This window comes from Bradyrhizobium sp. WSM1743 (assembly GCF_000473065.1).
GTDB lineage: Bacteria > Pseudomonadota > Alphaproteobacteria > Rhizobiales > Xanthobacteraceae > Bradyrhizobium.
Map to the genome: position 1 here is coordinate 1 of NZ_AXAZ01000064.1, position 49,497 is coordinate 49,497.

The 49,497-nt window shown below is 57.1% G+C and carries 31 protein-coding genes and 2 pseudogenes; 17 read left to right on the forward strand and 16 right to left on the reverse strand.

Translation table 11 applies throughout. The annotated features are described in order from the left end of the window. The coding region (locus tag YU9_RS50265; protein ID WP_371259216.1) for a sigma factor-like helix-turn-helix DNA-binding protein at positions 1 to 310 on the reverse strand (310 nt) is incomplete at its 3' end. A gap of 218 nt (positions 311 to 528) precedes the next feature. Between YU9_RS50265 and YU9_RS42855 the strand changes: the two are divergent. After that, positions 529 to 1,341: pseudogene (locus YU9_RS42855) on the forward strand (IS21 family transposase); the annotation flags it as partial. A gap of 244 nt (positions 1,342 to 1,585) precedes the next feature. On the opposite strand, the gene YU9_RS50270 reads toward YU9_RS42855, so the two are convergent. The 5 genes and pseudogenes from YU9_RS50270 to YU9_RS50280 all read right to left on the reverse strand — a co-directional run. Further along, on the reverse strand, positions 1,586 to 2,200 hold the full coding sequence (locus YU9_RS50270) for a hypothetical protein (RefSeq protein ID WP_245266571.1): 615 nt from the start codon (positions 2,198 to 2,200) through the stop codon (positions 1,586 to 1,588). After that, positions 2,197 to 3,276 carry an outer membrane protein gene (locus tag YU9_RS50275; protein ID WP_245266573.1) on the reverse strand — a complete coding sequence of 360 codons (1,080 nt, stop codon included), beginning with the start codon at positions 3,274 to 3,276 and terminating at the stop codon, positions 2,197 to 2,199. The genes YU9_RS50270 and YU9_RS50275 overlap by 4 nt, the downstream gene beginning before the upstream one ends. A 611-nt stretch (positions 3,277 to 3,887) precedes the next feature. Next, positions 3,888 to 5,312 (reverse strand): MATE family efflux transporter, encoded by a 1,425-nt coding sequence (locus tag YU9_RS0129650; RefSeq protein WP_027576048.1) that lies wholly within the window; start codon positions 5,310 to 5,312, stop codon positions 3,888 to 3,890. A gap of 3 nt (positions 5,313 to 5,315) precedes the next feature. Continuing rightward, positions 5,316 to 11,774 (reverse strand): non-ribosomal peptide synthetase, encoded by a 6,459-nt coding sequence (locus YU9_RS0129655; protein ID WP_027576049.1) that lies wholly within the window; start codon positions 11,772 to 11,774, stop codon positions 5,316 to 5,318. A gap of 214 nt (positions 11,775 to 11,988) precedes the next feature. Continuing rightward, positions 11,989 to 12,289 (reverse strand): annotated as a pseudogene (locus tag YU9_RS50280) (EAL domain-containing protein); the annotation flags it as partial. Positions 12,290 to 12,510: 221 nt separating this feature from the next. Here YU9_RS50280 and YU9_RS42865 point away from each other — a divergent pair. Next, on the forward strand, positions 12,511 to 12,726 hold the full coding sequence (locus tag YU9_RS42865) for a hypothetical protein (RefSeq protein ID WP_051380567.1): 216 nt from the start codon (positions 12,511 to 12,513) through the stop codon (positions 12,724 to 12,726). Between the two features lie 414 nt (positions 12,727 to 13,140). On the opposite strand, the gene YU9_RS46350 is transcribed toward YU9_RS42865, so the two are convergent. From YU9_RS46350 to YU9_RS0129690, 3 genes are all read right to left on the reverse strand, one after another. Further along, positions 13,141 to 13,950, reverse strand: coding sequence for a prolyl oligopeptidase family serine peptidase (locus tag YU9_RS46350; protein WP_245266575.1), 810 nt, complete (start codon positions 13,948 to 13,950; stop codon positions 13,141 to 13,143). Beyond that, positions 13,919 to 14,095 (reverse strand): hypothetical protein, encoded by a 177-nt coding sequence (locus YU9_RS0129685; RefSeq protein WP_245266577.1) that lies wholly within the window; start codon positions 14,093 to 14,095, stop codon positions 13,919 to 13,921. The genes YU9_RS46350 and YU9_RS0129685 overlap by 32 nt, the downstream gene beginning before the upstream one ends. Positions 14,096 to 15,089: 994 nt before the next feature. Continuing rightward, positions 15,090 to 15,665, reverse strand: coding sequence for a hypothetical protein (locus tag YU9_RS0129690; protein ID WP_027576054.1), 576 nt, complete (start codon positions 15,663 to 15,665; stop codon positions 15,090 to 15,092). A 1,003-nt stretch (positions 15,666 to 16,668) separates the two neighbouring features. On the opposite strand from YU9_RS0129690, the gene YU9_RS0129695 reads away from it, so the two are divergent. From YU9_RS0129695 to YU9_RS0129720, 4 genes are all read left to right on the forward strand, one after another. Next, a complete protein-coding gene (locus tag YU9_RS0129695) occupies positions 16,669 to 17,043 on the forward strand; it encodes a Nif11-like leader peptide family natural product precursor (protein ID WP_027576055.1) in 375 nt (124 codons plus the stop codon). A gap of 138 nt (positions 17,044 to 17,181) precedes the next feature. After that, entirely contained in the window at positions 17,182 to 18,672 is a 1,491-nt protein-coding gene (locus YU9_RS46355) for a radical SAM family RiPP maturation amino acid epimerase (protein ID WP_084299118.1), read from the forward strand. Between the two features lie 1,412 nt (positions 18,673 to 20,084). Continuing rightward, positions 20,085 to 20,798, forward strand: a complete 714-nt coding sequence (locus tag YU9_RS0129715; protein WP_027576059.1) for a hypothetical protein — start codon at positions 20,085 to 20,087, stop codon at positions 20,796 to 20,798. A gap of 98 nt (positions 20,799 to 20,896) precedes the next feature. After that, on the forward strand, positions 20,897 to 21,490 hold the full coding sequence (locus YU9_RS0129720; protein WP_156952199.1) for a hypothetical protein: 594 nt from the start codon (positions 20,897 to 20,899) through the stop codon (positions 21,488 to 21,490). Positions 21,491 to 21,594: 104 nt separating this feature from the next. Here the strand turns inward: YU9_RS0129720 and YU9_RS0129725 are convergent, their stop codons facing one another. Further along, a complete protein-coding gene (locus YU9_RS0129725) occupies positions 21,595 to 22,803 on the reverse strand; it encodes a hypothetical protein (RefSeq protein ID WP_156952200.1) in 1,209 nt (402 codons plus the stop codon). Between the two features lie 368 nt (positions 22,804 to 23,171). After that, positions 23,172 to 23,561 carry a hypothetical protein gene (locus YU9_RS44775; protein ID WP_051380568.1) on the reverse strand — a complete coding sequence of 130 codons (390 nt, stop codon included), beginning with the start codon at positions 23,559 to 23,561 and terminating at the stop codon, positions 23,172 to 23,174. 172 nt (positions 23,562 to 23,733) lie between these two features. On the opposite strand from YU9_RS44775, the gene YU9_RS42875 reads away from it, so the two are divergent. Continuing rightward, a complete protein-coding gene (locus tag YU9_RS42875) occupies positions 23,734 to 23,991 on the forward strand; it encodes a DUF3768 domain-containing protein (RefSeq protein WP_245266578.1) in 258 nt (85 codons plus the stop codon). Positions 23,992 to 24,386: 395 nt separating this feature from the next. Here the strand turns inward: YU9_RS42875 and YU9_RS0129740 are convergent, their stop codons facing one another. Continuing rightward, complete coding sequence (locus YU9_RS0129740) at positions 24,387 to 25,289, reverse strand: WYL domain-containing protein (RefSeq protein WP_036018480.1); 903 nt, start codon at positions 25,287 to 25,289, stop codon at positions 24,387 to 24,389. A gap of 103 nt (positions 25,290 to 25,392) precedes the next feature. Here YU9_RS0129740 and YU9_RS48255 point away from each other — a divergent pair, with 103 nt between their 5' ends. The 4 genes from YU9_RS48255 (at position 25,393) to YU9_RS42885 (ending at position 27,552) form a co-directional block, all read left to right on the forward strand. Next, positions 25,393 to 25,728 (forward strand): hypothetical protein, encoded by a 336-nt coding sequence (locus YU9_RS48255; RefSeq protein WP_156952201.1) that lies wholly within the window; start codon positions 25,393 to 25,395, stop codon positions 25,726 to 25,728. Continuing rightward, positions 25,725 to 26,090, forward strand: a complete 366-nt coding sequence (locus tag YU9_RS0129750) for a hypothetical protein (protein ID WP_027576065.1) — start codon at positions 25,725 to 25,727, stop codon at positions 26,088 to 26,090. The genes YU9_RS48255 and YU9_RS0129750 overlap by 4 nt, the downstream gene beginning before the upstream one ends. Positions 26,091 to 26,215: 125 nt before the next feature. Then, complete coding sequence (locus YU9_RS42880; RefSeq protein WP_051380569.1) at positions 26,216 to 26,710, forward strand: hypothetical protein; 495 nt, start codon at positions 26,216 to 26,218, stop codon at positions 26,708 to 26,710. After that, on the forward strand, positions 26,707 to 27,552 hold the full coding sequence (locus tag YU9_RS42885) for a ThiF family adenylyltransferase (RefSeq protein ID WP_036018481.1): 846 nt from the start codon (positions 26,707 to 26,709) through the stop codon (positions 27,550 to 27,552). Before YU9_RS42880 ends, YU9_RS42885 begins: the two co-directional genes overlap by 4 nt. A 193-nt stretch (positions 27,553 to 27,745) precedes the next feature. Here YU9_RS42885 and YU9_RS0129765 read toward each other — a convergent pair whose 3' ends face one another. The 3 genes from YU9_RS0129765 to YU9_RS0129775 all read right to left on the reverse strand — a co-directional run bounded on the left by YU9_RS0129765 (position 27,746) and on the right by YU9_RS0129775 (position 38,377). Then, complete coding sequence (locus YU9_RS0129765) at positions 27,746 to 35,680, reverse strand: FG-GAP-like repeat-containing protein (protein WP_084299120.1); 7,935 nt, start codon at positions 35,678 to 35,680, stop codon at positions 27,746 to 27,748. Positions 35,681 to 36,387: 707 nt separating this feature from the next. Beyond that, entirely contained in the window at positions 36,388 to 37,461 is a 1,074-nt protein-coding gene (locus tag YU9_RS0129770) for an IS110 family transposase (RefSeq protein WP_027576067.1), read from the reverse strand. Positions 37,462 to 38,134: 673 nt separating this feature from the next. After that, positions 38,135 to 38,377: a hypothetical protein gene (locus YU9_RS0129775; protein ID WP_027576068.1), complete on the reverse strand. Its 243-nt coding sequence runs from the start codon at positions 38,375 to 38,377 to the stop codon at positions 38,135 to 38,137. Positions 38,378 to 38,485: 108 nt separating this feature from the next. Here YU9_RS0129775 and YU9_RS44780 point away from each other — a divergent pair, with 108 nt between their 5' ends. From YU9_RS44780 to YU9_RS0129810, 6 genes are all read left to right on the forward strand, one after another. Beyond that, the gene (locus tag YU9_RS44780) at positions 38,486 to 39,853 is read left to right on the forward strand and encodes a hypothetical protein (protein ID WP_027576069.1); all 1,368 of its coding nucleotides are present in this window, start codon (positions 38,486 to 38,488) and stop codon (positions 39,851 to 39,853) included. 529 nt (positions 39,854 to 40,382) lie between these two features. Next, complete coding sequence (locus YU9_RS0129785) at positions 40,383 to 42,662, forward strand: hypothetical protein (RefSeq protein ID WP_156952202.1); 2,280 nt, start codon at positions 40,383 to 40,385, stop codon at positions 42,660 to 42,662. Positions 42,663 to 42,779: 117 nt separating this feature from the next. Continuing rightward, positions 42,780 to 43,232, forward strand: a complete 453-nt coding sequence (locus YU9_RS0129790; protein WP_156952203.1) for a hypothetical protein — start codon at positions 42,780 to 42,782, stop codon at positions 43,230 to 43,232. Between the two features lie 1,513 nt (positions 43,233 to 44,745). Continuing rightward, complete coding sequence (locus YU9_RS44785) at positions 44,746 to 47,928, forward strand: Ig-like domain-containing protein (RefSeq protein WP_084299122.1); 3,183 nt, start codon at positions 44,746 to 44,748, stop codon at positions 47,926 to 47,928. A 171-nt stretch (positions 47,929 to 48,099) separates the two neighbouring features. Next, on the forward strand, positions 48,100 to 48,489 hold the full coding sequence (locus YU9_RS0129805) for a hypothetical protein (protein WP_198028316.1): 390 nt from the start codon (positions 48,100 to 48,102) through the stop codon (positions 48,487 to 48,489). A gap of 399 nt (positions 48,490 to 48,888) precedes the next feature. Continuing rightward, entirely contained in the window at positions 48,889 to 49,077 is a 189-nt protein-coding gene (locus tag YU9_RS0129810) for a hypothetical protein (protein WP_027576074.1), read from the forward strand. A 158-nt stretch (positions 49,078 to 49,235) separates the two neighbouring features. Here YU9_RS0129810 and YU9_RS0129815 read toward each other — a convergent pair. Beyond that, on the reverse strand, positions 49,236 to 49,497 hold a 262-nt coding region (locus tag YU9_RS0129815), incomplete at its 5' end, for a transposase (RefSeq protein WP_027576075.1).

Below are 49,497 nucleotides of genomic sequence, written 5' to 3' on the forward strand. Positions count from 1 at the left end.
TTGCGTCGCAATACTCCTCCCACAACAGCATCAGCGTAACGTTCCTCCGCCGCAGCTCGCGATGCACGAGCGCCCAATCCGGATGCGGGCGCTCGTCACTGGGCCGATCGGATGGTGGCGGATACAGGCGGTTCTCGAGCCGGACATCGTCATCCAGCTCCGGCGGCAACGGCCAGGTCAGGCCGGCGCGGCGGGTTCGNTTGAGGTACTTGCTGACCGTGCCCTGGGCCAAGCCCAGGCTGCGGGCAACGGCGCGTTGCGACATGCCGACGCTGTAGTGCAGGCGTAGAACTTCACGAATGTGGCGCATGGACAGTCTCTCGGTCGGCATCTCGATCCTCTGCGGTTAGGCAAAAGACCAAGCTACCCGGGTTGCAGACTGTCAGCGGTGCGCGCCTCCTGGTTGCCCCCGATCGCGATCGCTGGAAATAGCGATCACGATCGGCTGGAAATGGTGATCACGATGCTCTGGAATGGGTGATCACGATGGTCTGGAATCGGTGATCACGATCGGCTGGAACGCGCACCCACGACGGGGCGTTCGCCCTGTTCAAGGGCACCTGCAGCCGCGGCATCTACGACAACATGAAAACCGCGGTGGAGACGATCTTTGACGGCAAGGATTGTCGCTACAATCGCCGCTTTCTGCAGATGTGCAGCCACTATCTGATCGACCCGGTTGCCTGCACGCCGGCGTCGGGCTGGGAGAAGGGCCAGATCGAGAACCAGGTCGAGAACCAGGTCGGGCTGGTCCGAGAACGCTTCTTGACGCCGCGGCTGCGGTAAAAACCTGGACGAGCTAAACGCCTGGCTACTGGACAAATGCATCGCCTACGCCAAGGCTCATCGCCATCCGGAGCTGGCCGATCAGACGATCCGGGACGTGTTCGAAACCGAACGGCCCAAGCTCCTTCCTTATGCCGGCCCCTTCGACGGCCTCCATGCGGTGACGGCATCGGTCTCGAAGACTTGCCTGGTGCGCTTCGACGACAACAAGTACTCAGTCGCAGGCAGCGCAGTCGGACGCCCAGTCGAGGTCCAGGCTATACCGATCGCATCGTGATCCGCCAGGATGGAAGGATCCTTGCAGAGCATTCACGATCCTTCGGACGCGGCGAGACGACCTCCGATCCCTGGCACGATGTGCCGGTGCTGGCTCGCAAACCCGGCGCTTTGCGCAATGGCGCTCCCTTCAAGGGCTGGTTGCTGCCGGCCGCACTTGAGCTGATCCGGCGCAGGCTTGCCCGCACTGACGACGGCAATCGGCAGATGGTCGACATCCTCAACGCCGTGCTGACTGCCAGTCTGCCCGCGGTTGAAGCCGCCTGTGCCGAAGCCCTCGAAGTTCGAAGATGCGGTGGCGCTAATTGACACCCGAATGGCCGGGGGCTGCAAGGTCCCTGCATGGGCGGGAACCGTTCGAAACTTCAAACTGAGATACGACTCAAATTTTCCATTGAGCTCGGGAGCCGCGGCAGCGCTCATATATAGCGCTGCCGTCCCTGTGTTTTCTTGCGGATACCGGACCAGTACAGGCCGGCCCACAAAAATATTTTGGCCTGCCTGGGTTTGCTGCCCGATTCATTCAAAAAGTGTAGGAGGTCTGAAAGAACGTGCCCCAACGTTCCATACTGTACTTCGCAGGGGTGCGTGCGCCGTAATTAAAAGAGACATCGCTGTCACCGCCGGTCCACATCGCCCAATACCGGGCCCCAACACCAATGCTGAAGTTTTTGCTGAGAAAGTAAGACAATGTTCCTTCCACCTGAACGCCCGCACCACTTCGCCCGCGCTGATCGTAGAAAGCTGTTTCATCGCGTAGGAGATGGTTGTCGCGACCAGTAAAGTCGGTCCATGGCAGGTAAGCAACGTCGGCGCTCACGCGCCAGCGCTCGAGCAGCATAGCCTCTGCGCTCATGCCGATGCGCGGCGCATTCCAATTGGTGTCTTGACTGCCGATGAGCCGTTTCGAGACCGGTACCTCGCACGGCCCCACCGGCGAGGCGATCTGCCCGCATCCCATGGAATCCGATTTTTGGCCATAATAGGCCCATCCAAAAAAGGCGCCTAATTTGTAGGCCTTATCGCGCAGAAAGACATATCCGGCGTCGGCCGTGTAGTACATGAATTGCCCATTCGCCTGGTCTGATAAGGTGTTGCTATAGGCGATGCCGTAGGCACTCGAATCCTCGTCGTTCATCTTTCCCTTCTCGAAGCGTCCGATGCCAACATTGCCCTCATGAATATTCCCCAGGGACTATCAAGACGGGCGAAAAGCTCGCCGGAAATGCCGTCCAGCCCGTGATAGGTGAGCCTCGAACTCGGAATGACGCCTTCGCCAGGCATCGGAGGTGGAAGATTGTAGTCCCATTGGAATGTCCCCCTGCCGATCCAGACCCGTGAGCCGCCTTCGATCGACCAAGCATCGGGATATGCACGATGACCGGCCCACCCTCTGTCGGGGACCAGCGATCCATGGGACCATTGCGGCTCACTCGGGCTGCTTCCGAAATGATAATTCAAGCCGACCTTTCCAACTTGATAACTGCTCGATAAATCGCTTGCGCTGGCGGGGATGACGGCTAGCGGCGGGTACTGCATGGTCGGCGGCGTCGCCAGGTGCGGTCCAGCAAACCTCATATAGTCGTATTCAAATTTGAGGGACCAAGCGGCCGTCAAGGCTTGCTCCACACCGAATCCGACAGTCCATCCGAAACGGCCGTAGTCAAATTGCGTGGTGTGCCGCGGAAATCCGGGAGACTCGTCGTGGCGAAATTCGTTGTTGTTAGCGATGCTCCCCCGATTGTTCTGCCAGGCTGCGCCGCCCTTGACATAGGTGAGCGTGCGACCGCGGGCCCCAAAAGTGTAACCGACCCGAGCGGTGCCTGTGACAAAGACGTTCGGACCTGCCTTGCAGGTGGCGATCACAACATTACCGGAGAAGGCAAGACAGCTATTTGTGCCATCGGACACAGCATGGCTTACATCCAACTCGGCGCCAAGAACCCATCCGTTGCTTTGCCAATTGTACCCGATCTGACCGCCGGCCAGGAATGTTGGGGTGTTGACGTTGTCGCCATAGATTGATGGCCCGTAGGGATCAGTGAAGGAGGTGCGGCCATAACCACCACCGCCGTGAAAGCCAACATATCCTCCAGTCCAGCTCCACAATGTCGACGAGACCCTCGTCGGCAGGGTCAGGTCCGCTGAGTTAGCGAGACTGCATGTTGCAAGCGAAACTACTGCCGCGCCGTAAACAAGAACTCCACTTCGCATATCACCTCACAGATAACATCCGCGCCATCCGCAACGTAGCCCGAACGGTCGTTGTTCTGGCGTCGCTCCCACGAGCGGTCGCAGTGAGCAGAATCCGTGCCACTCTTAACACTGCGTATTCGATGTTTTTTTTCTTGGCCGCGTCGGATAGCCGACAAGACCGATCACAGCTGCGACAAGTCGCGCGTTTGAGCGCCGAGGTGTGCAATCATCGCAGTGTCAAGGCGCGTATACCCGGCAGCTTCCACAGAAGCCCGTCGGGAGTCCGGCGCTGATATGGGTCCACTCAATGGAGTGTGTGCTGAGGTCCGTCGATGCGATCGGCGCGTCAGGTGGTAGCAACGAGAGCGACGCCTGTGGCGTCGAGCTGGAGTACTTGGCGATCGCGACCCGGGTCGCATTTAACTAAGCACGCCTCCGCCTTGACCGCTCTGAAAATGTCCATCAGCGTCGCTTCCGGCGCGTGCAACACTCGGCTTTGCCTTCATGGCGATCGCAGCGATAAAGACCGATACATAGGGACTCGCCCTTGCTCATCACGCTAATTTTGGAGCCATCCCCTCGCCGGCCATGTAGGCTCAAATGCCTGCTCCGATGGTCTCCTTATCAGATCAAAGAGCACTTCCCATTCCTGGCTGAATGTGCCGGTCCCCTTGTCTGAGCTCAGCGAACTGGCGGAACAGGACAAACAGCGCGATCATTCCGGCGCCCAGCTCAGCGATGGCTTGACTGGCCAACACTCCGCTAAAGCCCGATATGGCAGGGAGTAACAGTACGGCCGGTATGAAGAGATATCCTTGCCTCGCGAAAGACACGACCGCGCTGAGGCGTGCTCTGCCGAGCGACTGAAGCATTGTCGTCACGAAACTCTGAATACCGAAGAGTCCAAAAAACAGATGAAAGATGATGCAGGTCGAGACGGCAATTTCGGTGACCTTATCGCTATCGCTGAACAACCTGACCAACGGCCGGACAAAAAGCATAACGGCTGCGGAATATGCAAAGGAAAGCGCAACCGTGATAGATAGCATGAACTTCGCGACCCTCAGTACACGAGCAAGGTCGCGGGCGCCCCAACCAAACCCCAGGACAGCTTGAGAGCCGATACAAAAACCCATGATAGGCAGCGTCCCGATTGTCAGAATTCTTACAGCTATTCCCACCGCCGCGACGAACTCGTCACCGAACCGGGCAGCGGCTCCGTACAAGAACATGCCGGCAAGAGCCGATAAGATACTTGTCGCGGTCGCCGGCGCCCCAATGAACGCGAGCTCTCTGATGCGATCTACCCGCAACGAGACCTGAGAGATTCTAACGAAGACAGTGCCGCACCCCTTAGTAAAATATCCAGTGTAGAGGCTTATCGCCGCGATCTGAGATAGGAGCGTTGCTAGGGCCGCGCCTCGCACACCCAAGTCTAGTAAGAATATAAAGATGGGATCAAGCAAGGCGTTCAATATGAAAGCGCTCAGCATCGTCCACATACTGAATCGAGTGTTTCCTTCAGCTCTTGCGATGAAGCCGCTGACAATATTCAGGAGCATCAAAGTGGACCCTGGCAAAAGGATCGTGGCGTAGTCGAGCGCGATGGGAAGAATTGTTGGAGTTGCCCCGAGTGCGACGAAGATGCCGCGTAGGCTCAGAAGCAGTCCGACGGTCATGATCACTCCGATCGGAGCGGACAGCGCGAGTGCCGTACTCGCACCTCGACTAGCCTCCAACTCATTACCAGCACCAAGATGACGAGATATGAAGGATGCAGTACCCACACCGATCCCCTCTCCTGCCGCCGCGAGCAGGATAATGATCGGCATAGTCATGCTGACGGCTGCGATTGCCTGCGCACCAAGTGAGCCAACAAAGATAGCGTTGAGGAGCTGCTGTAACGCGCTGATCGACAACCCGATAACAGATGGAACGGCAAGCCGAAGGAGAAGGCTCGGGAGCTTTTGGTCCGATAGATCCACCTGCCGGCCTTTCTTCGGCCTCGTATCGCGATCGCTTTTAACGACGAGCTCCGCATTCCGGTCATCCATGATTCACAACGTCCTCAGCGCTACGAATTCATCGATCGTCTGCAACAGCTCCTGTTGCAAGATCGTGCAAAGATGGCGGGTCACCTCATAATCGACCACGCTCGGATCATACGTGGCGTCAATCTGTAGATTGCCCGATTGATATCCGACATCGAACCAGAAGACGTGGATTGCCGCCGCTTGATGCATGTGTTCGCCGATCCAAAGCGGAGAAGGGTCTGTGTCTAGAAAACGGCGTGGGAAATGGCGCTGCAAACGGGCGCGATAATTCACCCCAATTCTGGGCAGTGGCAGGCGATCGAGCCGACGCCGCAAGGCTGGATCTCGGTTTAGGAATTTCAGGGCCCGAAAGCCTATTCCCCCACGCGGCAGCGCATTGCGCTGCCGGTATATTAAACGAGCACGGTCGGAAAGCGACTCCCTTCCTGTGACATTCAATGAAAGCGGAACGAACTCGCTGATAAGGCCAATGATCTGAGATGAATCGAAATCGTCAAACAGCCGACCTCGTGTCGAGGTGAGGCTATCAATCCAGAGCGAATAATTGCCGAACACGGCGCCAAACGCACCTGACAGGGCAGCAAGAAACACATCAAAGTCCTGACAATGCGCTGATCTGGCTCCAATACTGAGGAGACCCGCTGTCGCCTCCCCGTCGATCTCAAGATGGTACTTGGCCTGATCTAGCCGAAGCGAACGGCCGCCCGCATCTTCCCGACGACCTCCGACACTTGCATCGTGAAGCTCTCTCGCACTTCCTTCGGCAACACTCGTGCCGCGCGATGGCGCGTCGCTCACACGCAAATTGAATAGGTCGTAGTCGATGTCCTCCCAGTACTTGAGTTCGTCTGGTGCCTCGCTGTTCGCGTAGCGCTCGAGGCGCTTCAACCAGGGAGAGAGCCCTTGTACGGTCTCGGGACCCTCCACATCGTGGCCTGCAGCAAGAGCCTGGTATGCGCCCTCCAATGCTTCCAGAAATAACCGATAGCCCATCCCATCCGCTACGAAATGATGCATCAACACCAGCAGATAGTAATCGCCGCCTTCCGAAGTACGGAAGGCCGCGACGTGAACAAGAGGCGTGTGGCCATCAAACCGAAATATGTGTTGACGTTTTGCCGAGACGCTCTCGATTGTCCTGCGCTGGTCCGGGCCGGTCATCCGGACGAGATCGATCTCCTCCACGATGTGCTCGGCCGGACAAGGCCTAACCCCCAGCCGTAGTCCATCTTGGGTTCGGGCAACGCGGAGCCTGAGGCCTTCGTGCCTCTCGATGACATGGGCGAGAGCGCGGTCCAGAATCTTGATGTTCAGGATGCCGCCGCGCAAGAAGAACAGATCGCCAATGTTAAAATGCTCGTCAAAGCCGAGAAGAGAATTCCAAAACGATATTATGGGGGGCACAGGCAGGAAGCCGTCCGCGGAAGCGACGTTGTGGGGTGCCGCCTCCGCTTCCCCGGCCGCCAACTCCCTGATGGTCGGTGTTCGATAAAGCTGGTTGACGGTGAGATTCAGCCCGGCTTTGCGCGCCAGCGTGACGCAACGTACGCTCAGAAGAGAATCGCCGCCGATATCAAAGAAACTGCTGTCGATTCCCACCCCCTTGGCACCTAATAGATCCTCCCAGATCCGAGCAAGAACTCGCTCGTTCCAAGTGCGGGGCTCAGCAGATCGACTAGTTTCTATGTCGCGGTAAGGAACGGAGGAAAGGCGGGCACGGTCTATCTTTCCGCTTGTCGTCAGGGGAACACTGTCAACGAACCTGAAGGCTGTGGGAACCATGGGAGATGGCAATCTGTTGCGCAAGTGGGCGAGAATCTCTCCAGTGCTTAGATTCTCCCGAGCGGGCACCACGCTCGCCGTCAAGCGGCGATTTTCATCGATGCCTTCTGCGAAGACCGCGGCCTTTGCGATTGCCGGATGAGACTCAAGGGCAACTTCGACCTCCTCCGGCTCGATGCGAAAGCCCCTCACCTTGATCTGGTTGTCCGATCGGCCGCAAATCTCGAGAAGGCCGCTGGTGGAGATGCGTGCGATGTCCCCACTTCGATAAAGCACGTCGTATTGTCCGCCATCATACGGATTCGGCACGAAGCAGCGGTCAGTCCGATCTTGATCCCGCCAGTACCCAGCGCTCAGACAGCGGCCCGCAATGCACAGTTCGCCGGGGGCTCCAACAGGCACTCTCTTCAATCGTGCATCGAGCACGTAGAGTTTGACGTTGTCGATTGGCCGCCCCAGCGGCACAAGCGCCGAGTTGTCATCGGCATCCGACGTTTCGTGCACGGCTGCATTGGACGCACATTCCGTCGCACCATAGAAGTTCCACAAGGGCACGCCCGGAAAAGACCCGCGCCAGCGAGCGGGCAGCGAGGAAGGCATCGGTTCGGCGCTGCTTGTGACCAATCTCAAGGCTGTCTTTTGCGGTCGTCGTTCCTGGGACCCGATGAGACCGGACAGGAGTGGCGGAGAGGCAAAAAAGCGTGTCACACGATGTTTTGCCAAACTGCACAACAATAGATCCGGATCTAGCACCTGCCCATGAGTGAGGATCAGCGTGGGCACACCTCTCAGAAGCCCACCAAAATACTCCCAAGCGGACGCAACAAGGGAGGCGGACTTCTGGACAACCATCACGTCGGTACCATCGAAAGGAAAGCGTCGCCACATCCAGTTCAGCCGATTGAGAATGGCCGATTCCGGAATAAGAACCCCCTTCGCCCGCCCTGTTGAGGACGACGTGTATATAAGGTTCGCAATTTGGTGATCTGAGGCTGAGTCGCTGGATTCGAAATTATCCGTCAGCGCCCTGCACCTGTCTAACGTCAATAGACAAATCGAAGGTATGTCAAAGCCAGTCTCCGTGGCATTTGCGTGAACCAACACCTTTGCCTGACTATCTCGCAGGATATGTTGGATCCGATCAGGCGGATAATCCGGCGGTATCGGCACGACTATAGAGTGCAAAGCTCGCGCCGCCAGCATAACAGCGGCAACGTCAGGCGACCGGTCGACCAGCATGGCGACCATATCGCCAACGCCCACGTCCAGATCCCGCAGGAAGGACCTGATAGCTGCTACGCGCTCACGCAGCTGGCCGAATGTGACTTCCCCGAACTCGCCAAAATATGCTGCCTTGCTGTGATTGGAGACACTGATCTGCTCGAAGGCTTCAACAAGCAGACATTCAGACTCATATGGCTGCCTGGCCCCCGCCAGCGAGTTCAGTAGAGTGACGTCTGACGCGCTGAGGCAGCTCAGCTCCTCAAGGGGCGCAAGCGGTTTGTCAACGCAGGCGGCAATCAGACAGCGCAGATTGTTGGCCATGCGAACAACTAGATCACTTGAGAATATGTCTTCCGCATACGCCAACTGGAGCGCAATTTCATCGCCCTGATCTTGCGCGTACAATGTTAGGTCGAATTTGACATAGCCGGTGTCGTATTCGCGGAATGTCAGAGCCAACTCGTCCCGACCAACGGGTTCGGCGGCCTCGGAGTACATGTTGAACATGACCTGGAAGATCGGTGATCGACCCGGTTCGCGACATAACCTTGTATCCCTGACCATCCATCCGAATGGATAGGCCGAATTTGCGATGGCATCGCTGACCAGGCCCTGGACGCGCGTGGCATGAGCAGCAAAGGACTGACCGGCATCGATCGCGGCACGGATCGGCAGCATATTCAGGAAAAAGCCAATGATGTCGGCGCTGCCAGGTTGATCCCGTACAGCGTGTGGCATGCCGACGACAATATCGTCCTGACCGCTATACATTCGTAGCAGCAGCTGGAAGCACGACAGCAGCGTTGTCGACGTGGTGCAGCCATTTCGGCGCGCGAATTCTCTTACGCGGCTGGAGAGATCGCTGCCAAGCAGCACTGGATGCGAGCCGCCGCGGTATGAATTTGTTTGCGGGCGCACCTTTCCGAGCGAAAGCACCGGCGGATCATCACCGATCTGACGACGCCAATAGTGACGTTGGTTCTCCAAGGCCTCTGGAGAAACGTGTTGTTTTTCCCATGCCGCGTAGGCCGAGAGTGACGCCCGGCTCTCTGCCCAAGGCGCAGTGGCATCTAAATACCTTCGCTGAAGATCTCTGAGCAGAATAGAGATCGACCAGGCATCGAGGATGATTTCGTGAGCGGTGATCAATATGAGATGATTGTCAGGACCAAGACGGACCATACGCGCGCGAAACAAGTGGCCCTGTCCGAGATCGAAATTGTCTTTCAGCTCCGTTCGCCGAAACTGTGCGATGAGCTCCTCAGCCTCGGAGGAGGTGAGATGAGATAGATCGATCAATTCAAGACTGGTGCATGGCGGAGCATCAAAGCATTGAACCGGACCGTCTTCGTCGATAAAGCGCGCCGAAAGCGCCTGGTGGGAATGAATGACCTCGGTCCAGGCGCGATTGAACCGAGCTAGATTGATGGCTCCCTTAATCCGCAGCCCGCCTTGAATGATGTAGTTCCTGGCAGATGGATCAAGCTGCGCCAAAAACCACAGGTGCTCCTGGAGGTGCGTCAGAGGTGATCGGCTTCGCTTTTGGCATGTCAAAGCCGTGCATGGATTGAGCTCAGCGCGTGTCTCTATCGAAGCGGCAAGAGATCGAATTGTGCCATTCAGGACCCGTCTGAAATCCGCTTTCACTCCGAGCAAGGTCTGCAGCTGTCCCAATATAAGCATTGCGCGGAGCGAGTCTCCGCCGAGGCTTATGAATTGGTCATTCACACCTATGTTCTCTATACGCAAAATGCCGGACCAGATTTGACGTAGCCGGACTTCGAGGTCTGATTGCGGCTCCTCGAATGGCGTTGACAATAACGGCCGAACACTGCCCGGGTCAGGCAATGCCGCAAAGTCGACCTTTCCGTTCCTGGTCAGTGGAATACTGCTGACGTGAATGATTCTTTCCGGAAGCATGTAGCTGGGGAGTGCCTCAGCAAGAAAATTCTGAAGGTCGCTTTCCGCCAGTTCAGCTGGAGCCGACACATACGCAACCAGCCGCCGCGATTCGGCTTGCGCCTCCGACCCAGCTATATCTCGCGCCGTAAGCTTTACACCTGCGCAGACAGAGGCGACTGCGGCGGCGCCATGAACCAAGGGATGAGCGGACAAACGAGCTTCGATTTCTCCCAGCTCGATTCTGTGCCCGCGAATTTTGACCTGACGATCCCGTCGACCGAGACATTCCAGAAGCCCGTCGGAACGAACGCGGCCAAGATCCCCTGTCCGGTATAGGCGCCGGAACGACGGGTCGTTTGAGAACGGGTTCGGCCCAAAGACATCCTTGGTGCGGACATCGTCATTGGCGTAACCGGCAGCGACACCAACGCCACTCACACAGATTTCGCCGACCTCCCCCACCTTGCACAGCCGCAGTCCGTCGGCGACGTAAACCTTAACGTTATAAATCGGTCTGCCGATCGGTACATAAAGCTCAGCCAGCGCAGGCGGCACGGAAACCAGATGATGCGTAACGCCGTCCGCGCACTCGGTCGGCCCGTAGTGATTGAGAATGGGGACGCGGGGATATAAGCCAAGCCACGCACGCGCCAATCCGGGTGTTAGCGGTTCTCCGACCGTAGAAATAATCCGCAAACCATCCAGAGCTCGCTCCGCCGGAGCAAGCGACTGCAGATACTCAACAAACACTGCCAGTATCGACGGAACGAATTGGATAACCGAAGCGCCGCTTCCTTGAATTGCTTGGAGGAGGGACAATGGCGATCTCAATGTTGCATCGTCAATGATCGCGCTAGAGGCTCCGACGCAAAGCCCAGCCAGAAGCTGCCACAGCGAGATATCAAAGCAATGCGACGCCGTTTGCGCGACGCAATCCGTCCGAGTGAGACTTAGAGCATCGATCTTTGCCGCCAAATGATTGTTTAAGGCGCCGCGCTCAATCATTGCGCCCTTAGGCTGGCCCGTCGAACCAGACGTAAACAGAATGTAGGCGAGTCCATCCTCGCTCGGCGGGGGCGCCACAGAAGAAGTCTGGCCCTGGCGCAGCGCCGCCGCTATCGCTACGAATTGCGTGGCGCCTTTGCTGCTCGCCTGCAATAGGCCCAGCGACGCCTTGTCTCGGCCAATCACCAGAGCGCAGCGGCTCTGCTCGATCATGAATGATGTACGGAAAGCCGGTAACGATGGATCGAGCGGTAGGTACGTTGATCCAGCTTTCAATATTGCGACGACCGCCGTCGCCCAGTCGAGGTCCCGCTGCCCCCAATAGCCGACAACCGCCCGTTGAGCGCCCTGCTCTCGTAAGGTCCTTGCAAGGGCATCCGATCTGAATCGTAGCGCCTCATATGTGAGTTCGTCTGCGCCGTGCCTCAGCGCAACCCTCTCCGGATCCGATCTTGCAAGTCGATCGATCGCCGTGATCACGTTGACCGGTTGACGTTCCACAGACTGATTTTTGCCTGATTGATTTTCCGTAGGCACGCGCCCCGCCATTCGTCGCTTCTGCGGTGTTCAAATCCAAGCGCCAACGCTCCTGATCGAGGTGTGCATTGCGTAGCCACCCTGATTCCGCCGGTCATAACGGTTGGTCCGTATCTTGGCTTCTCGTTCTTTCATTCACTTCTGTTTCCCCGATCATCGGCAGAGGAACGCGGGCGGACCGTAGGACCCCGAATTCGATTTGGCACCTACCGATTCTTGTAGCGTGGTCGAAGCCGAGCTCGCTCACGCCACGAGATCGGCCCCGCTCTCGCCGCCTTCCGCTACGGCGTGCGCGCCGTAGCCCTGCGCCAGTTCGACGGCGTGACGGCACATCGTGCGTGTCAGCCGATCATTGCCTCGGCAGGACGAATTGCCGGTCAGCTTTCAGCTTGATGAAGGGAATCCTGTCCGGTCCCATCCTCCGGCCAGTTGGCGCCGAGATTGTCGATCGACAGGCCGATATTGTGGAAAGTCATCTCGCGAGCGATCTCGGCGAGAAAATCGAGGTCGTGAATCGGCTCATCGCTACTCCGATTCGCAGCGTCGTCAGAGATACTGCCGAGTTGATATTTATCCTGCTCGCATTCGCCGCCGCGATCGCCGTTGGTACCGAAAAGTACCTACCTGCAGTGTTTGGAACGCATTCGCAGTATCCCGACACTTGGCTGATCAATGGGCTTGTCCAGGTGTCTGAGATCCGCCAGCTATCGCTGGAGTTGTGACGCGGAATTCCGAAAGAGCAACGCGCATGTCTCAATCAGAAGCCTTGACGGCGCTGTTTCGCAGGTTTGAGCATGCGTCGAAGCGTGGTGACTTCCTCAAGCCGAAAAAACGAGCGGAGGCCGACTGGCGGGCCTTTGCGGAATCACTAGGAGCGGAGTTCTTCGAGGAGGTCCGGCAATCTCAGAAGGCTCCCACTCTCATGCATGAGCCACCACGACGCTTGATGGCCGACCTGACCTAGAGCCCGACGTCCCGGATCCGATTAAGAATGTCGTGGATTTGTTCGAGCGTGGCGTTTGCCAAATTCGCAACAACCTCTTCCATGGTGAGAAATACATCGGGTAACCGGACACGCAGAGCCGAGACGAAGCTCCCGTGTCCGAATGTCTTTGGATACTTCGACTTGCCTCCGAAAAGGTGCCGAAACTGAAGCTTTAGGCGCCGCTCAAGCCGTTGTCAGAGGTGGCTCGTGCTTTCCGCCCCGCCCATTCAGTTTAGACTGCAAAGCCTCGGCTACCGTAGTCTGCGGCGAAAGAGCAAAGACGGGCTTGCTCACGCCGCTCCCGATAACGTCGTCCGCCAAGCGCCATCATTGAAGTAGATCTTAGTCCTCGACATCACTCATCGACAAGCCGCCGGGATGCATAGGTATATTCTAAAGAGATCCGCGTGCCTGTTCAATGAGGTTGGCGGCGACGCTATGCCCCCCGTCGGTATTCTCATAGTAGAGGTACGGTTGGCCCAACGCAGCGAGACTCGTCGCTGCCTTGCGGCCATGCGCTGGATGCACGCGATCGTCCTTGGTGGACGTGAGAATGAAGGGGGCCGGGTAGGTCTTGCCTGGCACCAACGTCTGATAGGGCGAGTAGCCCTCGAGCCACTTGCGCTGTTCGGGAATGGTGGGATCGCCATACTCGCCGATCCAGGAGGCTCCCGCGCCCAGCTTCGTGAACCGAACCATGTCCAACAGCGGAACCTGTAAGATGGCGGCATTGAAGAGCTCGGGTCGTTGGGTGATTGCGGTCCCTACCAGGAGGCCTCCTTGGCTACCGCCGACTACGCCCATCCGGCGGGGAGAAGTGATTTTGCGCCGGATCAAGTCTTCCGCGACGGCGATAAAATCATCCCATGTGCGCTGCTTCGTTGCTCCTTGGGCAGTCTGGTGCCATTGGGGCCCGAACTCACCCCCGCCGCGCAGGTTCGCGACAACATACGCGTTGCCCCGCTCGAGCCAGAGTCGTCCGGTGAGGCCTACGTAAGAGGGGATGAGCGGAATCTGAAACCCACCATACTCGATGTGATTTGCGGTCTGTTGGCTCGGAGAGACTTGAGGCGATTGGCGTTGAGCAACGCCTTTGTCCGCCAGCCAAACGCGTAACCTGCGGCAGGTTCGGCGGCCGAGCCCGTATGGAAGGCGCTCGACGCCACGATTCCTAAATTCCGCAGCGGGATCTCTCCTGAGCAACCGTGACCGCGGCGAGCCCCAACACCACGTCGCCGGTGAATCCGAAATGGAGACGATAGAGCCACCAGATTGCGCAGCACCGGTCGAGATCGCACATGGCCAGCGCGCGCCTTATTGCTACGGCCATCCGCGCCATCGGCTTCATTCCTCGTATCATTTGGAAACCTCGACGTCTCGGGGCCAGCGTTCTCCATTTCGTGTTTTGATCGGTGATGGTTCGCTGTGCGCGTGCAGCCGCAATGGACCGGCAACTAAGATTTATGTTCGTCATGCGCTCTTTTCCGCGTTTCCAAGCTGGCTGCACACGCCTATGTGCATGCGATCTACCGCGAGCCTACGGTGGAGGTGCTGCTTGCAAAACGCCCAGATCTGGTAGGGCCGATTGACAGGACTCGCATCCGATAATTACGTTCGTGCAATCCCACTGCTACGCAAAGCGACTACGCCACTTGCGACGGTCGGTTGCGGCTACGCGACCTTTGCTGGCACCTCAAGAATACCTCCGCGTCCGAAGACTATGTGGGCTCGCAACGGCAAAGACTACGCGGCTTCGAGTGCCCTCCACGTTCATCGGTTTCGCTGCCCAATTTGCGCGAAACCCAGCCGACACGGAGCGCTGGTTTGGTGGCCAAGTCCCGTCTGAGCGCGCAGGCAAGTCTCCGCCTCGCTGAACAGCACCTCGGGCAGTTCGCCCGCCGCAGCACACCATCGTGCAACACTTGTTGGGATCGATAAGACGCAAAGCAGCCGAGACGATCATCCCGCGCACATAAAGGTGCGAAGCTGGTCGTGTGCAATGGGCATTCCACGACGTCCTCCAGTCCTCCGATCCTGCATGCTATGGTGCAACCTCGGACTGGCCGACAGCCGGAGCTACATCGCTCAAGCGAAAGTAACATCCTCAAGGTGAGGCATAAGGGGGGTAATATTGCAGCCCGCATGACGGGTCCGGCACGACCCAGACGAAATGGCCAGGATGACGGTGCATCTCGTGGGCCGCCAGCGGGCCGCGATCATCCGTACCCACTGGCGGCGCGAGCAATCCACTGTTAATCGGTGAGTTGTCTATCCAGGTAAGGACAACCGAACTGACCGCAAGGCTCCAGTCCGGCGCGATCGCTTCACCAACTAGTTGCGTCTCATACCCGCGTAAGCTTCACGAACCCTCCTTCGGCTAATTTGGCTTCGTAGGCTCGTCCGTTAAGCTGGATCGTTGTGGGGTTATTAGCGGTCGGCATGAAACCTTCTTCGCGCAGCTTGTCCATTAGGGCAGGTGTGGCCCATTGCTCTGGTAGCGGCGTTCCGAAGCGCCGGTTCTCCGTGAAGAAAGCTCCGAAGTCCGGTACCCCCGCCCGGCCGGCCCCAACCACTTGGTCCTCCGCAGGATTATGAACAAGAAGAACGCGATTGGACTCATCCAAACCGGCCGTGTAGCGGCGACCTCGGATTTCATAGGTCATCGTCGGCTGGTCCGAGTCCGGCAAGAGACCCCGGTGGAACAGCCTCTCGACCATCACGTCAGGGGCGATTTGCGAACCGTGTGAAAATCTCTGGGGAACGGCGAACGAGACATCTACCGCTTCCTCAGGTGCGGCAGATGATGATGGTCCCGCTTCATTCATGATCTGACTGAACAAATCATGATCTTCCTGTGTCCAGACGTGCGCCGTTGGTGATTCTGGTGAACGGACATTATCAATCGTGTTCGGATCCATAAAGATCCCCTTTCTATTATGAGAACAAAGGCCTCTTGAAGATCTCCCCCAGGGAGTGAGCTGAAGTTCGTCACGAATTCAGACATGGGCGGCTTCATCATCGAGAGGCCAAGTTCGAGTGTTAAAGAGGCTAGCTTTCGAGAAGCTGACAAAGGGCGAACAAGGGAGACAAACCGGCGCCCGCATCTGCCACATCTGATGCGATCATCTCCGAGCAAAGTCTCATTCCGCCTGACCGCGCAGTCGATGCGCAGGTCTCCGTCGTGCGCCGCATTCACCTGGCGGTAAAGCTGGTTAGGAGGTCCAGGCGATGCGGACCGCGGCCAGACCCAGTCTCGCACCGAACATGTGTATTTTGATCTCTGCTCGCGACCAGTCGTTCTTGCTTACACTTTGAGCCTATGCTCGGACCGCTAACCATAGCCCCGCCAGCGCGAAAACAGACGAGAGCGCGAGCTACGTGAGAGTCCGGCAAGCTCGGAGCGAACTGTTCACTTATTTAGATGAAGAACGAAACCGCTCAGACGCAAAGCAGCCGAGCCGATCATCCCGCGTACGGCTAAAGGTGCGGCCGTGCCGGCGATCCCGAGACTGCGGCTGCCACTGCGTGTAACGGGCATTCGCGACGTCCCCAGTGCCTCCGGTCGCGCGCCATGATGCAACCTCCGACTGACAACCGGAGCTACATCGGTCAAGCGGAATGATAAATCCTCAGGCGAGGCAATACGAACGGCCAACTTTGTCCCGGCTGCAATTGACGCTCACGTGATGCAGATGGCGCTCGTGTCAGGGCGCGCTTAGAGGAAGCGGACATTTCAGTGGCGACTTCGACACTGAGCGCTTGTTAGGTTCGAGACCAATGTCGGCAAGTTGACGATACGCACGGTCAGACAAAGCGCAAAAGCAGCAATTTCAGTTTGGTATGCGGATTGCTTCCTTACGGCGTCATCACCGATCGCTTCCAAGGCGACGGATAGGTAGCAACATTTAGCAGAGGCCGGCTATGTCGCAGGCTGAGGTAGAACGGTTTGTCAAGAATCTAGCGAAAGAGGGTAGCCTGCTCGAAAACCTTAAACAGAGTGCTACAGGCCTGGCACCGATTGTAGCTGTCGGAAAGAGCCACGGCTACGATTTCACGCTTGACGAGATTAGGAGCTGCATCCGAGCGCCAGGCCGACACGCGTTGATGCAGCTCGACGCGATTGTCGGCGGCAAGCAGGATTTGAGTGGTGCGGGCTCGAGCAGGATTGTGCATACCACTGCGTTGGCTGGTTCCACGTCTAAGGCACCCACGAGCGCCGTGCAAGCTGCGGAAGCGGGCCGTGACCTAGTTGCTATCGTTTTACTTGTTGTAGTTGTTGTCGCGGTCGTGGCGTGACATGTTTTTAGCTCTGATCCCAATGGCTCGTCCTCAAGGAGACCATCCGGTCCCAAGAGAACTGAAAGCACGCCTCGTCAGGAGTGAGATCATTGCTTTCAGGCCTATAGATGCGGCTTCAGGGCTCACCCGTACGGTATGACGCACACTGCCACCGAACACTGCCGACAGATTTTTGACCGGCGCACCCCCGAGCAACTGCGCACGCTGTCACACGTCAAGCGCTTCATGGAGCGGCTGGCTGGTGACTTGGAGTTCCGCAGGGCACTTTCGGAGAACGTTGACTCTCCTCGAGCGGTAACAGAGCGCTACGGCATCGAAGTTGACCCAATGAAAATGCTGCCGCTCTGGCGCGGCGGCTACCTGAAACACCGCTTCAAGCCGGAGTCTACGCCCTGGCCCCTGGCTATGATGTGGGACGAGTTTATCTGCGAGATGTTGCGCCATCGCGACCTCCTGCGCGAAGAGGGCGAAATGTCGACGATCAGCCCTCGCTTTCATGCTTGGCGTGAGCGCCAAATCCGGCGCTGCAACGACGAATTGGGCGGAACGGCGGCGTCGGTCACGTACCCCATCATCGCTTTCGAGCTGAGCGACGGCTGCACCGTGGGTTGCTGGTTTTGCGGCCTCTCGGCGGACCGCTTCAAAGGCTATTACGAATATAGCGAAGAGCATGCAGCGCTTTGGCGCGGCGTGGTCGGTATCGCGAGCGAGATGTTTGGTTCGGCAGCCCGTACTGGTTTTTGCTACTGGGCCACAGAGCCGATGGACAACCCAGACTACGACCGCTTTCTATTCGACTACTACCAGATCACGGGCGCATTGCCACAAACAACGACGGCGGCCCCGCTCAGGGATCGCGCACTCACCACGCGCGTGCTCGAACTGTTCAAGCGCTATCGCACCGTGACGAATCGATTCTCCGTGCTGAGCACAACACATCTCGACCAGATTCACATGGCGTTTTCGCCTGAGGAGCTGATCGGTGTCGAACTCGTCCTGCAGGGCAAGGAGGCGCTGACTGCAAAGGCTTTTGCTGGACGCGCGCGCGAGCGGAGCGAGAAACTTAGGGCCGCCAGCAAAGATGATGCAATCGCCTTGCTGGAGGGTGATCACACGACCATCGCCTGTGTTTCCGGCTTTCTCGTAAATATGTTGCAGGGACGTTTACAATTGGTGACGCCGGTGCCGGGTAGCAAGCGCTGGCCTCTCGGCTACCGCGTCTTGAGTGAACGCTTCTTCAGGACGCCTGACGAGTTCCGCGAGGGGCTGCAGCGCATGATCGACCAGCATATGCTCGAGAGTCCAGCTCCCAAATTGCCGATCCGCTTCCGCAGGGACCTGCAATACAAGGCCGGGAACCGATGCTTTCATCTCCGCTCACGCAACATGGAACACCGGGTGCTCGACGACATCACTCCGACTTCCGTTGGCCATCTAATCGCCTATGGCAACTGCACAGCGTCGGAGCTGGTTAGGCAGGTCACGACCGACGGAGCGAGCGTGCTCGCAGTAGCTGACCTGCTCGATCAGTTATACGCGGCCGGGGTGATTGAAGAGGACTTAGAGGACAGCTTCGCCTGGCAGACCAACGGACCTGTTACTGCACTTTCATCCGGCAGCGGTTAGAGTCTCGGATTTTGTACGCCATTGGATCCGCCGGAAGAATTTCATTGTCGGGTTGCCCAGGCGAACGGTGCGTGATGCCCCTGCAGTTCCACCGCGCTGTCGAAAACATGGAAATTTGGAGTGCATGCAGCGGCGGCTACTCGTTCGTTATAAGCTTGCAGAGCCCGACGGGCCCTGGCTTTCGCGGAAGGTTCGGCTACGTCGCTTCGTGGCGTCCGCTTGACCAGAGCCGTGGCTCGATCAGGGTGCTCGGCTCGCCGCTGCAGAGCTTCGCTGAGGCCAAGGACGCCTGCAACAGCATGCTCAAGTACCTGAGAGACTGAACTGATTCCCGGTCGCTCGAATGCGAGCACTGCTAAACTGCTGCAGTCGCGCCGGGTGCTACCCGGGATGTTCACCGGACGGGACGTCCTTTGTAGCGATTGAGATTATGGCGGCCGATTTGAGCGGGCGGTAGATATTCTATCCGTCGGACCGGCTTGCGTCCCAATCGACCTCGTGTGGATGATCTTGAAGATCACAGTATCCAGTCCAGCAACTCGGTCGTTTTCTGCAGCTCGGCTAGGACTTTCTGTGGCGTCATCTCTTTTCTCCGGTCCCGGGCAGATCAGTCGTTTTTGTCTTTGGCTGGAACGCACTCTTTGCAGAGCGTCGACACGCCTACCCAGAAGAAGAGTACCGCTACGCCCGCAAAGACTAGCGGACTCATGGGGACGGTGCCTGCTCGAGCGATATCGAATACATGAAGTATGCCCTTCGGGCATCGCTCCCGACGTCAAGTCGCCCCACGCGGTCGCGCTCCGGAGACCGGCGTACGCGAACGCCCGCAGCAGCATACCGCTAGGCCCGTCGAGGCTGCCGTTCTACCATTGAAGTACGCCCGCAATCCTTTGAGATTGCTCTAATTTTCGTCTCGGCCTGAATTTGCTCGGCACGCTTTTGGCACGGACGTCCGTAGACATCATACTTAAACCAAACCGCGTGGCGTTTTGCAATCCTAGCCGTCGAACTCCACGGCCGGCAAGCGAGCCAGCCGTTTGTCCGCCGCGCGTACGAACTCGAACAGAGGATGTTGAGCTGGGGTACGGTGGACGGCTCGTCCGCAATGTAGGATTGTGCCGTGACCATCAGTGGGGACTTGTGGCTAAGAGCGAACAGAATCGGGAGCGGTTCCAGGTCGCCTACATCGGCGACACTGACGATGAGCACACCATGGATGTGGAGGCACTTGGGCCTGGCACTTTTGGCCTTCGGAAAGTTGATCCGGGCGGCGAATGCCGAACTCAACCAGAACCGCGCGACGATGAAGGTGCTGGTCGATTCAAGATTTGAGCATAAGTGCTTCCTCATCAACTTCGAGACGCTCCAATCGGTTCTCGATACTGTCAAACACTTTCTGAAACGACGAAGGTGTGAAGCACGCGACGGACGTTCTGCAAAAACTTGGCGTCACAGCAGGAACCACCGCAGCGGGCTTGTTTGGCCATTTGAAGTGGCGCAATGGCCGAAAGGTGGACTCAGCGCAGACGGTGAAAGGATCGCTTGGTGCCGTCATCGTCAAGATCGAGGGTGATAACAATACATTCCAAATCGGCAGTGACGTGTTTCGGCTCTCTCAAAACGCACAGGTCTTGGAAGCGGTCGAGGGCACGCTCAAACCGATAGACCACAAGGAGGCAAAAGCGATTGAGTTTCGCAAAGACGACAAACAGATCGCGACCTACCGAAACGAGGATGTGAGAGCAATCGCCGCGTCATGCGAACACCCGGGCGGCGTAATCGAGAAGGAGGCAGCGCCAAAAATCGTTAGCGCGGTGCTGTACACCCACGGCCCCGTTTTCGATGTGAAGGCCCCAAAGTGGCGCTTTCTGTACCGAAAGAAGCCCGTCTACGTTGACATCCGCGAAACGAACATCGCAAAGGATGCGGTTAAGCGGGGTGGATCGTTTATGAACGACCGCTACAAAGTGAAAATGGAAATCGCACCACCAGAAGGTGACCGGGCAGAGGCGCAGTACAAAATCATCGAGGTCCTGGAATTCACACCTGCCGAGCAACAGATGAATATGAAGCTTCGAGCTGCGAAGAAAACGTCCGCTAAGAAGCACGCAGCAAAAATGAAGTGACACTGCGCCGAAGCTTTGGACGATCATTGGAGAGAACAGTGCACAGTAGACCTACATCGTACACGATCGAGCGCAATGTAAACGATGAGCTCGTATATGTGCGCTGGCTCATGACCCAACTTGGGAGCGGTAATTACAATTTCCGTCTCCCACCCTCGTTGCTCCATCGGGTTAAGGGAGGTGAGCGAGCCTTCACTGATGAAGAATTGCGAGAGGCAATTGTAACGGACGCCGAACCCGGCAGCTCGATTGACGAACTGCGCGACACGTGGGCGTCGCAGTCGCAATCCATTTTTGAAGCCTTCTTCGCAAGGATGAAGCGTCATCCGCCTTATTTGCTGAATGTTCACGTCACACGATATGGCTCGGGCGGGTCATATCATCCGACCGGCCTGCCCGGACATCCGAAACCGTTCATTACAAGCAGAGACCCGAAGGTCGCCAAGACTGCTTGGAGCTTCAATCAGGTGATTGTCCACGAGACGATTGAGTTCCTTATTCACGATGAAATCCGCAGAAGGAACACCTCGCAAGAGGCAAAAGAGGCGATGGTCGATCAGTTCTGCAGCTGCAACGAACTGCAGGCGGTGTATGGAGAATATCCGAAGCAAAGTAACTTCGTCGGAGCTTTGCCTGAAGATTGGCGATCCTACATCACGTGGCAGGACGGCGAAGCTCCAACTTGGGGCTAGGCCAGTAAGGAGAGGGATTCTTATCCATACGGCCGCGTGTCTTCATGAAGATTCGTGAGCGCCAACGACGCGAAACCAGTTTCTAAGTCGCGCGCGAACGCTCGTCACTTAGACCATACGGATCCATTGGCCCAGTATATGGCTGCGTTCGTGGGCTCAGGTGTTCCGACAAGCGGCTTTCCATCCGCGCCCTTCCAATCTAATGCGAGGACTCTACCGGCAGCATCTATCTCAGCGTTACTTTTCCCCCCACACTCGTTTATCAAGACCACACGATCGCCGGTGACGATAACAGGCAATTGGCTCACGGGTTTGCAATATTGACCCGCCGTGATGAAGTACCGGCCGCCGATTCCGTTCCACGTAGGTCGATTCCAGATAGAGCCGTTCTCCCATATGAGCTGTTGGGTCTTCGGATTCGGCGTCGCGATAACGTTCCACTTGATTGCGCGAATGCGGCCGTCCTTAAGAAATTCGGCCTCGCTTTGGTCGCCGCATTCATTTACTAGCAGTAAGCGAGCATCCGAACTCGTTACATAGGCGTGCTGCCGCTCAGGTTTGCAATACTGACCAGCGCTCAGATTGTAAGCTCCGTACAGCCCCGCCCACGTCTTATAGTAGTAGTTCAGCAGAATATCTGATCGGTCCTCGAATTCGTAGGCGTCGCGTTCAATATCCATACCGCGGTCTTGCTTAAAGCTGTTGCGAGAAAGTTGCTTGCTGTACTCGCACTTGAAGTTATCAGTGCCTCGTGCACGGTATTGGCGAATGTGGAACATCTCGTGCGCGAGAACGGACGCCAACTCCAGGTCATGGGTGCCGTCACTGAGATGATCGGAGATACAAACCTTGTCTCTGTCGTAGGCGAACCCGCTAGAATTGCCGGTCAGGCGGCAAAATTTGAACTCAACGCCATTAAACTCATCGGCGCGATATAGTCCGATATCGATGAGCGCCTTTTTCGCACGATCGAACCGGCGAGCGGTACCGGCCGGACTTGGCGCCTGCTGACCTGTATAGGCAGCGATGACCGTTCCAACGATCGCGGTGAAGCCGGCCGCGCACTTCTTTTCGAGCTCCGTTACTACAGATGGCAAATGAGGAAGTTCAACACCAGTCGGTTTGCAAATTGCTTTCGATGCTTCGCAGGTGGCTTTGCACTGCGGTTCGCAGACATCGTTTTTGTCCCAGGGAGTAATTCTGATAGTATGGCAACACGACTTGTTGCAGTCTTCGTCACAGGCGGCAAAGCTTAGATGGCTGCCGAAGAGAGTGATCAGAATTACCAAAACGAGGCGCAGGGTTCTTGCCATGGCCCCCCTTCGCATCCTTGCATCGTCACGGCGCAAGGATGCCTGATCAACGCGAAAAAATAACACTGAGTGGATGCCTCTCGGAAACCATATCGTAACGAAAAACCGATGCTCAACCTACGACAGGGCCACCACACTGGATGATATATCGAAGTAACCTGCCGTGGAAGTGCAGAGTTTGGAGTAGTCCGCCCTTATCGCGCTGCATTGCAGAAAGCCGGACGCCCAGGAGACAAGCGGCTGGGCTCAAGTGTGACTGCACTAAACGGCGCTGATGGCGCTCCGTCGATCATAAGCTTCAAATAGATCCGATAGTTCGATAGCTGCAACAGATCGATTTCATCGAATCGTTCTTGGAAAGTCCCGCGCTAAATATGTTGCATCCTCGAACCGACTCGGAAGGAAATGATCGTGCTGGCATTTCGCAAAACCGCATGGCGCACGTCCGGGTTCAAGCTGATGAAGATATTGGTTGGCGACAGTGAAGCCGACCCGATACTTGTGGAGTTCTGCGAACATGTTCGCGACAGGAGCGTTGTAAAGTTTTGAAACTCGTCAACATAAACGAAAAAGTCTCGCCGCTCAGGTGCCGGCAACTCTGCCCGGCTGAAGGCCGCAAGTCCAAGCGTAGTCACGAGCAGGCCGCCCAGCAGCGACGAGCTATCCTCGCCGATCCGTCCCTTGGCTAGGTTGACCAGCAGCACTCTGCCCTCGTCCATAATCTGGCGGACATGGATATCGCGTTTGGGAGCGGTCAAAAATCTATTCAACAGGGGATCTGATATAAAAGCACCCACCTTGTTTTGGATGGGGGCCGTGCCGTCGGCCCGGTACCCGAAAGAAAAGCGCTCAAACTCTTCAGGAAGAAGTTGCGAACGGTCTCATTCCTTAGCTGTCGCCTTCAGGCAGACGTTCCGCGGCGGCAAGATCATGATGACGATCGGCGTTGCAGAGCTACCGGACTGCCTAAAGGCCGAGGCGCTGCGTAAGGTCGCGGACTTCTCCGGATTTACGGAGGAGAACGATCCGTATAGCGAACACGACTTCGGAAGCTTTGACCTCGTCGGTCGGAAGTTCTTCTGGAAGATCGACTACTACGACGAGAATATGAAGTACGGCTCAGAAGATCCGAGCGATCCCAAGCGCACCACGCGTGTGCTCACGCTGATGCTCGCTAGTGAGTACTGATAAAGCAAGAAGTGACCGCCTCCCATCTGGACGCAGCGGAGAAGTGCTTCAGCAGGAGAAGCGCCGTTGTGGGGATCATCGGAAGGCCTGCCGGACCCATATAGGTTAGGCGCCCGATCAGCGCGGGTTTGCCTTGGACTTTTGTCCACGCCCTCGCTTACGCGAGGGCATTTGTTGAAAAGCGGGTCCTGACATTGCCAAGGAAGTACATCACTATTGGGGCAAAGCACAGCGGAGCACGTCGCGCAGCGACTTCGACCGGCCGAGCGCAGGCTGTGGCAACTTGGTTGCTGCCGGCCCCCCTTTCCCCTCGCTCGATAAATTCGACAAACGGCCCAACTGCTGTCAGTCCACACATTGGATGCGTGAGCGTGGCTTATTAAGTTTGGAGCTCGCTAAGAAGTGGAGGATTTTCGCGCCACGAGTGTTCGTGATTGAATCTTTGCCGATTCCATTGCGGCGTTGAGCTCGTCAAAATTTTCGAGCCACAGTTGGATACGGGTAGGATCGATGCCCTTGTTCTGGAGATCGAGATTGTAGCGCTTTACGAAGTAGAATGCCGCGGGAAGTCGCATCATCACTCGAAGCTCGCCATCCTCCATACGGTAGTCATGCTCGATGGCTTCGCGCTGACGCGCATCGAGCTCAGGGTGGGCTTTTAACTTCAGTTCAAAATGCGTCAGCCACTCGACGTCGTCTGAAGGATCTATATCGCAGGGCTCCAGCTCAGAGATCGACAGGATGCGCCCTAGCACGTAGTCGCGAAACTCATTCCGATCGGTTGAGAAGGCGCGGCAATGCCAGCGATAGCCATCATGCACAAAGGCGTGCGGACAGATTTTTCGCATGCCGGTGCGGGTGAGTGATTGATAATAAATATTGATAGCCGAGCGCGTCTCGACCGCCTTGACGAGAGCGCGCAGCGTGTAGGCTTCCGGGCCGCGCGCTAGGACGGGCGCGACTTCCGCCGGTGGCACGCCATCAAACCATGTGTCGCGTTTTCGGATGGCGCCCGCTTGGAGCGCCTGCAGTTGCAAGAGATAGCGTTCGGGCGAAAGCTTTAGAAAAACCGGCCGGAAGTTGTGCGTGGGGACGTACGCCTTCTCGGATGCGTCGTAGGTGATGTTGCCCTGGGCGGCCTGCTGATAGTCGCGGAGATCAATCGAAGCCTGTGGCGTCGAAATCTGGAACTGCGTCTCGAGATCTTTCCGGTTTACCCGTCCACTCCAGTACACGCGCCACTCGATGAATTCGTATCGTTGGGCGATCGGCCAGCGAATTTCCTCGGTTCCTATCATGAAACTCCTCGGGGGTTGACTCGTCTAGAAACTATCCGTATATAAACACGACAGGTAATGAAAATATACCTGTTTCGGCATTGTTTTCATAGGAGAATCGCAGATGAGCGATCATGGAGGTGGCTCCGGCGGGGGCCAGTCGGGTTCCGATGGAAGCGGTAACTCTAGTCCGAACGGTGATAATCTCGGTCACGGCGGAGGTAATCCTGGTCACGGCGGCGCCAACGCAGCCCACATTATCGTCGACAATCAGCCGAAGACCGTTCGACAGGGTGAATGGCTCGTCAGTGCCCTCAAGCAGGAGGTAGGTGTCGATCCGGCCAAGGCACTTGCCGAGATCACCCCGACCGGGCTCGTGGATCTCGAAGATACCGCGCATATCGACGTTCGCGACGGCCTGCGCTTCATGAGCCACGTGCGGAAGGGCGGTTCATCGTGAGTGGCCCGGCAGCAAACGACGATATCGACCCCAGCCTTCTTCCCATCGCCCAACTCTGCGATGGGAAGGTGTCTTTCAAGTCGGAGGGCTGGCGCAAGCTGATTTACATGGAGAAGCTTCGCTTTCGGGTAGGGACGACGCAGTACGTGATGGACGCCATCCTGTGTCTTAACCATGACAACGCTACCTATCCGACCAAGCTTTATCTCGCGCAGAATGTCGGCGGTGGCGTCAACTGGAACGAGAATGCGTATCTCTTAGGCCGGAACTGGCCGACGTTCTCTTGGAGCGGTGTCACGCCGGACCAGCCCTATCTTGATATTCTCGCAGCGCATCTCGCTCCTTTAAGCAAGGCAGCATAGTCATGTGGCGCACTATCGTGACGTTCTTCACGGGCTTATTCGCCTCGCCGACAAAGCCTGCGGCATCTCATACTGACGGGACCCGACCGTCTCCGCGCATTAGATTTCGAGCGACGAGCGCGTTTATGGCGCGTCTGCGCGATGATCTTGAGCGCTCGCATGCGTTCGCTCACGAGCGCGTGGGGTTCGTCACGGTGCGCGCGGCAAAGGGTTTAGAGGGCTTGGTGCTTTTCGCGGATGAATATTATCCAGTGGCCGATAACGAGTATCTGCCTGACCCAAGCGTCGGCGCGATGATCGGTCAGGAGGCTTTTCGCAAGGCGCTTGAGCTCGCCTTGCTGAAGGGCGTCGGCATCTTTCACGTGCATATGCACGGCCTCTCGCCACGCCTGTGGTTCAGCGGCACGGATCTGCGCGAGCAAGCCAAGTTCGTGCCGGATTTCTTTAGCGTCTGTCCGCAGATGCCGCATGGCGCATTGGTGCTTAATGCCAAGACAGCGGCGGGCCGTGTTTGGCTCGGGCCCAACGACGTCCGTAAGATCGATGTGTTCGAAGAGGTCGGCGCCCGAACCTTGCTTATGCGCTCGGCTGCCGACGGCAGTATGGATTTCTATGCATGACCGATGACCGTGATTTTAGCCGCCAAAGCTTTCTTGGTCCGTATGCCGAAGAGCTACTTGCGGATGTGCGGGTTACCATCGTTGGGCTCGGAGGCGGAGGCTCTCATATCGCACAGCAGCTTGCCCATGTCGGCGTCGGACATTTTCGCCTGATCGATCCGGACGACATTGAGGCCAGCAATCTCAACCGGCTCATCGGCGCCACCAGCGCAGACGTAGACAAAGCAACCGCCAAGGTCGACATCGCCGAGCGTACGATCAAGGGGATTCGGTCCTGGGCCAGCGTGAAAACCGCCAAAGCCAAATGGCAGGAGGCTGATCACCTCATCCGCGACACCAATGTGCTGTTCGGATGCGTCGACGGCTATCAGCAACGCGATTATCTGGAGACAGCAGCGCGCCGCTTCGGCATACCTTATATTGACATCGGAATGGACGTCACGAAGATTGGCCCAGAGTTCTATGCGGTAGCTGGGCAGATGATCATGACTCTGCCGGGGCGTCCCTGCATGCGCTGCCTTGGATTTTTAACTCCGGACAATCTTGCCAAGGAAGAAAACCGGTACGGTGATGTGGGCATCAATCCCCAGGTCGTGTGGACGAACGGGACACTGGCTTCCTTGGCCGTCGGGGCTTTCATGAAACTCGTCACACCCTGGTTTGCGAATACCGAAAGCTTCACTTGGCTCGAACTGGACGGCAACAATCAGACCGTCACAGCGAGCGAACAGCCCCAATACTTTCCACGGGAGCAACAATGCCCCCACCATGGAGGCGCGGATGGCCTTGGCGATCCATTTTATGACCTCCGCAAGACAAAGGAAAATGACAGCAGAGCCTGAGACGGCCGCGCCCGCCTCCCATTCAAAGTCAAGTAGCCAAATAGTTCAACACGGATGAAGCGGCATATCGAAATGACTTTCCGATTACTAACGCGGGCTGCTGTACGTAAGTGATAACTCTCCCTGGCATTGTTTCTTTTGATTCTCTTGTCAATCGCGCGCCGCGACAATGCGCCCGCGCAGAAGACGAGAATCATCTCGAAGACCAGCTCGGTCCCGAAGTGCCGAAGCTGAATTGTCCGCTGATGTTGTAGTAGTAGCTTGGCGCGGATTGATACCAATACGCGCCGAAATAGGCGGAGCCGACGCCCTGGAAGCTGTACTGGCCTGCATCCGTCCACCCAATTCCCTGAGGCGGCGGATACATCAGCAAAGCTAGACTGAACGGATCGTTGGACATCTGATTTCGAACAAAGTCCAGGCTGCTTCTGAAATCACTTCGGACCCCGGCGACTTCGGTCGTTACAGCTATGATGTCTTCTGCGACGATCCCCCGAATAGTTGCAGGCAAATTGTTTGCTGCCAGCACGAACGGTGTGACATCGCGGACGATGTTCTTCACACTATCCACCAGGGATCTCAATGTGGAGGATTGGATGTTAATGCTCCAGTTGTAAGCGTTGCTGTCGATTTGTATCTGCGCAAAGGCTCCCCAAGCCGCCCCATTCGCGAATTTTCCACCCTCGACCTCGGCAATCGTTCCAGCCAGGGCAGCCGCCGCCCCGATCTGGAGCAGAGTTGCGCCACTGAAGCCGGTGATGCGCGCGATATCGGGTTGAATGCTGCTCAAGGCCGCCAATTCGAAACCCTTAGCAAAATCGCGCCAATCGCCTCCTCGGGCCAGATTTTCCAATCCACCCAGGCCGCCATGCGCAAATACGCTCTGCCAGCTTCCGGCCGAAACGACTTGCGCTAATCCCCCGGCGAGACCGCCCAAAACCGCGCCTGTGACGGTCGCGGAGAGAACCTCATTGAGGGAGCCTCCATAGAGGGCAGAGCTGACACCGCTTGTTACCGCCCCCGAAATCAGGCCTGCCAGGATGGGAGATGTCGCGCCAGCGGTGAGGACCGTAACGCCGACGGCCACGGCAACAATCACCACTTCGCGCCAGTTCTGACCGATCCATTGACCGGCTTGCGAGATCAGGTCGTGTCCCGCCTGACCGACAGCATGAGCCGCCTCGCCCACGGCGTGCGTAAAATCGTGCCAGGCGTCGCTTAGCCCCCAGTAGCCGGTGGGATCGACATACTTCATCGGATTATTAAGAGCATACGCGTAGCGATTGAGTGTTCTTTCATCGGTCAAGACTTGAGTCACGAGGTCTGGGCTGACGAATGACCCGATTGCAGGATCATAGACGCGACCATTCATGTGAACGTAGCGGCCATAGCCACCTGCGCCGTTCAGGGCCTCCGTCAGACCCGAATAGCCTCTCGACCACTTTTGCCCGGTGAAGTCCGTCGGGACATTGTCGCGCCGCCGACCCCATGAATCGAAGCTAAACGACCCCGCGAGGTATCCGCGGTCGTCGGTGAGTTCAGTCACCGATCCGAGCGAATCCTTGTGGATATAAATGACCCGCTCGGAGAGCGCGAGCTTCCGGCCGAGGTCGCCTGCAGTATCTTTCCGCTCCTTCTCCCTGCGCGGCGGTGCTGTCGCCTCGATGTGAGCGATGACATCGGATTTATCGATCGCAGCAAATATGCCAGTCGGATTTGCAATGTAGTGTCGGTGAATTATCTCCGTCTTTCCGAGCCGGTAAATCTTCGATCGCTCGTAAAGGTCGACGGAAATGACTTCGCTGCGTGTGCCGGCAGGATCTGGATTGGTCGTATCCGGCCTGTGTTGGATCTGTCGATAGCGCTGGCCGTTCGCAGCATACTCGAATTGCGACCAATCGTTGTCCACCAGCGGATTGCCGTCGTGAGGTGGGTGGCTTATCTCCGTGACTTTGTTGTCGGCCGAATATTTGAAGTGCGTCAGCGACTTTGGGGTGCCCCCGCCTGCGGAATCTATGACCTCCTCGGCGAGACGGTTTCCATTGTTGGGATAGCCGTTGGAATACGCGTATGAGGTGGATGTGCCATCGAGCGAGTTCTGGACCACCTTGGGTGCATGGAACGGCTGATTGTACGAACCATAGTCGAACGACAATGTCGTTGTCGGAGATTTCTTCTCCAGAATCGATCCTGCCGCATCATATGTTACCGTCTCGGTAACAGAGCCGTCGAACTTGACGGAAACAAGTTGTTGGGCAAGATCGTACTCAAATGTCTCGGTATGACCTGATCTCGCTCGCTTCGTGATGTTCCCTGCGAGATCATAGTCGAAACCCATATCCTGGACGTTGCGAGTTCCAATCGTCGTCTTCAGCGCTTTCAGGTAGCCCGAACGCGGATCGAATGTGCGCTCGGTGACTGCGGAATTGCCGAGCTGCTCCAGCCGGACTCTGCCAGAAGCATCCATGTCCTGTGCCGACCACCATGGCGTGGCTTTCGGTTTGCCTATGGCCACGAGATACCCGCTGGCGTCGTAGGTATTCTCCACCACGAAGTTGTCCGGATAACGGATCTGCTTGATTCTCCCGTATGCATCGTAGGTGTAGCCGGTCGCAAAGCTCTCGATAGCCGGAGCGTCGCCTTTGATACGAACCGTCTTGGTCGATAGCCTTCCCTGATCGTAGGCCAGCTCTTCGCCGCGTTTTTCCTGTCCGTTGACTCGCGTGACAATGCTGGCAACGCGGCCGACGCCCTTCGGGGCGTCGTAGATCCAGACGTCCACTCGATTACCGGCACTTCGACGCTTGATCCGCCCGAGCTTGTCGTAGCGCAGCTCGGTCATCTGATTTTGCGCGTCCGTCTGCTCGCGGAGCTGGCCGAACGCATCATAACGATACCCCCAGTTCCCCAGGTCGGGATCCGAAGTCGACGTGCGGTGTCCGACCGAATCGTAGGCGTGATATGTTATCGCTTGGCGGGGCCGGCCGAGGTCGTCAAGGACAGTCGACGTAATGCTGAGGAGGCGATCGCTGGCATCGTAGCCGTAGGTAACATTCCCTGCCGCTGCGGTTGTGCCGTCGCACTTGCCTGTAAAGAGCGGCCCGCACACCATTATCGGCAAATTGCGGACATTGGTGATGGTGGTCGTTTTTGCCGTGCGGGTGGAGTCGATGGTGGTCTCGACGATGGTCGCGCGCCCCTTGTAAGTCGTTTTGGTCGACGCGTGTCGATCGGGCTGAGTGATCAATACGGTACGGTCAAGCACGTCATAGGTCCGCGTGATGACCGGCGGCGCCAACTCGTCTTCAAAATAGGGCGTGGTCTTTCGCACCACGCGTCCGTATTCGTCATAGTCGGTATCCTGAAGGACTTTCTTTCCCTGGCTCTGCGGCCCGCTCGCAACGCTGCGGACCATTCTGCCGCGGCCGTCATAAAGCGATACGAGGGGCGGAAGTGCGCCCGTCTTGGCCGTCATTGAAAATCTGGCATTCAGGCGCGCATAAGGCGTGGCATTTGTCACGAAGCTGTATGTGAATTTTGTCGTTATTCCATCTGGATTGGTGCTCGTGTCGCTCCGGCCAAAGCCGTCATAGGTTGCGACGGTCTTCAGGCCGTTGGCATCGATCGCCGACAGCACCTGGCCACGGGCAGGCGAGAAGGTCCGAACGGTCTGATGACCTTCGGGATTGGTTTCGGTCTCGATGAAGCGCCCGTACTTGTCGAAAGTTCTGGTCGTGATGCGGGCTTCGGCCGCTGCGCGAATGCTGATCTTTGTTACGTTCCCGAATGCATCCCGGTCGTAATGTGCGTGCACTTCGAGCGGGGTGCCGTCGGCTGCCCTTGCGCCGACGTTGGACGTTTCGTCGCTGAGCAGCAGAGTGCTGGAATCATACTTGAATGACGATGTTGCCGTTTCGGTCTGGCGGCTTCCCCCCAGCAGGTCGCCAGTCTTCATTGTCGTCGACGACAGAAGCCGGCCGAGCCAGGCCCAGCGAGGATCCGCGGAGTATTCATTCGTCGTGCGAAGCGACGTGCCGTCGCTTCGTGTAGTCACTGATGTCAGTACATTGAGAAATTGATCGTAATCGAATTCGTCGCTCTTTTCGCCGAATAGGCTGCCATCCGTGTCGTGGGTGACCTGATCGATTTTGGTTTTCTTCTGCTGCACTATTGTATAGGTGGACCCGTTCTTTGCCAGAACGGTCCGTTTATCGGCGAGCCACGCGTTGGTCGTGCGCTCGAGCTCCACTTCTCCTGCCGTTCCAGACAAGGAACGAATGTCTGCCGCGGGCAGGCCCTCGAGGTAAGGATCCTGATGGAGTTCCGTGCGGGCAACCGTGTTCTTGTTCAAATCGATGACGTCGCGCGCGCCAAAGCCCAATGACCTTCTTGCCAGTGGATCGAACCGCAGACGTTCGTATCGATATGCAAAATTGAGCAGGTTGGCGCCATCGTTAACCCCCACACTCGCGACGACATACATCGCCGGCGTGCCGCGAATGGAGTCATCATTGTTCGACGGAGCGCCGACTTCATAAATGGGCTGGGTCGAATTCGAATTGCACAGATTGTCCCGTTCGAGGAGAGTTCGGTAGCACAGCGTGGTTGTGGCTCCCAGCCCCTCCGTGATCGAGGTCAGCACGCCGACGCGTACGTTTTGATTTGTCCAAACGCCGACGTTGTTGCCGTCCTTGGACAGCACGAGGTCGAGAATCCCGTTTCCGTCAATGTCCAGAAGACGGACGCCATTGTCGCTGCCGTCCGAGGCGCTCAAGGCGCGCGGTAACGCATAGAGATTGCCTGGGGCCAGCATAGCCCACGCGCCTGTTCTGGAGGCGTATCCTCGATTGAGGGCAACGCGATCTTCGTCGCCGACGCGGTAGACAAAATCGGGTAGTCCATCGCCGTTGATATCCACGAGGCGAAAGCCTGGATCGCCACCAGCAGCGGGCGAGGGCGATTGGTAAGGCATCTTCCAGGACGTGTTCTCTGTCCAGGCGGAGCTCGATCCGCGCGGGTCGTAACCAATTCCCATGTATGTTTTTGTTTGGGACGCATCCTTCCTGTTATAAACTACAATGTCGACAAGACCGTCCCCGTTCAGATCCGTATAGGCGATTGACATATCGAAGTTGGTGTTCACCTTATCGAGCTCAGTGGGCGGACCTTTCGTTGTGTCGCATTTCAGCCAGCCGACGCCACGGCCACCATTCAGGCAAATTCCTTTTTGGGGCTGGCCATTAAGCGTGAAATTATAAACGAGGTCGGAAAGCCCATCGCTGTTGACGTCGATGAACTGGACATTCGTCGATTGTGAATAGGACTGCGTGTTGCCGCCGGCACCGGGCATGACTACGAAGGGAATATCGGCGGGCGGCGTAAACCCATTATGTAGAGTCCACTTCCCGGATTTCAGGTCGTGGAGGTAGGCCTTTTGCTTTATTCCGCCCGCCTCAAGCCGCGAAGAGATGATGTCGAGCACGCCATCGCCGTCCAGATCGATGAAGCGCACGCCACGATCGCCGGCCTTTGAATCTCCAAAAACCGTGTCGTCGTCGTCGGGCAGTTGACCGGTAGTGTCCGTCCATCCGCCGCCGGCGGCGTTCTTGTAGAAGTGAACAGTCTTGGTGCCGTTTTTGAAGATGCTGAACACAAGATCGATGTAGCCGTCCCGATCCAAGTCGACGAATTGCACCGCATTGTTCAAGCTGTAGTCGGCCGCCATTGGGACCGGAGCCTTCAAGTTGGGCTGATCCTGCCAACCATTTCCGGTATTCCTCTTTGTGACCTGGTCGGTAAGATTGCCGTTGGTTTCGCGCGAGGCGATGATGCTCAGAAGCCCGTCTCCGAAGAGATCGACAAGCCGCACCCCGCTGTCCCGGCCATCAGGCCGTGAGAAATTGACACCCGGAAGGTAGTTAGGCTTGGGCGGTTGCCACGTTTGAACGCTTGTGTTGTAGAGAAACACCTGGTTCGCAACATACCGGGAGTTTGAAAAGAAGAGAACATCGTCATATCCGTCGCCGTTGAGATCTGCGATGAACATGACGGGATTGGGATTCGTCGCTGGCGGCAGGGAGGCCTTTGCAAGGTCGAGGAGGGCCGTGTCGGTCACCTCATAGCCGTGCCGGAACGACGGCGCGACGATCGTCCGGTGGCTACCAAGCTGGATGATCCTGGCATCGAGATCGTTTCCGACGCCGTCGACGAACCAAAAGGGATCGGCGACATTTCGCGGATCGTGGCCGGTGTCGGGCTGCCAGCCGGGTTTTGCGGAATCCGCGACCAGGGCCGCCGGATCGAATCGCGCGTCGGCGACAAGGAGCAGCGTGCAGGACTTGCCCCCGTTCGGGATGGTGCCCGCGTCCTTGATGGCCGCAGGCGAGAGGGAAGCAGCATAGGACAACGGGAGATCGTACTGAGACGCGCGAATCCATTTTTTCTGGCTCGCGTCGAAAGCCCAGGTCTCGTTCCTGCCGTTTCCAAAGTAGCCGAACTCGTTGACCCCATTGCAGTCGGCGTCCACCGGCCGGCCGATGCCATCGCCGACGACATAAGGCAGCGGGCCAGCGGCTTCGAGCCCCATCCCTGGCCCTCGATTGATTAAGGTGCCGCGTTTGCTGGTGTTTGACGGATCCGACCAGACGATATCCGACAGAGGTCCCGCGCTTGCGAAATTCGCGGCCACGATGGACACGACGCGCACACCATCGGCGCTCATCGGGATCTGATACTGACCGGCCGTGGGCATGGTCCACTGATTGCCGTCCCACTTGGCAACATTGGCGTATTGTTGTCCGGGATTCGGTGAAATTAGATACGGCTTGTTGGTCCCATCCAAATCCACGATGACGGCCCCGGTAGCCTTGTCAGCCACGCTAACGATATCGGAGATGAACGCCGCGCGCGGTACCAGCGCGGTACTTGCGTCGAAATGATCAGTCTTGTTCTCAAAGGCGCCGCGCTCTTCGACATTGCGAAGGTCGGCGCCATAGAGGATTTGGTTCGCCGTTCGCGCCCCGACGGTCATCTTCGCAACGCGATAGCCGCCAGCAACGTTGTCGCCAACGACAGGCATAACCTTGCTCGGATCTCCGTAGCCGCCTCCGTCCGCCTCCTGCCAGATTTTCGTGCTGGTTGGCTTCGAATATCCAAATAGTGTCGTGAAGTAATCCGTATTGTTGTCCGCGAACTGAGCAACCGATTTCAAGACGGCATTGTTCGATTCCGGATCACTGCCGTCGTCATCGGTCGTTCCATATTCGAAGACATACCGATAGGCCTGCCTGGTCCCCACGCTGGATGTCACCGCGGTCAGGCGTCGGCTTTTCGAAAGCGGATGGCCCGCAATGAACGAGACGGCGGGGTAGCTAATGTTCTTGTAGGAAAAGTCAACGGTCGCATAGGTCGGCTGACCCGCACGCTTGTTCCCCGTATAGGCAATGCTCTGAATTTCGTAGTCGCCGCCGACCGAGTTGAGATATTGAAACGTGATGTAGTTGCCCGCTGAATCGGTGATGAGATTGCACATCCAGAGCAGAATGGGACCCTTATCGAACAATCGGTTCTGGGAGTTGTCGCTCGCTCCGAACTCGAGCGTCAGTCCGGCCTTCGTCTCCACCACGAACCCGCTGATGTCACTCGTCCCGTCGAGAATTGCCGTCACGCGCGTTTGATCGTCGATCTCCTTCACATACTCGGCCGTCGATTTTCCGTCTCGCTTGCCGGTTTTTCCGGTCGGAATGAGGCGTTGGCCATCGAGGAAGAGTGCGTCGGTCGCATCGAATGCAACACCCCGGACCTCACCATCGGTGCGCCAATTCTTCGGACCTCGCGTGATCTTTGAAAGTCCGGCCACAGCCCAGCCCAGACCCATCGAACTGGCCGGCGCCTGACTGTTGTAGACAAAACTCAGTTTCGGCTGCGTACCCGCAGTCCCCGGGGCGACCTTTACCGGTATCGAATAAGTGGCGGCCCCGGCGAGACTGACGTCGAAACTGCCCTCGATCGTGCCGGGGCTCGGCGGCGTTCTGGTCTTTGGAGGAACAGGTGACTGCGCCGAAGCGCACTCACTCAGGATACCAACAATCAACAAAGCAAAAATCAAACCTGCCCGAAACGCGCGCATGCCGCCCTCCGTTCAAGCAACTAATGATAGAATGGATCACCATCTTCGGCCGGTTGTCAATAAAGATGTCATCATCCTGCTACATCCGATCTAGGACATTCTTGAGACTGCTCGTCCTAAGGGACGTCGAAGATCCGCCGCCGCTCTGTCCGCAAGCCCCCATCGATCTCACCAGCTCGTGAGTTAGTGGCCCATTGCTTCAGTCGATGCGACGAGCGGTACGTTTGCAGTTTGGGGGTAGACCAGAAGTGTCTGGCAGAGGCGATTGACCCGAATGTATGGTCCGGCCGTGCGTTGCAAGAGTTTTGAGTCGATCGGGCAGATACGGTCTTGCATCAATGTATCCGACCTCTGCTTGGAGCGTGTTGTGCTCCGGGCCATCATGGGCATCAGCGCGCATGCGATCTCATTACCGGACAGGCCTCGACCGGGCCATTTGGGTCACCAGTGTTCGCATGCGCCGGGAAGACCGATCCTCCATGGTCGTCTCATCCTCTCGCAGACCTCGGCGGGCAGACTAACTACGTCATCGATAGCTCCTCATTTCTGTTCCTTTGTTCGTGCCTGGTGGCCGTTCCTTCGAACCGGCCTGCGCGTGCAGGCGCGCCGCGCGCAGGGGCCGTCAAGGCTGGCCGTCGCTTGGGCCTCGCCTCTCGCGTCCATGCTGCCAGGCCACGTCTTGTACGGCCCCGAGCACGGCGCGAGGATTACGCTGGACGGGAGGCCATCGCATCGGTCTTGCCGCACGTGACGGCGCGCCCCTTGTGGAGAACCGCCCACGCGATGCGGGCAAGCTTGTTGGCCAGCGCAATGGCCAGCACGTTGTGGTGCAATCGCTGCTTCGCTGCCTCGATCCAGGATTTGAGCCCATAGCGTTCCCACTGCTTGGGCCCGAGCTTGACCAGCACGACCCAGGCTGCCTGAACGAAGAGAGCGCGCAGGTAGCGATTGCCGCGCCTTGAGATGCTGCCGAGGATTGTCCGGTCTCCCGTCGAGATTTGTTTCGGGACCAGCCCGAGCCACGCGCCGAAGTCGCGGCCTTTGGAGAACACGTCACCAGTGCCAATCGCTGCCACCATCGCGCTCGAGATGATCGGACCGATGCCGGGGACCGTCATCAGCCGCTCGCAGTGCTGATTCTGATGGGCGAGCGTTTCAATCTCCTCGGACAGGCCCTCGATCCGCGCATCCAGGCGGCGCCAGTCTGCTGATAGATCTTCGAGGATGTGCACCATGCGGGGCGAGAGCACATCGGTTTGCCTCGCCAGGATGCTTGGCAGCTCGGCGCGCAGGAACCGCAGTCCCTGCCGCACTGCAATGCCGCGCTCCAGCAGAAAGGCGCGGATCTGATTGATGATGCCGGTGCGCTGGCCGACCAAGCGCTCACGGACGCGGTGTAGTGCCTGCAGGTCGAGTTGGTCGGCGGTCTTTGTGGCGACGAACTTCATGGTCGGGCGTTGCACCGCCTCGGCGATCGCCTCCGCATCGCGGAAGTCGTTCTTCTGTCCTTTGCTATACGGCCGCACGTATTTGGCTGGCATCAGCCGGGCATTGTGGCCGAGCAACTGCAGCTTGCGGCTGAGATGATGTGCGCCGACGCAGGCCTCCATGCCGATCAGGCACGGTGGCAGGTTGGCAAGTCGCGCTTCGACTTGGCCGCGCGACCATTTCTGTCGCAGCACGATCGCACCACGCGGATCGTGCCCTACGACGTGGAATGAATTCTTGCCAATATCGATGCCGATCACGGCGATTGCGCAGTTGTTGGATTGCTGAGACATGGCGTGCTCCTCGTCTTCACTGCCCCGAGCCAGCTCGCGGGGCTGGAGCACGGCCGGACCATCCCATTACCAGACCTACAAGGGGGGCGTCGAGTGATCGCTCCGTGATGATCGTGCGCTCATCACCAAAGTAGCTGTCGCGCATGGCTTTGAATCCGAGCCTTGCGTAGAAGGGTTCGGCAGTGACGTAAGAAGGGGACGCTCAGGGAGAGATATTTCGTTCACGCGCGGTGCGCTCAATCTCGGCCATCAGGCGGCAGACGGAGCTAAGTGCGAGCGGCGTGCCACCTGACCGTTTCTTTTTCGGCGACCGAAAGCCCCATTCATCACGTGCAGTGACCGCAATCCGCTTTGGTGTGTATAAGTTGCCAACTTGGCGGCAATTCCATTCCATTCTACGCTCCCCGCTCGAAAGTCAGGCAGTCTGTCTCAGTAGGGTCCCCGCTCGATTTTATCGAGTTGAATACTGACTATGGCATGGCCAGGACGCAACGCGACGTCCGCACGTTCCGTTCGAATTTCGTATAGAACTTCCTCCTCCGCACTCGGGGGATAATCGTTGCCCGAGATGAGAAGGGGAAGATCATTTCCTTGACGCCGCCGGCCTCCTCGCTTCACGCTTAGTACTGCGAGATTAAATAGATTGCATCCGACCCGTCGGTTTGGCTCGGAACTACCAAAGTTTTTGCTGCTTGAGAAGCTGTCCCTCCGCATTCTTGTCTCTCGATGTGCCTTCACCGGACTTGGTGTTCGCATCATCAATGGATTTCTTCAAATCAAGCAGCATGTCCTTGACCCACTCCATTGACGTTTCGAGAGCCGTGAACCGCCCGTTGGAATACCAGGCCATTGCTATTAGGGCGCTCAAGAGTCCGATGAAATATTCCCAGCCGATGTGAATTGTTATGGCTTCCATGCCGTCAGCCTAGACGCTGAAGGCTTTCCGACCAAGGCGCGCGAATGTGCCTGGCACATACAGCCTAGCGCCTCGCCGAGATCGACGCGATGGAGGACTATTAGACGCATGAACGATGACGCTGTCCGCAAGCCGATGAACGAGCACCGACATGTCAGGCCGACGGTCTCCGATGTTCTGGAAGATGGCACCCTCGTTGAATTGGTATATCGAACGGAGAATCGCACAACGTTGTTTGCGACGTCGCTAGCAGGACGCTGGACGTTAGCTCGGCACGTAGACGTGCCAGGCCATCATCGATTCATTCCATTCTCGCCCGACAACAATCTCATTAAGAACGAGGTTGTCCTGCTCCCATCGGAGCCACGCTCCTATGGAAGCGAGCAAGAGCTCGTCTCTGAGGTCATCGATTTCATTCACCGCTATGCCGATCTCAGCCCGACGTTCGAGCAGGTCGCGGGTCATTACGTGCTGCTAAGCTGGGTCTACGACGCCTTCAATGACTTGCCGTACCTTCGACTTCGTGGCGATTTCGGGACCGGGAAGACGCGCTCGCTCCTCACGATTGGCTCGCTTTGCTACAAGCCATTCTTCGCAAGCGGTGCCTCAACCGTCTCGCCAATCTTCCACACGCTCGATGCTTTCAGGGGAACGCTCATCTTCGATGAGGCCGATTTCCGCTTTAGCGACGAGCGATCCGAGATCGTCAAGATCCTCAACAACGGCAACGTCCGCGGGATGCCGGTTCTGCGCACGGTCATGAATCGCCAGCGAGAGTTCAACCCGCAGGCGTTCCATGTCTTTGGACCGAAAATCGTTGCGTCAAGAGGCCGCTACGAGGATCGCGCTTTAGAGAGCCGCTTCATCACTGAAGAAACGGGAGCGCGACCATTACGCAGCGACATTCCCATCAATCTCCCGTCGACCTTCAAAGAAGAAGCGCGTGAGCTGCGCAACAAGCTCCTTTTATATCGCTTTCGCAGACGGCACGAAATCAAGCTCGATCCGACCCTCGTCGACCCGGCGCTCGAGCCGCGGATCAATCAACTCATGCTGCCGCTCCTCAGCATCGTCAGCGATCTGGCGCTCCAAGCTGAGGTACGGAAGGCGGGGAAGCGCCCTCAAGACTCGATCATTGCTGAGCGTGGTCTCCTCATGGAGGCGCAGGTCCTGGAAGTGCTCATTGAACAGATGCTCTCGTCAAATAGACGCGTCGTTCCGGTCGCCGACATTACCATAGGTATGATCCGACGCTATGGTGCCGAATATGACCTACCGATCAGCAACCGCTGGATCGGAAGCATTCTGCGCAAAACGCCGAACCTTCAGACGTATAAATCGCACGGGGTCTACGTCGTGCCCATAACCGAAAAGGAGAAGGCCGAGATGTTGTGTCGGAGATATGGTGTAAGCGTCACGATGGACACGGCCTCGACCGAAGCCAGAGGGGACTTGGGGACTTCGGCGACATCCTAGAAGCACATCGAAGCTCTGATGGATCGCCAGGACCAACAAAAGTGACTTTTCTTCCCGTGACGTTCTCTAAGTCCCCCAAGTCCCCATCTCCATCAAATTTTCATGCGCGTTCCGATATCCTCTCTAGAGCCACGATAGATACAATGGAGGGCGCACTTTTGTGCTTCTGGGCCCATACCGAACAACAGCACCTGCCCCTGTTTGCGGCTGCCGAGAGTAGACCCGAAGTGACCGGCCGGCGATCAAGACGCCGCTGTTTTACCTATAGCGGCCCGGGCGGCTACGTATCGTTTCATATCAGCCACGGGATCTCGTGAGCGCAACCATTGCCGCGTCCGAATCTTCGGCCGCAAGTTGAGGCAAGTTCGACGGCATAAAAAATAGCAAAACCAGCCACCGGAGATGTGACGCTGTTCACATCCTTGTCGCACGACGGCGCTTATGTTCAACCTGCCCGGCAGGTGCCGGGGAAATAGCGCAGAGCTCTGCTCAAGCCGTCTCACCTAATCATCGATAAAGGGAGGCCCGTATGTATCGACACAATGCGATGTGGGATTCCGTCAAATTCGCTGCGGTGACCGCCGTCATGACGTCGATGGTGATGCCAGTTTCGGCCCAACAGTACCCACCGGCGGCGAGTCCACTTGCGGTGGCGCCTGCGGCAAATCGATATCCCGATGGTAGTAAACTTCAGGCGCAATATTCTTCAGTCAATCAGCCGTTGAATTTGCCGACGGCTCGAGCCGCCGCGCGCGCAGCTTCAGCGGGTTTTGCATCTGCCGCATCGGTGCAAACCGATTTGCCGGAGGGTTTTACACTCCTGGCCGCTCCAACGAGCCATATTGGTGGCTCTGATCAACTCAACGCTAACGCAGGCGCGAACGCAACTGCCAGCGCAATCCCCACGGCAGGTTCGACCGAAAAGTTCATCACAGTATTTCCCCTCGGATATCGCGGAATTCCACTGTCGAAGGGGAGCGACTACCTGACTGTCGTAAATGGCGATGGCCGTTTGCTGGTGACGCGCAAGCGTGGCATGCCGACGAAATTCGACGCCACCCAGCCGACGATTTCCAGCAACGAGGCCGTTCAGATCGCCCGCAGGGACGCCGGCCCGAACTTCGCCGGCCTCGACCCTGAAAAAATTAAGCCCGAATTGCAGATTTTGGTCGACGAGCAGCAGAACGGCAATCTGTCGTGGACATTCACACTGAACTCCGGCTCGATCGCCGAGCCAGACGTGCGCAAATACTGGGTATCCGCGGTCGGAGAGCCCCGCGTGCTGCGTTGGGAAACCGAAATCTACCATACGCATAGCGGCGTAGTGAGCGGCAACATCTGGGCCACAAGCCCGTTGCAGCCTACAGATAACCGGGCTTTTCCGGAGCTTGAGGTCACCCGTCTTTCCGACGGTGTCAAGCAGATCACCGGCGCCGATGGCCGGTACGGTTACGCGACGCCGGCCGGCAGCACGGAAATCAGAGCGAAACTTCGCGGACCGTTTTTCATCATCAATAATCAGTCGGGTCCCGCACTCGAGAGCGCCCAGACGGGGCCGGCGTCTCCGCCGATCAACCTGAATTTCGGCGCCACGGGCGAGGACCAACTGGCGCAGGACTCCGCCTTCTACTGGGCGAACTTCGCTCGCGATCTCGCCCATACCATCCTCGCACCGGTCGACCTTCCCAATCTGCCGGTGCTGACCAACATCAACCAGACCTGCAACGCATTCTGGAACGGGTCGTCGCTGAACTTCTTCAAGGCGGGCGGCGTCTGCCCCAACACCGCGTATTCGGATGTTGTCATGCACGAATACGGTCACGGTATCGACGCTGCGAAAGGCGGCATTGTGCACGCCGGTTACAGCGAAGGCTTCGGCGATTCGATGGCGGTTCTCGCCACACGTCAGCCGTGCGTTGGCCGCGACTTCTTCGGAGCAGGCACCTGTCTTCGACCGGCGACCGATGTGGTCCTCTGGCCAGCGGCAAGTCCGGACCCGCATGTAGTCGGTAGGCCATATGCGGGCTTTACCTGGGAGCTTATCCAGCAGCTCAAACAGACGTATTCGGATGACGAAGCCTATGCCATCGCGACCCGGCTGGTGCTCGGCGCCGCGGCCGCCAATCCGTCAGACGTTGCCGACGCGGTTCGCTTGAGCTTTATCGTTGATGACAACGACGCAAACCTGACAAACGGTACGCCGCACTTCCGCGCGTTAGCGAATGCCGCGGATTCCCGCAAGATTCCGCGTCCTGCTGATCCGGTCGTTGGCGGTTCCTCGGTCGGGGCCGCGGCGGCATTCCCATGGACTCCAGCGAAGGTCGTTTCCGCGAACGCCAACATCTTGCAGACGGCCATCCACCTCGATAGGCCGGGCAAATTGCACATATCGGCTAACACCAGCGCCCGCAGCACCGTTCCGGTCCAATTCCAGACCGGCGTCTACAACGGTGCGGCAGCCAACGTCGTGTGGACCGATTCCTACCGCAACGTAGGTGTACCGGCGCCCAATCAATGGACTGACGTTACTACAATGTTCGCAATCGATTTGCCCGCTGGCGACCACACGATTTATTGGAAGATCTGGATCACGGGTGGCTCCCTGACATTCAGTTCGGGAACGCTCCTGCTTGAAGGCTTCGAGCCAGCCGGCGGCCCAATGGCGATCGCGGCCGCAGAAGAAGAGGCTCCCGGATCGAGCTTGACAACGGTAGGTGCTGCGACCACGACCCCTAGTCCCCCCCGGATACCGTCGATCGCCATTTCGCGCGACGAGGCCGGCCGAGGGATCACCGTGGTGAATCAGTGACGCGAAGGAAGGGGGCGGACGATTGGTCCGCCCCTTCCCAACCGACGTAGCCTTAGAAATGCCCCATCTCGCGCCGAAAAATCATTGATGCGACCTCAATCCCGAAGGATCTTTTTATTGTTGCTCGCCTTGGCGGTTGCATGCATGGTGCCGCTGCGCCTTGCGCAGGCGGCGGATTGCCCGGCAAAACCGATGTTGACTATCAAGGACTCGCAGGACGGGTTTGCCGGAAAAACCGGCACGATCTGGACCATCAAACCCGATTGCAGCTTCGAGGTCGCACGATTTCACGGCGAGAACGTCAGCGCGCCGCATGCGAAGGGACAGCTCACGCCTGAGCAGCAGTCGCGGCTCGCCGCCGTTCTCTCCACCGAGGACGTCGCAACACTGCCGGCGCACACAGGTCAGCCCGCACCGGTCAATTCCCGACAGATTTCAATCGAATACGGCGGAAAAACCGCGGTGCTCGATCTAGGGACGAGCGATCCGGCCGCGTTGGGAAATTTACCCGAGTCGGGACGGCGAGTCATGGAGATCAGCAAGGCTGTCAAAGGCGTGACCGGCGAGTAGTTTTCTACTATTGCAGCCACCATCGTCGCGTCGATCCTGCTCCGTCTTCTCGCCGCGTGCGCCGGAGCGCGCTTGTCGCAAGCTTCGGCGATTTGAAGATGACTTGAGGACGAACGCTCTGTGGACCGACATGTGCCGCACTGTTACTCGATGCGCTAACGTCCTGCTGGGCTCTAAGACCAAATCACTTGCAAAGGGATCAGAAGCTGGGCGGTCTCGGCTCTCACCGGAACGGCGTTGCTGTCGCCGGCCCTAGCTGATGATGAATGGAGCCGAGAGGTTTAACTCTGTCATCGTAACCGGGAAGCCGACGTCATGCCGGAACTCCTGGTACACGCCCTCCTTCGGGACCATCAAGCCTCGCCGTGAGATCACATAGCAGCTGCTCGAACATCTGACAGGGCGCATTCCGCCAACTGCGCGGGACGTCGGGCTGCAGGCGATAGCAATGCCTCTAAGCATGGTTGCGGTCCGGATTGAACGATGCTGAGCAAGTTCAAAAACGGCCCCAGCCGCATGATGGAGTAAACAGCCGGGGCCGGAATTCCCATTCCATGTGCCGCAATCGGCGGTACGCAGCACGCTTCAAGAGCAGGCACACAGAAGCTAACGAACCATTTCGAGAGAGCTGGTCGGCTCGTTCGGCTCGATGCGAGTCGCCGATACGTTACGTCTGCCGCTTCACTGAGCTGTTGTACGATTTCCCTAGTCCTTTTGGGGCTTCAACGCGTGCCAGCACTCTTGGGATCGTGTTGTGCGCAGGAAGGGCCCGCCACCACCCAATGGGTGGCCAAGTTGCCAATGTTGATGTCCTGGTACAGCGACGCGGAAGTAACCGCTCGCGCAAAAGAACGAGCTGTAACAGGAGGGAGACCAACTCCTGCCGCTGCGACATACAAAATACAAAGATACCGGCGTCGGCTTCTCGAGTAGCGCCAGCTGATCAAAAAACTTGCATTCGATTCGAAATGGGTGTCAGATTTCAACGAGGCAATTGCACGCCTGACAGCTGCCCACAAAACGGCGCCGTACCGGATTCGCCGTTATTTTAACTGGCAGCGTCGATGCCATCGGCAGGCGCCCAGAACAGAAATTCCTGAGTTTGATTGGCCCGCTCACTGACGAGAGGTTCGAGCGGCGTTTATTACGCCATACTTTTCGACGCACGCAACGTCGGCGCGACCGCAACTTTACTTGAAGGGGCATGCTATGCGCAAAGCATTTTTTGCGATCTTCGTAGCCGTCATGATCGAAACAAGTGTCAGCCCCACCTGAGCGGAGCAAGGCACTTGGTACACGCTCTACTGTCACAACAATTCCGAAAGAGGCACTTGCCGCTGATGCGGCGCACTGCGGGCGAAATCAACTTGGATTTTTCGTTTGCACGCAGAAACCTTTTGATGCGCGTGCACATTGGCAGCACCACCTCGAGCGCGAGTCTCAGGACCGTCATTTGGCCTCGAAACTGAGCGCGTCCATTCTGTGAGTGGGGCGATCATCATCGGAGGATTCGATGGCAACAACTCCAATTGTGATCAATAGCGTTAGCGATCTCCAGGCGATTCAGAATGATATGTCGGGATATTATGTTCTAGGAGCGGACATTGATGCCGCCGGACTTAGCTTCGTATCCATCGGAAGCGCTACAAATCCGTTCACCGGGACATTTGACGGGCAAGGACACACAATTAGCAACCTGACGATCAATAACGTTACCGACCCCGACACGGGTCTGTTCGGATACGTTGGCGCAACCGGCGTGATCATCAATGTGGGATTGATCGATGAGACAACAACGTCATCGCACGTCTATGTCGGAGGTCTCGCGGGCGAGAACTTTGGAACGATAGCGCGATGTTACGTGAGCGGCACAGTCAGCGGTGTCAATTACGTTGGCGCATTAGTCGGGCTCAATGGCACCTCAGGCAGCATCACTCAGTCGTATGCGACTGGAACAGCCGATGGCCAACTCGATGTCGGCGGGCTAGTGGGGGTAAACCAGGGAACGATTATTGAAACATATGCTACTGGCACGACAAATCCTTCAGGCAGACCAGGGGTGGCGATCGGCGGCTTAGCTGGGCTCAACACCGGCAGTATCACTCAATCTTATGCAATAGGCACTGTTGGTTTGGGGGGTGGATTTGGTCTAGGCGGTCTAATCGGCTCCGGCGTAGGCACTATCGCGGCCAGCTATTGGGATACTGAAACCACAGGTCGCTCTACAAGCGCCGGCGGCACAGGTCTGACGACCGCCCAACTAGAATCCGGGATACTGCCGGACGGGTTTGATCCAACAATTTGGATTGACGTTGCGGGACAATCTCCAGCTCTTCGCTGGCAAACAGCTGCGCCTTTAGAAAACCATGCGCCTGTCGCGTCAAACGTCACGGCCAACGCGAATGAGGACACTAACGATCCAATAGTGAAATTGGTGGCATCTTTCACAGACGCAGATCTCAGTGACACCTTCACCTTCTCGATTGACCCGACCGGAATGGTTGGCAAAGTCATCAACAACAACGACAGGACGTTCACCTACGACCCGAACGGAAAATTCGAGTACCTTAGCGTCGGTGAAACCGCGGCAGATTCGTTCACCTACAGCGTCACGGACAACCATGGTGCGAGCTCTACAGCAACGGCGACGGTGACCATCCACGGGGAAAATGATGCGCCATCGGCTCGTGCTGACGTAGCGGTTGTTGAGAAGGGCGCGTCGGTAACCGCTGACGCTGCGAATGGAGTGCTGGTCAACGATAGCGATACCGATAGGCATGACATATTGCACGTCAGCAGCGTGAACGGGCTTAGCGCCAATGTCGGCCGTGTGGCCATCGGTTCATACGGATCGCTAACGCTCAGTCCTGACGGCAGCTACAGTTACTCTGCTAACAGAAACATTCCAGGGCTGACGAATAACGGTGACGTCCAGGACACCTTCCTTTACACAGTTGACGACGGACACGGCGGTACAGCGTCCTCGACATTGACTGTAACAGTGCAAACTCAAAACGCCTTGAGTAGTGGACCAGTCTTCTCGATCCGGCCGCTCGACGCGGACAAGAACGAAGGCAACAGCGGCGCCACGCCGTTCACGTTCGTAGTTACTCGTGATGGCAACGCAAGTGGTGCGGCAAGAGTCGATTGGAAGGTTGGTCCTGCCAACGCGGTCACGGCAGATGGCCTGGATTTTGTGGGAGGCACGTTTCCTGCCGGGACAGTCACTTTCGGCGTAGGCGAGTTCAGTAAGACAATCACGGTCAATGTTGAGGGCGACACGTTTTACGAGAGCAGCGGGAAGGCCGAAAATTTCGTTGTAACTCTATCAAATCCAAGCGCCGGCGCTACGATACGCCCGACCCAGGACAGCGCCGTTGGCCACATTCACAATGACGATCTACCACTTCAGGATGCCGCAAAAATCTTTGCAGCCTTGGGGACAGAAGGGGAGATAGTGGCGCTCGCTCAACTTGCACAAGCAGCTTATCATCTAGTTCCAAGTATTGAGAAGCCAGGAGCTGGTATAAACAATCCGGACGGAATTGCTGATTACTACTACGCTGCGCTACCAGCGGGAATGCAGGTTCTAACAGCTTCGGAACTCCCATCAATATCTCCCCAGAGCGTTGCCGGTGACCTCAATTTTCCCAACTTTGGATTGCTAGACGGAATTTATATTAACGGCAACGCGGCCGCCTTGGTCATCCGATCAGCCGACTCTCTATTCATCGCCTTTCGCGGAACGAACGATTCCCCGAATATAGTTCAGGACGTAGCCGGCGGCCTCTCTGGGCACGGAGGGACACCGGATTCAAATGATTGGTCAGTGTTTGGCGGAATGCCTCACCACTACGATCTTTTGCAGCCTCTCGTAACTGCCATCGATCACTACCTCTCGATTCATGCTGATATTAGCCACGTCTATGTCACGGGCCATAGTCTTGGTGCCAGCATGGCTCAAAGGTTTATGAGTGACGACATCCTAGACAATCATGCTCAAGTATCATTCCAAGCAGTTACGTTCGCGAACCCTGGATTCGACTTCTCAATATCCCTAGATGATCCGCGAATAGTGAATATCGATATATTGGGTGATCCGGTTCTAGGACTATCGCCATATGCCGTGCGTGGCGACATGTATCAAATCGTGGACAATGATTTCAGCTGGGGTGGAAGAAGCCTTCATGATATGAGCCTTTACTTAGATGCAGTACGGTTCCTAAATTCGCAACACGATAGTGTTCCGCAATCGGATCTGAACGCGAACGGGACACGTGACCTGGTGAATTTCTACACCAATATCAAGTACACGGGTGATACATCTGATCCGTGGAGCGTCACGCTCGCAACAGGAGTTGTACCCTCGCCTCAGCTCCTTCAATTAGTACCAAACGTCAATCTCAATCACCGCGATGTCATTGGCGTAACTGGCGGCGGAACGCTGACTGGTGGGCCACAGAATGATGTGTTCACGTTCGCGCCCGGATTCGGGCCAGTCACAGTCACGGATTTTCGTCCCGGGCAGGACACCATTCAAATCGACCCCTCTCTATTCCGGAATGCCAAGGCAGTCATGGCTCATGCTCATGACGTAAACGGCGACGTTGTAATTGCGTATGATGCAAATGACACGATTACGCTGCTAGACGTGACAAAATCCCAGCTGCACCTGACCGATTTTCAGATTGTTTGAGTAAAGCCAAAATCTATACCAATTCACAGTCCACAGCTGCGGGGGCAAGCGCACGCTGTTTGCCCGGCAGTTGCTATGATGTTGGCATGAACCGAGCCCCAGTTCAATTTGGACGACGCGGTGTCCCTCATCCGCGGGTCTCTCGTAGTCTTAGGAGTCAGTTTTATCAGCATGGAAATCGCTGGTGTCGTGGGGCTCATCCACACGTTCTTCCATTACTATCTGCTGCATTTCTTGCCTGTTTTGTTGTCACTTCCGATTGCGTACATCTGTTTTGATAAGCTCTTAGAAATTGCTGAGACCCGGGCTGGACTCAAGGTCACGAAGTCCGTGATGCTAATTGCAGTGCTGTTTATGGCGAACTTCGTTTTCCGCGAATACATGGTCATCATCGCACCGGTCGGATTCAACATGTTTCTGTTTTCTCTTCGTTCCTTTCTTCAAGGGACCGTTCCAAATGGGGCTATGTTTTATGCGGCTGTCGTGCCTCAATTGACGTTCTATTCCGTTTTGCTAATCGCTTTTACCGTTTTACTAACTAGGCGAATGCGTACATCTTGATCCAAACAGGCTAAGATCGAGAGCCTTTAGGGTCGAAATCACATCCTGCGAAGTGCGACTCAGCCTCGATCTCCGGTCTTTGGCGACGTTCCGCAGCCGGTCTTCGTCTTGGCCAAGGTCCTCAGCGGCACGAGTGATTGTCGTGACGGGATGGACTTTGTTTGTGTGCATGATCACGCATCTCGGGACGACATCCCGCCGGGATTACTGATTGAGCTTGCGTGTGCGTACTCTGGCGCCTGCGGAGGGGGCGTTTCCATGACAGTCAAGCGCTCCGGCCGCCGTCGGTTGAAGTCGCTGGAGGGATAGAGCTCATCGCCCGGAACTGCATGCGTTCGCAGTTTGATCTTGAGCGAGAGCGTGATATCAAGCCGCTCCCAATCAACTCCGGAGATCTAGATGGCAAAGAAGTCCACGAAGAAGAAACTCGTCCGCAAGGAATACACGGCGACCGACATCAAACTGTTGAAAGCGCATTCGAGAGCCAGAACTCCGGTTTCGAAATTGTCTAAGATGATGAAACGATCGGAAGGTTCGTTGAGACAGAAGGCACGGGTGCTAGGGATAGGCCTCGGCCATCAACGCTAGCTCGTTACAGAGGGGCTTCATCGCACTGCGTGAGGGGTACATAACGGAGCGCGATGTCTTCAAACGACGCGCGTCCCGAATCCCACAGCAGGCGTGCGGTACAAGTTCTGCCGAAGTGAATAAGAAATGTGCTTCAGTGGTTCTAAAGCGTGATGGCATTAAGTTCGATAGCCTGAATTTTTGAGGTAGTTGGCGCACTCCTCGGCGGTGAAGGCATCGAGTGCGTGGCCGATTGCGGCGCAGACCGCGTCCACGGTTCGCGCGGCAGCTTTGCGAAGCAGGTGCTTGAGCTTGGCAAAGACCTGTTCGATCGGGTTCAGGTCGGGCGAGTATTTTGGCAGGAAGAAGAGTTTGGCGCCGACCGAACGGATCAGCTGGCGAACCGCTTTGCTCCTGTGGCTGCCGAGATTATCCAAGACG

Excerpts from the sequence above, each read along its gene's own strand:
- YU9_RS0129655 (WP_027576049.1), bottom strand. The coding sequence starts at position 11,774 with ATGGCGGGGCGCGTGCCTACGGAAAATCAATCAGGCAAAAATCAGTCT.
- YU9_RS0129805 (WP_198028316.1), top strand. The coding sequence starts at position 48,100 with ATGGAAATCGCTGGTGTCGTGGGGCTCATCCACACGTTCTTCCATTAC.
- YU9_RS44780 (WP_027576069.1), top strand. The coding sequence starts at position 38,486 with ATGAACGATGACGCTGTCCGCAAGCCGATGAACGAGCACCGACATGTC.
- YU9_RS42880 (WP_051380569.1), top strand. The coding sequence starts at position 26,216 with ATGGCGCGTCTGCGCGATGATCTTGAGCGCTCGCATGCGTTCGCTCAC.
- YU9_RS0129765 (WP_084299120.1), bottom strand. The coding sequence starts at position 35,680 with ATGCGCGCGTTTCGGGCAGGTTTGATTTTTGCTTTGTTGATTGTTGGT.
- YU9_RS42865 (WP_051380567.1), top strand. The coding sequence starts at position 12,511 with ATGTCTCAATCAGAAGCCTTGACGGCGCTGTTTCGCAGGTTTGAGCAT.
- YU9_RS0129685 (WP_245266577.1), bottom strand. The coding sequence starts at position 14,095 with ATGAAGCCGATGGCGCGGATGGCCGTAGCAATAAGGCGCGCGCTGGCC.
- YU9_RS50275 (WP_245266573.1), bottom strand. The coding sequence starts at position 3,276 with ATGCGAAGTGGAGTTCTTGTTTACGGCGCGGCAGTAGTTTCGCTTGCA.
- YU9_RS0129785 (WP_156952202.1), top strand. The coding sequence starts at position 40,383 with ATGTATCGACACAATGCGATGTGGGATTCCGTCAAATTCGCTGCGGTG.
- YU9_RS0129770 (WP_027576067.1), bottom strand. The coding sequence starts at position 37,461 with ATGTCTCAGCAATCCAACAACTGCGCAATCGCCGTGATCGGCATCGAT.
- YU9_RS48255 (WP_156952201.1), top strand. The coding sequence starts at position 25,393 with ATGAGCGATCATGGAGGTGGCTCCGGCGGGGGCCAGTCGGGTTCCGAT.
- YU9_RS0129740 (WP_036018480.1), bottom strand. The coding sequence starts at position 25,289 with ATGATAGGAACCGAGGAAATTCGCTGGCCGATCGCCCAACGATACGAA.
- YU9_RS44785 (WP_084299122.1), top strand. The coding sequence starts at position 44,746 with ATGGCAACAACTCCAATTGTGATCAATAGCGTTAGCGATCTCCAGGCG.
- YU9_RS42875 (WP_245266578.1), top strand. The coding sequence starts at position 23,734 with ATGATGACGATCGGCGTTGCAGAGCTACCGGACTGCCTAAAGGCCGAG.
- YU9_RS46355 (WP_084299118.1), top strand. The coding sequence starts at position 17,182 with ATGACGCACACTGCCACCGAACACTGCCGACAGATTTTTGACCGGCGC.
- YU9_RS0129690 (WP_027576054.1), bottom strand. The coding sequence starts at position 15,665 with ATGGATCCGAACACGATTGATAATGTCCGTTCACCAGAATCACCAACG.
- YU9_RS0129695 (WP_027576055.1), top strand. The coding sequence starts at position 16,669 with ATGTCGCAGGCTGAGGTAGAACGGTTTGTCAAGAATCTAGCGAAAGAG.
- YU9_RS50270 (WP_245266571.1), bottom strand. The coding sequence starts at position 2,200 with ATGAACGACGAGGATTCGAGTGCCTACGGCATCGCCTATAGCAACACC.
- YU9_RS0129775 (WP_027576068.1), bottom strand. The coding sequence starts at position 38,377 with ATGGAAGCCATAACAATTCACATCGGCTGGGAATATTTCATCGGACTC.
- YU9_RS0129810 (WP_027576074.1), top strand. The coding sequence starts at position 48,889 with ATGGCAAAGAAGTCCACGAAGAAGAAACTCGTCCGCAAGGAATACACG.
- YU9_RS42885 (WP_036018481.1), top strand. The coding sequence starts at position 26,707 with ATGACCGATGACCGTGATTTTAGCCGCCAAAGCTTTCTTGGTCCGTAT.
- YU9_RS0129725 (WP_156952200.1), bottom strand. The coding sequence starts at position 22,803 with ATGGCAAGAACCCTGCGCCTCGTTTTGGTAATTCTGATCACTCTCTTC.
- YU9_RS0129650 (WP_027576048.1), bottom strand. The coding sequence starts at position 5,312 with ATGGATGACCGGAATGCGGAGCTCGTCGTTAAAAGCGATCGCGATACG.